This window comes from Formivibrio citricus (assembly GCF_900115065.1).
Lineage (GTDB): Bacteria > Pseudomonadota > Gammaproteobacteria > Burkholderiales > Chitinibacteraceae > Formivibrio > Formivibrio citricus.
In genome coordinates this window covers 113,634-169,088 of sequence record NZ_FOVE01000002.1, presented here as the reverse complement: position 1 = coordinate 169,088, position 55,455 = coordinate 113,634, and the positions used below count along the sequence as shown (strand labels likewise).

Below are 55,455 nucleotides of genomic sequence, written 5' to 3'. Positions count from 1 at the left end.
TCCGTGCCGAATTCGAACAGGGCCACGATGCGGAACAGGTAGGAAGAAATGTTGAGGACAACCAGCGGCCGGTTCGCCGCCTTGTCCTGGACTGCAACGCCATGGTTGCGCGCCACCGCGCAGCGCTGCTCCGCCCCGGTGGCAGCGTTGTCCAGTATGGCGCGCTCGAACAGTTTTTCGAGCGCCACGCCAGCATTGGCACCGATCATAGGCCACCTGCACCGATGATCGTTGTACCTATTTTGTCGTTGGCAGCCTTCAGCCCAAACACCGCCGTGCGGATCATGTTGCCGCTGGCCTGCATGTCCTGGAAGGTTGTCGTCGTGACCAGATCGTTCTTGTCGAGGTTCTGCTTGTACTTCTGCGCCCAATTGGACGACGACAGCGCCAGCTCCCGCACCCCGTCGGCCACAACCGCGAAACCGCGCCCGTGCTCGCCGGCCCGTGCCGCTTCGATCGAAGCATTGAGCGCCAGCATCACCACGTTCTTGATGATGCGCGAGAACTCGTCGTTCTGCTGCTTCAACTCGCGGTTGTTGGTAAGGATGGACTGCATTTCGTCGTGCCAGCGCTCGACGGTCCTGACCATGCCCAGCAGCGATTCGATGTCCTGCTGCAGCGAGGCGTGTTCCGCTTCCAGCGTGGTGCGCAGACGGGCCAACTCCTGAGCGTGTTCGTGGCGGGCCTGCTGCAGGCGATCTTCGCCTTCGCTGGCGGCCTGCTCCAGCGCCGCGGCCAACGCCCCGGCATGCCCGGCCGCTTGCCCGAGCAACTCATCGCGCAGCGCCTGGGCTTCGGCACGAACGTCCGCCAGGCGCGCCTCGGCCTCTTCGGCGGGAATGTGACCGGACAAGGCATCGGCCAGCCTGCGCGCCTCATCAAGCTTATGCTGAAAATCCCGGCGCTGTGCAGCGAGCTTCCACGCCAGGGGAATCATGCCCAGCCCGATTCCCGCGCCGAGCCATACAAAACTGCTTACCGACCAGTCCATCACTTTCCTTCAGCCAAAATCAGGCAATCAATTTCTTCAGCGAGCCGATAACCGCAGCGCCATTGAAAGGCTTCACGATCCAGCCCTTGATACCGGCGGCCTTGCCGCGTTCTTTCATGGCCGGGCTGTTTTCCGTGGTCAGCATGATGATATTGACCGACGAATTCTTCAGCTCGCCGCGAATCTTCTCGGCCATGGTGAGGCCGTCCATATTGGGCATGTTCACATCGCTGACCACGAGCTTGATCGACGAATTGGCCTTGAGCTTGTCGAGCCCGTCCTTGCCATCGACGGCAGGAACCACGGTCAGGCCGTTGGCTTTGAGAAAATCGCAAACTTCGTTGCGCACGGTGCTGGAATCGTCGACTACGAGGACTTGTGCCATGAGAAAACTCCTTTATTTTTGAAACGGCAAAAAATCAGAACAGTTCGAGCTCGCCGGATTCAACCAGCGATTCGACGGTCGGGTTTTCCCGGAATTCATCCGGCGACCAGTTCAGGTTGAAAACGAAGCGCTGGAACAACGGAACCGGTGCCACATCGGGCCGGTTCCGTTCTCGCAGCGTGTATTTGATGCAAAGCTGCGGATCTTCCGAGCCGAACGAGATATAGCGACGCTGGTGATTGATGATGATCGGCACCTGTGTTTGGCATTGGCACCGGTTCACATCCTGGGAAACGTAGCGGCTCTTGAATGCGCCCCAAGCGAGGTTGGTGGCCTCGCCCAGCACGTTGTTGAGCTCGCGGAAGGTCATCGTCTCGCCCTCGTCGATACCCGCCTCGCGGCTTATCAACGCCATCATGGCTTCCTCTGCCGCCTGCAGCATCATGTAACCGCGGCACCAGTGGCTGTCGATGGCCATCATGGTGAACACTTCGCCGTAGATGATGCGGTCCTTCACGAGGTAAGGCGTTTCGACGTCGATATCGCATTCGCGGAACAGGGGCTGCAGCGCACCGCGCGTAATTTCGGTAATGCCGCGCACCAGATCGTTGGGATACACCCGGCTGAAAATCGAGGCTTCCAGCGTGGCCTTGAGCAGTTGCAGGTCGGCCAGCGTATAGGCGCAGCGGAACATCGCTGCGTCCTGCTCGGCCAGCCCGGCCACGCTGGATACGGCATCGCGGCGCAGGAACAGCGGCAGCTCGGGCCGCGAGGCGTGGATGGCTCGCGCCAACTCCAGCCCCTGCCCCGTCTTGCCGCCGTAGTTTTCGTGCAGCAGGATGCCGCCAAGATCGACGTTGGATTTGAGGATCGTCATGACGCTGTCGGCATCGCCCTGTTGCGGTTTGATCGCCACCAAGCCGCATTCCTCGCAAAAGGCTTTCAGACTATCGGGGGGCAGACCGGCGCCGTCGAGCACCAGAACCTTGCTGACTACCATTTTGTTGCTGTTCATCGTGTCACTTTCCTGCTGAATTCAAACCACGCGCAGTTGGGGCTTGCCGGCAACCGGCGACCCGGCCACGTCGGCTTCGCTTGCCTCGGCTTCCTTCGCCATCTCGCGCAAATCGTAGACATAAAGCGTTTCGCGGCCCTCGACATACAAGGCGCTGCTTTCCGGCAGGAGCACCACGGTCTCGAAGCGGCGGAAGTCAGCGCCGATAGCGTTATCGAGGAAGCGGATCTCGATCTTGCCGTGCTCGCGTTTGACGAAATCCTGCACCGCGTCCATGCCCACGCCGCGGCCGGAGATTTCGCTCACCTTTTCGGCAGTCGAGAAACCGGGGCGGAAGATCAGGCGGGCGATGTCCTCGTCGCCGAGGTGTTCATCGGCGCGGATCAGTCCTTTCTGGATGGCAGTCTTGCGGATACGGGCCAAAGCCAGCCCGCGACCGTCGTCGCTCAACCTGATCTGCAACTGGCCATCGGCCACATTCATTTCCAGATCGATCAAACCGGCCTTGGACTTGCCCTGCGCCAGACGTTCTTCCTTGCTTTCCAGACCATGATCGAGCGAATTGCGCAGCAGATGCATGAACACATTCTTGATCACGCCGGATATCTGGTTGCGCAGCACGTAGCCGTGGTCCTCGATCCGGATCATGGGCGGTCTCTTGCCGAGCTCTTTCGCCAGGGACGGGAGCGAGGCAAGGATGCCGGCCAGCGCCTTGCCAAGCGGCTCCGTGCCGAGCAAGCGCAGCGTCTTGCGCACCGCGTCGCGTGCGGCAACGAGTTCGTGCAGGTTGCCGGTATTGACCGTTTCCAGGCGGTGGATCGTTTGCTGGATCTGTTCCTTGTCCACCATCAGGTAGCGTTCCACGCTGCCGCGGCGGCCCGGCCCCTTGCGGCCCAGGCTGACTTCGTTGATCCGTGCATAGCGCTCAACGGCATCGCGCACGCCGGCCAGCTCTTCCAGCAACAGGCCCTGATCCCAGGCGATATCCGGATGAGCGCCGCGCAATTCGTCGTAGGTCTGTTCGGCCTCGTGCACGAGGTTGGTCAGGTGCTGCAGGCCATAGGTACGGGCATTGCCCTTGATCGTGTGCATGTTGCGGAAGAGTTGCGCGATGGCTTGCGCGTCCTGCTCCGGATACTGGTGCAGGATGAGTTCGTTTTCGTCGATGAACTTGAGCGCGCCGGCGATGAAGTCGTGGAACTTCTCCTGGCTGACCGCGAGAATCTCGCCGATGATTTCCAGCTCCTGTTTCTTCTCGTTGGCTTCGGCGGCCAGCTTGCGCAGTTCGGTCACATCGCGCACGCACAGCATCAGGCGCACGATCGTGTCGGCATCGTTGGTGATCGGCGACCAGTTCAGATCGAGGATCTTCACGCGGCCATCGGGCATGCGCTTTTCGACTTCGCCGGCGAGAAGATGCTGGTTGAACTCGAAGTTCATGCAGTCTTCGCCGATACAGGCGCCGGCAGCGGCTTCGACCTGCGCCAGCGCATCGGCGCCGAGGTTGGTATCGGCAAACACCAGCGCCATCATGTCGCGCCCGGCGATGTCGCGCGTTTCGAAGATGGTTTCGAGGTAAGCCGAATATTCCGGGTGCACCTTGTTGCCGTCGGCAATCGTCAGGATGCCCTGCGGAATGTTCTGCAGCATGGTCTGGATGTCGGTGGTCTTCTGCTTCAGTTGCTCCGAGCTTTCCTGGATTTTCTCGATCATCGCGTTGAAGGCCACGGTCGATTGGCCGATCTCGTCCATGCGCTCAACCGGCAGACGGCGCGTGAAATCCTGGCTGGTCGCGATTTCGGTCATCAACGACTGCATGGTGCCGACCGGCCGCACAATCTGGCGGTAGAGCAGCGTCCCGGCCGCACCCAGCGCCACGATAGCCAGCACGGTCGCCATCGACAGTGCCGACACGGCACCGGCCAGATTCTCGTTCAGGGCCGTGATGGCTTCATCCTTGCTGCGGTTCTTTTCAATGCGCAGCGTATCGATCACTTGCTCCATCTCGCGCTTGTACTGCGCCACGCTGGCAAACAGCACCGCCTGCGCCAGATCGGTCTGGCCTGCGAGCTTGAGCTGCGCCATCTCGTCGATGGCCGCAAAGTAGTTGTCGAGGCTCTCGCGGGTCTGCTCGATCAACCCCTGCTGGGCCTGCCCCGTAGCCTGCTTGAATTGCAGGTCGAGCCCGTCCTTGAGCTGGGTTTTCTGAGCCGCAAGTTTTTCCCTGGCTTCCTCGGCCAGCGTCTGGTCCGGCGCACTCGCCAGCGTCATCGTGGCGAGCTGCACTTCCTTGAGCAACGCCACCAGATCGGCCGAAGCCAGCGCGCTGGGCACAACGCCCTCGGTCACGGTTTTTACGTTGGACGCGTTTTTCCGGGACTGGATAACGCTGTAGCCGCCGATGGCGGCAATCGCCACGAACGTCAGGGCTACGAGGAACACGATGCGATGGCGCAGACTCATTTTGTCTTTCCCCAAATGGATTGGATTCGATCCGGAATATCAGGATTTTCTGAATTACGTTCGGGGCGGAGTATTTCAGGGGAATATGAATTTCTTGTTACGGCGACGACCCGCGCAAACCGCACGGAAAACTAAAAACACCCTAACACCAAGTAGATACAGGCTTTTTTGGGCAAACCCACCTCCATTATTGGTAGTTTTACCAACTTGACAAAAAAACACGATTTACACAGACAGATTGAAATCGCGAAATCCTGGCGTAACAAAACCCGGCGAACATGCCTGCACCTTCCATCGCTATCGAGGTGAAGCATGTTCAGTCTGACCAGGGAAATGGCTCTGCAAATCCAGGAGCTGCACATCCGCTATTACGCGGACCGCTATCCCGGCGGAGAGCCCGCACTGCGCGCCGCGCTTGCGCCCATGACCTACGCCGACCAGCTCAGGCCCGGTGTGCGCTACGCCTACAAACACGTCAACGCCCACATTCCGCGCGCACAGGCCATCGACGCGCTGATCTGCGGTGCCGCGAAGTGATTCACCCAAGCCTCCCCATCTACCTTCACAGGAACAAGCCTCGATGAAAAACCGCACCCTCCAGCTTTTGATCGGTTCCGTTTTTTGCAGCCTTGCGCTCGGTACGCAAGCAGCCCCACCCCCGATACCCGACATCAGGAACGTCATCATCCTGATCCCCGACGGCATGAGCGTGGGCGGAACCACGCTGGCGCGCTGGGTGCAGGGCGGCAAACCGCTGGCGCTCGACGAAATGGCAGCGGGGCTCGTGCGCACCTACAACGCGGACACACCGATCGGCGATTCCGCGCCGGCCGGCTCGGCTTTCGCCACGGGTTTCAAGAGCCAGACCGGCAACGTCGCTGTACTACCGGCCAAGGTCGGCATGCCCGGCGTACCGGCCACACCAAAAAACGAAGTCCACCGCCCGGTCGCCACCATTCTGGAAGCCGCACGGCTCGCCGGAAAATCCACCGGCCTCGTGGCCACCAGCGAAATCATGCACGCCACGCCGGCCGACTTTTCGGCGCACGATCCCTCGCGCAAGGCCTACGACAATCTCAGCGAACAGCAGGTCTACAACCGCATCGACGTCGTTTTCGGCGGCGGATACCGGTATCTGCTGGCGGAAAACCGCAAGGACAGGGAAGACATGATCGGCTCGCTGAAAGAACAGGGTTATGCCATCGTGAATACACCGGCCGAAATGGCCTCGCTCAAGCGCGACAAGGTCTGGGGGCTGTTTGCCGCCAAGGACATGAAATACGAGCTCGACCGCGATCCGGCCAAAGAACCGTCGCTCGCCGAAATGACGCGCAAGGCCATCGAGCTGCTCTCGAAAAACCCGAACGGCTTTTTCCTGATGGTTGAAGGCTCCAAGATCGACTGGGCCGCGCATGCCAACGATCCGGCCGGGATCGTTTCCGACGTTCTGGCCTTCGACCGCGCCGTGGCCGAAGCGCTGGCCTTTGCCAGGAAGGATGGCCACACCGCCGTCTTTGCCCTTTCCGACCACGGCAACTCCGGCATCACCATGGGCAACCAGACCACATCCAAGAGCTATGACAAAGAACCGCTCTTCGTATTCGTCGAACCGCTGCGCCGCGCGCGCCTGACCGGCGAAGGCATCGGCCTCAAGCTGAACAAGGATCGCAGCAACGTGCGCGAGGTAATCGCCGAGGAATGGGGGATCGACGACCTGAGCGACGAAGAAGTCGCCAGCGTGGTCAAGGCCAAGGCCGCGGACATCAACTATGCCACCGGCCCGATCCTGGCGCGCCGCGCCAAGATCGGCTTCACCACCAACGGCCACACGGGCGAAGACGTGGTCTGGTATGCCTGGACGCCGAAACGCACCCACCCCACCGGCGTGATCGAAAACACCGACGTGGCCAAAACCATGGCCCGGCATCTCGGCCTCGACCTGGAAAAGGCCACCTCGACCCTGTACGTGGAAGCGGAAAGCGCTTTCGCCAAGGCCGGAGCACAAACCAGCGTAGATCATTCCGATGCGAACAACCCGGTGCTGGTCGTGCGCAAGAACGGACAGGAGTGGCGCTTTCCGCAAAACAAGAACCATGCACTTTCCAACGGCATGAAAATCGACCTGCCGGGCGTGATGGTCATGAGCGGCAAGCGCTGGTATTTGTCGAAGGCGGCGGTTGAACTGGTAGAGTGAATCGGCACACGCCCTCCGCCCTGAACAGGCAACGCCCGGCACATGACCGCAATGTTGTTCACTTAAGGATTTTTATGCGCCTGCGGCGCAGGGTTTACAGCCGGTTCCGCCCGGCAGACGGGAAAGGGATTTGTCTCGCCAAATCCCCTTCACCCCTAGGCGAGCCCACTCCGGCGCCCCTGCGGGGTTCCCTGCGATGCTCGCAAGACGCGGCGGCTGCGCAACTCGGCCTGCGGCCTCAAACAGTGCTCGCCGAATTCCCGCGCCTTGCTGTGCTTCTCGGCGCCTTCCAGGGCGGAGCGTGCTGCATGCCGCGCTGTTCAAGAAAAATGCCGCTCACTTTTCTTAAGTGAACGGCATTACGGCACATGACCGGGCGTTGTTTTTGGCAAGCATCGGGTTCGCGGATTGCATCCACTCCCACATTTTCCAGGAACCTCTTCACGATCTGTCGCGATAAGCCGTCAGCGGGGTGAAGAGCAGCGCAAAAACAGGGGCGCACAAGTAGAACATGAAAATTTTGAGCTGCAGATGAAACGGACGCCAGACCGCACGACAAATGCCGATGACCAAGCATCGTTTTGAACCTGAACGGGAATGAATAGGTTTTGTTACATCCCCCCGCATGACAGTCCCGGGCGCATCGTTTATGCTGGGTTCACTCACCGTTGTGCCGCCTGCCATGAAGAAACTGCTGTCCACCCTGCTGTTCGCCCTCGTCCTGCCCGTCCACGCCAAAGTCGATCTTCCCGCCGTGCTGGAAGCCGCGCGCAGCCACAACACGCCGCAACTGGCCCGGCTCATGGAAAAAAGCCAGGGCGACCTACTGGAAATGTACCCGCGCTATTACTGGCTCAGCGACCGCATCCGCACCCTGAGCGCCGTCGAAGTCGCCGATTTCTTTACCCGTTACCCGGATACGCCGCTTGCCGAGCGCTTCCGCGCAGAATGGCTCAAGGAACTGGGCCGCCGTCAGGACTGGCCAGCCTACGTTGCCGAATACCCGAAACTGGAGAAGCCCGCGACCGAGCTCCAGTGCTATCAGGCTCAGGCGGGCCTCGCGCTCGGACAGCGGCCTGTCCTGTTGCAAGCAAAACCGCTCTGGCTCACCGGGCAGGGGCTGCCGCTGGCTTGCGCACCTGTCTTCGATGCGCTTTTCGCGCAAGGCCTGCTCAATACCGAAGACGCGTGGAAGCGCATTCGCCTTGCCCTGTTCGATGACAACACCGAACTGGCGGCACAGATCGCAGCGCGCGTCGGCTCGCCAGCCGCACTTTCGGCCAAGAATCTCGCCGGCTTGCGCCAGCAACCGGCCCGCGGCGGGCAACAGGCAGCAGAATCCCGCGCCGGACGCGAAGCCGCGCTTTATGCGCTCTCGCGTTTGGCTCGCAACGATCCCGAACAGGCAGCCAAACTGCTCTCCGGCATGGAGTCGCACTGGCCGGAAGCCGACCGCCGCTACGGCTGGCGCGTAATCGGCGTCCTGGCCGCCAAGCGCCACCATCCGCAGGCCAATGCCTGGCTTGCGCATGCCGGCGCAGGCGGGATGAATGCCGAATCGCGCGCCTGGGCCATCCGTGCAGGATTGCGTGCCGGCGACTGGAGAGGCGTGCTGGCCCGCATCGACGCGCTGCCGGATACCGAGCGCAAGGAAACCGTCTGGCGCTACTGGCGCGCGCGCGCCCTGCGCGAGCTGGGGCGCACAGTGGAGGCCAACCAGCTTTTCAGCAACATTACCAACGGCGACGAGTTTTACAGCCTGCTCGCCCGCGAGGAACTTGGCACCGTGCTTTCCACCCCGGCCGTTCAGTACCGGGCCAGCGAGGACGAGATCCGCGCCATGATGGCGCAGCCCGGCGTAAAACGTGCGTTCGCGCTCCTGCAGCAGAACTGGCGCACGGAAGCCATACGAGAATGGAACTGGGCCATGCGTGGGCTTTCCGACCAGATGCTGATCGCCGCGGCCGAGGGCGCTCGCCGCGAACGGTGGCACGACCGTGCCATCTACGCCGCCGACCGTACCAAGCAATTGCACAACTACGAGTTGCGCTACCTGACTCCGTACCGCGACATCGTCGAGAAAAGGGCACGGGCGGAAGGGCTCGATCCGGCTTGGGTCTATGGCCTGATGCGCCAGGAAAGCCGCTTCATCAGCGACGCAAAATCCGGCGTCGGCGCCCGCGGCCTGATGCAGCTGATGCCCGCAACCGCCAGATGGGTTGCCAAGAAACTGGGCTGGAAGAAATTCGACCTCAACAACGTCAACGAGATTTCCAACAACGTAGCGCTGGGCAGCCATTATCTCGGCGAGGTCTGGAAGAAGCTGGGTTCCAGCCAGGTACTTGCCAGCGCCGGCTACAACGCCGGTCCAGGGCGCGCCCGCGCCTGGCAGGCCGACCGACCACTCGAAGCGGCCGTCTACATCGAGAACATTCCGTTCACCGAAACGCGCGACTATGTGAAAAAAGTCATGGCCAACGCCATGCACTACGCGCCCGACTTCGGCAGCAACTCGACTTCGCTCAAGGCGCGGATCGGCACCATCCCTGCCAAGGGCGGGTCGGTCAACAACCTGCCGTAGGACTGCAAACCCAAAATCAGAAAGTCAAAAAAGCCGGCATGACAGCCGGCTTTTCTCTTGATTGCGCGCTTGCGGTTACCTGATTTCGAATATCTTCCCGAAATTGGCCACGTCCAGCACCGCCCTGACCGTTCCGGTGCAGTTGCGCAGCACGATCTTGCGCCCTCCGGCGCGCTCGTTCAACAGCAGCAACATGCCCAACGCTGCGGAATCGATATATTCCACGGCATTGAAATCGATTTCGATCTCTTCGACCCCTTCGTTGCCAAGTGCGCCCATCGTGGCTGCCTTGAACTCGCGATGCGCCTCAAAAGTAAAGACCCCATCAAGGGCAATGTGCGCTTTGTGTTTTTCTATGGTCAAAATGGCTTGCATGAGGGGGCTCTCCGTTTCCTGTAGCCGTAATCCAGATTATTAATCTAGGCGCTGTTGCCGGAAGATTCAAACCGGCTTTGCGGCGTCGATCAAGTTCTTCCAAAACGCTGGCAGGTCTTGCGGTGGATCTCGGCAAGTTGCAGCGCCCGGCCGTTATCCTGATCCAGCTCCCGTACGCGCTCAAGGTATTCCGCAGCCCGGCGCATGTAGGTTTCGTGCCAGCCTTCCCGATTCACGAATGCCAGCAGCGCGTTGATCGCATTGAGCAAGACCATCAGGTTGGCAGGCATGTCGGCCACGGCCTTGATGAACCGCTCCGCGGCAGCCGCCAGCTCGCCGCTCTGGGCCAGGCGCACGGCTTCGTTGTTGAGGGTGACGATATCCTGGTTCGTTTCCTCGATCAGCCGCGATGCCACCTCTTCGCGCCCGGCTTGGCGGAACAGCGTCGTAACCCGTCCCTGCAAGCCGGCGTCATCGTGCCGGTTTTTCAGGACTGTCCGGACAATCTTTTCGCCGACCTCGAAACGCTGCTGGTTCATGCAGGCTTGCGCCAGCACGAGCCCGACTTCGGAAGGCGGCGGCGCGAGCAGCGTGGACAGGCCGTGCAATGCCTGGTCCAGTGCATCGCGTGCCCTGATCTTGTCCCCGTGCTTCAGCCAGATATCCGCATCCAGCGCATCGGCCATGGCTGCAGCCGGCGCATCCTTGAATTCCCGACGAATTTCCGTAGCCGTTCGTCGCGCGCCCAGGGTGTCGCCGCGCGCAATCTGCACTTGCGCCAGCCGGCCGTAGTCTCCCGGGTCGCGCCAGAAAGAGTAGCGCGACAGGCGCACCGTTTCGGATATCGCAGCATCGGCAGTCGCCAGATCGCCGTTATGCCACGCCACATCGCCCAGATCGCGCTGCCGTCCGATCACATAGGGCGAGCGGGCCACCGCCCGTCGCAGGGTCTCCAGCGCCCCGGGGCCATCCCCGCCAGCACTCTGGCTTTTGGCCAGCCAGTCATAGGCCTCCATGACCAGCTCATGCTCCGCGATCACCCCCTGGAAAACGGTACGTGCTTCTTCATGGCTTCCCAGATGGTAGAGCGACTTGCCCAGCGCCATGCGCGCCCACGGGAGATCGGCTTGTGCGAGAACTTCGCGGCACAAGTCCCGTGCCGCGGCCCAGTCACCTATCCGCAGCAGCAAATGCACCTTCATGCGCAGGAAGCTGGTCGCATCATCGCCGCCGGCTTCGATTTCGGCTTCGCACAGATGGATGGCGCGCAGGAAATCGTGCGCCAGAACCGCCTCGTCGATGGGGCGGAGACGCGCCTTGCGACGGATGGCGCGGACCAGCTTGCCGTACAGCATGTCACCGGTATAGGGCTTGAGTACGATGGCATCGGGCGCCAGTTCGGCAGCGCCGATCACGCGTGTTGCGCGCCGCTCCGCGGTCACGATCATGAATACGCATGAGGCTTTCAGGATGCCGTGACGACGCGCTTCCTCAAAGAGATACAAGCCGTCGAACCCGTGCCCAAGGTCGTATTCGGACAGCACGACGTCGTATTCCTTGCGCCGCAGCATGCCCAGCGCATCGCCGGAGCGCGCGGCGTAATCGACATTGCCGGCGCCGAACTCGTTGAGCATGGAGCAGGTAGCCACCCGCATGTCCGTCACGCTGTCGATGACCAGGAAGGAAAGGCGCGACAGGTCCGGCCCGGCCGAAAAAGCCGGAACGGGCTCCGCTTCAGCCTCGGGAACCGGCGCGGGTTTTATGAAGGAGTAGGGACGGATTTCTGCCATGACTTCAATTTAGCCTACCGGTTGCAGTTTGGCATAAGCAACCGCAAGCCATTTGAGGCCATGATCACGGAAGTTGACCTGCACGTTGGCCCCTTTGCCCTGCCCTTCGCTATCGACCACGACCCCCTGGCCGAATTTGGGATGCTGCACCGTCATGCCGATGGCCAGACCATGTTCCGGAGCTGCCTCCACCTTTCTCGCCACGGGCTGCGCGGACGGGGCATAGCCGCGGTTCAGGTATTTGAGCAGATCGGCAGGAATCTCCGCCAGGAAACGCGACGCGATCCCGAAGCGGGTCTGCCCGTGCAGCATGCGGCTCTGCGCCAGAGACAGGTAGAGACGGCGCCGGGCGCGCGTGATCGCCACATACATGAGGCGGCGCTCTTCTTCCAGCCCGTTGGCGTCGTTCAGGCTGTTGTCATGCGGAAACAACCCTTCTTCCAGCCCGCTCAGGAATACGGCGTGGAATTCCAGCCCCTTGGCCGCATGCACCGTCATGAGCTGAATCGCTGCTTCGCCCGAACCGGCCTGATGTTCGCCCGCTTCGAGGGAGGCATGGGAGAGGAATGCGAGCAGGTCGTTTTCATCTTCGGCGACAAAGGTGGCTGCGGCATTGATCAGTTCGTCGAGGTTGGCCAGCCGCTCTTCCCCTTCACGCTCGGACCGGTAATGCGCGCGCAAGCCGGAAACGTCCAGCATGACATCGACCATTTCCGGCAACGGCAGGGATTGCACCTGGCTGCGCAGCGTTTCGACCAACTGGACGAACCGGGCTACCGCCGCACCGCCACGCCCGCCGGCCCCGCCACAGGCTACCTGCCACAGACTGGTGCCCGCCATGCGCGCCTGATCCTGCAATCCTTCGACGGTACGTGCGCCGATTCCGCGCGTGGGGAAATTGATGATCCGCAGCAGGGCATTGTCGTCTTCGGGATTGGCAATCAGGCGCAAATACGCCATGGCATGCTTGATTTCCTGGCGCTCGAAAAAGCGCAACCCGCCGTAAACGCGATAGGGGATTCCGGCGGTGAACAGAGCATGCTCGACAATCCGCGATTGGGCATTGGCACGATATAGCACGGCGATTTCGGTCGGATTGACTCCATCGCGCACCAGATTGCGTGCTTCATCGACAATGAATTCCGCTTCTTCGAAATCCGTCGCGGCCTCATAAACGCGTATCGGCTCGCCCGCCTCTGCCTCGGTCCAGAGGTTTTTACCCAAACGTTGACGGTTTCGAGCAATTACCGCATTGGCGGCATCGAGAATATTGCCGTGCGAGCGGTAATTACGCTCAAGACGAATCACATGCTTTACCGCGTAATCACGCTGGAAGTCCTGCATATTGCCAACATTGGCACCACGAAAGGCATAAATGGACTGGTCGTCATCGCCCACGGCAAACAGCGCATTGCTTTCGCCGACAAAAAGCTGCAGCCATTGATACTGCAAACGATTGGTATCCTGGAATTCATCGACGAGGATATGCCTGAATCGCGACTGGTAGTGCGCGCGCAAAGCCTGATTGCGCTCCAGCAATTCATAACAGCGCAGCAGCAGCTCGGCAAAATCGGCCACGCCTTCGCGCTGGCACTGGCGCTCGTATTCCGTGTAAATCGTTCTGAGCATGTGCGAATAGTCGTCCCATGCATCGACGCTTTCCGCGCGGCGGCCGTTTTCCTTGTGGCCGTTGATATAGAGTTGCACGGTCTTGGGGGGGTAGCGCTCGTCATCGACATTGATCGCTTTCATGACCCGCTTCACCGCCGAGAGCTGGTCCTGGCTATCGAGAATGGCAAACGCCTCAGGCAGGCCGGCTTCGCGCCAATGCAGGCGCAACATGCGGTTGCACAGACCGTGGAACGTGCCGATCCACAAGCCGCGCGGATTGAGCGGCAGCATCGCCGTTAGGCGGGTCAGCATTTCCTTGGCGGCCTTGTTGGTGAAAGTCACCGCAAGAATGCCGGAGGGGGTCGCCATCCCCGTGGAAAGCAGCCACGCAATCCGTGTTGTCAGAACACGGGTTTTGCCGCTTCCCGCTCCGGCCAGGATCAGTGCATGCTCGGCCGGCAGTTCCACTGCGGCCATTTGTTCCGGATTAAGATGCCGTGTCAGTGCGTGAGACATAAAAAGCCCGTCATTGGCGAATTCAATTCGAACAAAAAAGGGCGGCTCACGCCGCCCTTTTGCATGGGTTCAACATGCTCAAATACGCAAATCGTCGATGGATTTGCCGCTGGCAAGCCAGTCCAGCACCCATTGCGGCTTGCGGCCACGGCCGGTCCAGGTTTGCTCGGCATCGGCCGGATTGCGGAATTGGGCAACACCGGAAGAAGCAACCTTGCGGCCCTTCTTTTCTGCGCCGAGCACATCGGCCAGAGACAGGCCTGCAGCCGCAGCCATACGCAGCATTTCTGCCCGCAAATTCTGCTTTTCAGCTTCCTTGCGACGTACGATTTCGACGTCAATCTTTTTCTTCAAATCAGCGAGCTCAACAAGGCTCAGGGTGGAAAGATCTGCCACGACATTCTCCAATGTTCGATCGGTTGGAAATTAATTTCTTGCCCGCTTGATTATGCACATTGGCTTTAAGAAATACAAGTTTTTGCATCCCGGCTAAAAACAATAAAAATCACACCGCGATTCATTTCCAATGGGCGATTAGCCTTCCCCTGGAAGGGGTTTTTATTTGGCCAGCCATCCAGCCACTTCTTCCAGATCCTTTTCACCCAAATCGCCCACAGCCGCTGCTAATTGCAGACGCGAAAGCAGGTAATTGCAACGGGCCGAAGTCAGATCGTAACGCGTGGAATAATATTGCTGCTGGGCATTAAGTACATCGACAATCGTTCGCACCCCCACTTCCTTGCCCAACGTCGTGGAATCCACGAGCGACTTGCTGGAATTGAGCGATTGCTGCAATGCCTTGATCTGGGCCGCGCCGCTTTGCACGCCAAGGAAAGCCTTCCGGGTGGACAGAACCGTATCGCGCCGCGCCGCTTCCACGTTGTCGCGCTGCTGATCCTGCTTGGCGATAGCTTCACGGAATTGCGAGGAACGGTTGCCGCCGGTATAGAGCGGCACGCTCAATTGCAGCATGATCTGGCCTGTGGCCGTCTTTTCCACGCCCGCCGTCTTGGTCAGCGATGCGCTTTCCCACTTGCTGCCATAGCTCGCTACCAGATCCAGTCCAGGCGCGGTCTCCATCTTGTATTTATCCACTTCACGGCGCGCGATTTCCAGATTCAATCTCTGGGAAAGCAGGGTGAAATTTCCTTCGTCGGCGCGCTTGAGCCACGGATCGACCGTGGCGGGTTCCGGCATGCCCGGTTGCAGCTTGTCGCTGACCGGAGCGAGAGTTTGCGGTTTCAGTCCGGTCAATTGTTCGAATGCCTGATATTTCACTTCGCGGTCGTTCAGCGCCGCGATTTCCTGCGACAACAGACCGTCGTAACTGGCCTGAGCGGCATCCACGTCGGTAATCGTGGCCACCCCAACCTCAAAAGACAGCTTGGCTTGCGCCAATTGCTGAGAAACGGCTTCTTTCTGGGCTGCGATCTGGCGAATCTTTTCTTCGGCCAGCACCACATCGAAATAAGCTTTGGCCACCCGCTGAATCAAATCCGATTCGGCTTGCCGATACTGGATTTCCGCCAAGGCCGTTTGCTTGCGCAATTGATCCGCGCCGGCCAAGGCCTCAATCCGGTAGACCGGCTGGGTCAGGCTCAGGCTGTAGCCATAGCTGTTGCCGTTACGGTTGTAGGACTGCGAGGTAGAAGTGGGCTTCTCCGGGTCGAACTCGCTATTGGCACGCCCGGCATTGCCCGCCAAGGACAGCTTCGGCAATAACAGAGCATCGCCCTGTGCTGCTTTTTCCCTGCCGGCGAGCAAACCGTTGCGGGCGGCGGAAAAGACTGCATCGGTCTTGCGTGCAGAACTCCAGGCTTCCAGCAAATCGGCGGCCCATGCGTTTTGCAGCAATAAGGACAAGCAGCCAAAAGCAAGCAATCTTTTTTTCATGGATTTTTTTCTCCGTTCCGGACCGGCAAATTCTACTCTTGAGCACCTCCGCACGACACCATCAAATTTGCACTTCTCCGCGGTCTGCATCAGACCGGATTGTGCAAGTACTTCAAAACCATAAATCCATGCGCACGGATCGCGGGCTCGCCACAATTTTTGAAGGCGCTTCTGATAAAATCGCCTCATTCCAACAGGAGCCAGCCATGACCCACGCCATCGACCCGTTGCAAAAAGCCGAGATCCTTTCCGAAGCCCTGCCCTACATCCAGCGCTTCTTCGACAAGACCATCGTCATCAAATACGGCGGCAACGCCATGATCGATGAAGAGCTCAAGGAAGGTTTTGCCCAGGACGTGGTGCTGCTGAAGCTGGTCGGCATGAACCCGGTCGTCGTGCATGGCGGTGGTCCGCAGATCAACGAACTGCTCGACCGCATCGGCAAGAAGGGCGAGTTCATCCAGGGCATGCGCGTAACCGACGCCGAAACCATGGACGTGGTGGAAATGGTGCTGGGCGGGCATGTGAACAAGGAAATCGTCTCGCTGATCAACAAGCACGGCGGCAAGGCCGTGGGGCTGACCGGCCAGGACGGCCACTTCATCAAGGCGCACAAGATGTTCCTGAAGGGCGCAGGCGACGACGAACTGATCGACATCGGCCAGGTCGGCGAGATCGAATCCATCGACCCGACCCTGGTGCAGCACCTCGATACCCAGGACTTCATCCCGGTCATCGCCCCGATTGGCGTGGATCACGAAGGCGAGAGTTTCAACATCAACGCCGATCTGGTCGCCGGCAAGCTCGCGGAAACACTGAATGCCGAAAAGCTGATCCTGATGACCAACACGCCGGGCGTGCTCGACAAACAGGGCAACCTGCTCACCGGACTGACCGCCAAGCGCATCGACGAGCTTTTCGCCGACGGCACGATTTCCGGCGGAATGCTGCCCAAGATTTCATCGGCGCTTGATGCCGCGAAAAACGGTGTCAACTCCGTGCACATCATCGACGGCCGGGTGAAGCATGCCCTGCTGCTGGAAGTGCTGACCGCAGCCGGCGTCGGCACCATGATTCGCGCACAGTAAGTCCGCCTGTCCACGCGCCGTCCCGGCCTGTCGCGCCGGGGCAGCGCGCGGCCCAAAATGCCCCTTTTGCGCAAGCTCGGCGCAAGCAAAAATCGGCCTACCCCCGCAACAAAGACCTGCCACGCCCTCAAAAAACCCGCTCCGGCACCACGACATCCCCCGATCATCCGATCATCGCCAAGTCTTTGCATTTCTTGGAAAAAATGCCCTGTTACCCGCCCGCGTTTTTGCTAGAATAGCGGCCATTTTTCGTGGGGATGATCATGGCACTCCTGGAGATTCGCGACGTTGTAAAGAAATTCGGCGATTTCACCGCCGTGAATCATGTCAGCCTGTCGATCGAGGCTGGCGAATTCTTCACCCTGCTCGGCCCGTCCGGCTGCGGCAAGACCACGCTCTTGCGCATGCTGGCTGGCTTTGAGAAACCGGATCACGGCCAGATCATCCTCGACGGTCAGGACATGGCTCACGTCCCTCCGGAAAAGCGCCCGGTCCACACCGTATTCCAGAATTACGCCCTGTTCCCGCACATGACCGTGGCGCAGAACATCGCTTTCCCGCTGAAAATGGAGCAGCGCCCGGAAGCCGAAATCAAGGCCATGGTGCAGGAAGCGCTCGAAGACGTACGTCTGCAACAGTTCGCGACCCGCTTCCCGCACGAACTCTCCGGCGGCCAGCGCCAGCGCGTGGCCATCGCTCGCGCGCTCGTGAGCCGTCCGCGTCTGCTGCTGCTCGACGAACCGCTTTCGGCGCTCGATGCCAAATTGCGCGAGCAGATGCAGATCGAACTGATCACGCTGCAGAAGGAAGTCGGCGTCACCTTCGTTTATGTGACCCACGATCAGGGCGAAGCGCTGGCGCTGTCGCACCGCATCGCGGTCATGAACAAGGGCAAGGTCGAACAGCTCGACGTTCCGGAAACCATCTACAGCTACCCGAAAAACCGCTTCGTCGCCGACTTCATCGGCCAGTGCAACCTGCTCGACGCCACCGTTACGGAAATCGGCGCCGAGCGCATGAAAATCGAGATCGCCGGCGTGGGCATCGCCGAAGCGCAGAAAGTCGAAGGGATCGAGATCGGAACCAAGGGAGCCCTTTCCCTGCGCCCGGAAAAGATCAAGCTCGGCGTCACTTTGCCGGCCGACGATGCCGACGAAGTCCATTTCAAGGGACAGGTGCACGACTGCCTGTACCTGGGCGACGTCACCATCTACATCATCGAGCTGGAAAACGGCACACTGGTCGAAACCATGCTGCCCAATTCCGATCCCGGCAAGGCCAAGTTCTTCGACGACAACGATCTGGTGGAACTCGCCTGGCGCTTCGACGCCGGCCACTTCCTGCCAGTCTGAAGGAGTTGACGATGGCGCATTCCAAACACACGACCAAGTGGCTGATCTCCGGTCCGCCGCTCCTTTACCTGCTCATCTTCTTTGCGATCCCTTCGCTGATCATGGCCTTTGCCGCCTTTCGCTTCCCGGGCGACTACGGCGGATTGATGCCGCTCGTCAGCACCAGCGATGCCGGCGCATCGACCTGGCTCATCAACCAGAACAACTGGCGCGAGTTCCTGACACTGGAAAACTTCCTGCGCTTCGTCGAGGACAAGGTCTACGTCGAACTGTTCATCAAGTCATTCTGGTATGCCGGTTTGACGACGCTGGTCTGCCTGGTGATGGCCTACCCGCTGGCTTGGCTCATCGCGCGCAGCGCCAGAAAAACCCGCGACCTTCTGGTGTTGCTGGTCATCCTGCCGTTCTGGTCCAACTTCCTGATCCGGGTGTACGCCTGGATGATCATTCTGGGGCCGCAAAGCTATTTCAGCAGCACGCTGAACAAGGTACTGGCCGTCTTCGGCATCGAACCCGTTTCGCTGCTGTTCTCGCAATTCGCCGTCATCGTCGGTCTGGTCTACGTGCACCTGCCATTCATGGTCTTGCCGCTCTACGCCAACCTGGAAAAACACGACATGACCCTGCTGGATGCCGCACAGGATCTCGGCGCCAATGCGTGGCAGCGCTTCTGGAAAGTCACTTGGCCGCTCAGTCTTCCGGGCGTCTGGGCCGGCGTGGCGCTGGTCTTCATTCCGGCGCTGGGCATGTTCGCGATTCCCGACCTGCTGGGCGGAACCAACAGCATGATGGTCGGCAACCTGATCAAGCAGCAATTCCTCGACAGCCGGGACTGGCCGTTCGGCTCGGTACTTTCGATCATGCTGACGCTGACCGTATTGCTGCTGGCCGCGATTGCCTCCTGGGCCGGTAGTCGCCACAAGAAGAAGGGAAAGAAATGAAGCCTGTCGCTCGCTGGGTGTGGGGCGTCGCCCTTGCCGTCTATGCCTTTCTGTATCTGCCTTTGGCCATCGTGGTGCTGTTTTCCTTCAACGATTCCAACCTCAACGCCGAATGGGTGGGCTTTACCCTGAAATGGTACGTGATGCTGTTCCAGGATCGCGCCATGCTGGAGGCTGCGACCGATACGCTGCTGATCGGGCTGGTCACCTGCGCCTGCTCCACCGTGCTGGGGACCATGGCCGGCTATGCCATGTACAAATGGCGCTTGCGGCTTTTGCCCGCGCTGGTGCTGACCCCCATCGCCATCCCGGAAATCCTGATGGGGGTATCGCTCCTGATCTTCTTTGTGATGCTCGACATGACGCTGGGGCTGGTCTCGATCACGCTTTCGCACATCGCCTTCTGCATCGGCTTTGTCGCCATCGTTGTGCGCTCACGCCTGCAAGGCATGGATGAATCGCTGGTCGAAGCCGCACGGGATCTGGGCGCCACGCCTTTCATGGCATTCCGTCAGGTCACCCTGCCGTTGATCATGCCCGGCATCATCGCCGGCGCCCTGATGGCCTTCACGTTGTCGATCGACGACTTTGTCATCAGCTTCTTTACCGCCGGAGTCGGCTCAAACACGCTCCCCCTGGAAATCTATTCCCGCGTCAAGGTACCCATGAAGCTCAACCCGGAGGTCAACGCTGTTTCGACCCTGCTGATGATGCTGACCCTGTCGCTGATCCTGATCGTGAGCAAAATTGCGCCAAATGCATTCCGCTCGGAATAGTTGAGCACTTTGCAGCAAAATAAATCGTGGCATAATCGCCCGCAGGGGGCGAGGAACAAGGGTTCCCCGCCCTTTTCATATTTTTCAAACCGCTGTGTCTTTCTGGAAAAGGTAACCGAGATGAAAAAGTTACTGTTGGCTTTGCCGGTGGCTGCCGCCTTGATGGTGTCTGGCTGTGGAAAAGAAAACGCTGCACCGAAAACGGCGTCTGCGCCGCAAGCAGCTTCTGCGCCCAAGGCAAGTGCCGATGTACTGCACATCTATAACTGGAACAACTACATCGCACCTGAAACCGTGAAACGGTTCGAAGAAAGCTGCAAATGCAAGGTGGTCCAGGATTACTACGGCGCCATGGAAGAAATGCTGGCCAAGCTGTCCGCCGGAGCCAAAGGCTACGACATCATCGTGCCGACCGGCTTTGCCATCCAGCCTCTGGTGAAACAGAATCTGGTGCAACCTCTGGATCTCTCCAAGCTTACCAACGTCAAGAACCTTGATGCGGGCTTCATGAACAGCGCGTTCGATCAGGGCAACAAGTACTCGCTGCCCTATGCCTTCACTACCACGCTGGTCGGCTACAACGATGCCAAGCTCAAAGAGCTGAAACTCGATCCGACCTCCTGGTCCATCATTTTCGATCCGGCCATCCTCGCCAAGATCAAGGGCAAGGTCACGGTTCTGGACGATTCGCGCGAACTCTTTGCCGCAGCCCTGATGTACAACGGCTTCTCGGCCAATTCCACCAAGCCGGAAGAGCTGGCCAAGGCCAAGGAAACCATCCTCAAGGCCAAGCCGTTCTGGGCCGCCTTCAACACCCAGAGCTACATCAAGGAACTCACCCTGGGCAACATCTGGGTTGCGCACGGCTATTCCAACGACATGTTCCAGGCCAACCAGGATGCCAAGGCAGCCAACCGCCCGTTCGGCATCGGCTACTCTCTGCAGAAGGAAGGCAACACCCTGTCAGTGGACAACATGATGATCATGAAGACCGCGCCGCGCCCCGACCTGGCCTACAAGTTCATCAACTTCATGCTGGACGGCAAGAACTCTTCCGAGCTGACCAACATGATCGGCTCCGGCAACCCGAACAAGGCCGCTGCCGAGTTCGTGCAAGCCGACATCAAGAAAATCGCCGCGGTATTCCCGGATGCCGAAGCCCAGAAGAAGCTGACCCAGCTCGGCTCCCTCGAAGGAGCGCAGCTGCGTGAACTGAACAAGCTCTGGACGCAGGTCAAGACCGCCAAGAAGTAAACACACGCAAACGGGCGGCACGGCCGCCCGTTTTTCCTTGCGGGACACTCCTAGACAAGAACTGCACCCCGATGGGACCGAAAAGCACGCTACCTCCCTTCGCCTACCTTTCGCGCCACGATGCGCCACCGCGTTTCGCCCGTTATTTTCTGATCTGCACCCTGCTGGTCATCCTGCTGGTCAGCCTTTACCCGTATACCGGCTGGCACCACAACGGCCCCCCGGTACTGGCGTTCTTTTTCTATCCATTGCCGCATTACTTCACGTTTTTCGACAACCTGATCAATTTCATTGCCTACCTGCCGGTGGGGTATTGCATCACCCTGATTCGAGGACGCACCGGATCGGCATGGCTGCTTGCGATCCTGTCCGGACTGCTCTTTTCCTCAATCATGGAATTCGTCCAGCAATTCCTGCCGGGACGCATTGCCTCGAATCTCGACATCCTGACCAACGCAGCCGGCGCTGCGGCAGGCGGCTTGCTGGCCATGGTACTGGGCAGCAGACGCGGCCTGCGTCTGTGGCAGATGTGGCGCCACGCCTCGCTCGCTCCCGGCGCAGCCATGGAGTGGGGATTCGCCTGGCTCCTGCTGTGGTTCGTTTCGCAACTTGACCCTACCCAGCCCTTTCTCGGTGTGGTCGTCACTCCGCGTGGCTTGCCACAACCATTCGTATCGCCGATTTCTGACGCGGCATTGTTCCTGCGCCTGCTGGAAGGCAGCGGAATGATGCTGAATTTCCTGGGTGTCGCACTCTACGTGTCGGCACTGGTACGCCATACGGCCCAAGTGCCGCGCGCCATCGTTCTGACGCTGGGCATCGCCCTGCTCGCGAAAATGGGCTTTGCCGGCATGCTCCTCAAACCGGCGCAGTTCTTTGCCTGGATCAACCCCAATATCGTGATCGGCGGGCTGCTGGGGATACTGCTGCTCACGCAACTGTGGCGGCTGGCGCGCCGCCTGCGGGCACTACTGGCTTTGTTGAGCCTCTCGGCGGCCCAAGTGGTAAGCTGGACATGGCCGCTCGCGCCGCAGTTTGCCGACGGGCTCTCGCTGTTCCGCTGGCATTACGGCCATCTGCGGCATTTCAGCGGTCTGGCGGCACTGATCGGCGATCTGTGGCCTGCGCTGGCCAGCCTCTGGCTGTTTTACATCGTCTTGCGACAACACCGGGAAGAAAAATGGATAGCGTGAACACCGAACTCGCCGGACTTGAACAAGTCATCAAACGCCTGCAACAGGCCAAGCGCGTGCTTTTCATCACCGGCGCTGGAATCTCCGCCGACTCCGGCCTGCCCACCTATCGCGGCATCGGGGGGCTCTACAACGACCAGCATACCGATGAGGGCATGCCCATCGAAGTGGCGCTCTCCGGCGAAGTCATGCGCCGCACACCGGGAGTCACCTGGAAATACCTGGCGCAAATCGAAGCGGCTTGCCGGGCAGCGCGCCCCAACGCGGCCCACGAAGCCATCGCGCACTTGCAGCAACACTGCCCCGTGACGGTGCTGACCCAGAACATCGACGGCTTCCATCACCGAGCGGGGAGCGAGGACGTAATCGAAATCCACGGCAACCTGTTCGACCTGTACTGCCCGCGCTGCGGCCATGAAGAAACCGTTGCAGACTATTCCGGCCTGACCGAGTTGCCGCCGCCCTGCCCGCAGTGCAGCCATTGGCTGCGCCCGCGCGTGGTGCTGTTCAACGAAATGCTGCCGGAAAAGGCGCTGGCCCATTTGTACGCTACCACCGAAGAAGGGTACGACGTGGTGTTCAGCATCGGCACCACCAGCGTCTTTCCCTACATCGCCCACCCTTTTGTGCGGGCACGGCACATCGGCGCACTCTCGGTGGAAATCAACCCGGCAGAAACCCAGGTCAGCGACTCAGCCCATCTGCGCTGGCGTTGTGGCGCGGCGACTGCGTTAACCTGCCTGATGACCGGACTGAAGATGTAAAAAACCCGCTTGCCACAGGCCAAGCGGGTTTTGACGAAGCGCAAACGCTTACTTCGCGCCGATGGTTTCCAGCACCGTCCACTTGCCCTGCTGGACCTTGAACACGGTGATGCCGCCATCTTTCAGGTCACCCTTGCCATCGTAGGCGATCCTGGCAGAGGTCACGCCGCTGTGGCTGATCTGCGCCAGCACCGGCAGATACTTGGCCGGAACGGCGGAATCAGCCTTCTTCATCGCAGCCAGCAGCACACGCGTCGCGTCGTAGCCATACGGCGTATAGATTTCCATCTCGCCGTACTTGGCCTTGTAGCGCTCCAGGAACGCCTTGCCGCCGGGCATCTGCTCAATCGGCACGCCGGCCATCGAGGCGATCGTTCCTTCGGCGTCGGCGCCTGCCAGCTTGAGGAAGGTGTCGGAGCGGGTCATTTCGCCGGAAACCAGCGGAATGGTCATCCCCAGACGTTTTTTCTGCTTCACCATCGGCCCGGATTGCGCATCGGCGCCGCCGAAGAAGATGACGTCCGGCTTCACGCCCTTGATCGCGGTCAGGATCGAGGTGAAATCGGTTTCCTTGTCGCTGGTGAACTCACGCTTGACGATCTCGGCTCCGGCCGCCTTGGCGGCCTTCTCGAATTCGTCGGCCAGCCCCTGGCCATAGGCGCTGCGGTCATCAATGATGGCAATGCGTTTGGCCTTGAGCTTTTCAACCACGAACTTGCCGATCACCGAACCCTGCTGGGTATCGGAGGTCATCGAACGGAAAGTGGTCTTGAAACCCTGCGCGGTATAAGCCGGCGCAGTCGCCATGGCAATCTGTGGCAAGCCCGCATCGCTGTAGATCTTGGATGCCGGGATCGAGGTGCCGGAATTGAAGTGGCCGATCATGCCTGCGACCTTGGCATCGACGAATTTCTGCGCCACCTGGGTCGCGGATTTCGGATCGGCCATGTCGTCTTCAGCCAGCAGGACAAACTTCACCTTTTTCCCGCCCAGGGTCGGGTTTTCCGCATTCACGTCGTCGATCGCCATCTGGACGCCGTTCTGGTAACCCTTGCCATAGTGAGCCTGCGGCCCGGTCAGCGGCGCGGCGAAACCGATTTTCACCACCTCGGCGGCTTCTGCCGCCTTGGACGCGACGGTTGTCTTGGGCGCTGCGTTTTCCTTTCCGCAGCCGAGCAACAACGCTGCCGCAGCAACCGGCAACAGGGCTGTCTTGACGAATCCGGGCATCATTTCCCCCAACTGGTTATTCTTGTTCACGGAAGCAGCGACTTTGCCATAAGTCCCCGCCGGCGTACAGAAAAAGCCACGCCGGAACTCTACAAAAGCAGGGTCTCCTGCCTTGAGCAGGAGACCCTGTATGGCAAATGCAAAGTCAGGCCGCCAGCCGCTTGAGGTTTTCCACGCTGGGGGCGAAAAACGCCGCACCGGTCACGGCGCGGGTGAAGTTGAGCAAATGGTCCACCCGCCCGTCGATCGTGGGGGCCACCATGCGGGCCAGCATTTTTTCGTAGATCTGCGGCGTGCGGCAGTATGAACAGAAATACATGCCGCGCTCGCCCCCGGGAATGCCATAAGGCATTGAGCGACGCAGTATCTCGAGTGGCTTGCCGTCCTGCTCGATACTGACCCGATGCTGGTGCGAAGTCAGCGCCCGGTCTTCCCTAGAGAACTCGACATTGCCCTGCTTGGTCCGCCCCATCACGGTTTCCTGCTGCTTCAACGGCAGCTTGTTCCATTCTTCCATGCGATGCACATAGCGCTGGACGTGAATGTAGCTCCCGCCGACCCATGCCGGATCTTCCTTCCCAACCAGTGCGATCTCGGGACGCGCATCAGCCGCGATCGCGCCATCGCCGTCCATGAAACCCAGCAAATCCCGTCCGTCGCGGTAACGGAAACCATGCACCACTTCCAGGAGGTCCAACCATTCGGCGAATTCCTGGGTCAACTGGTCGGCCAGATCGTGCAACACGTCGTAGTGATCGGCGCGCAGATGCAGGAAAACATCGGCTTCGGTAATCGGCACGGGATGAACAGCGCCGGGAATACGCGGGAATGGATGCAGCGCCTGCGGGCGGTCGCTCCACAACTCGGCCCAAACCGCCGAACCGAATGCGATCACGGTCCCCAAGCGCGAGGCCGGGCATTCGGCAAGCATCTTTTCCACCCGCTCGGGCAATTGCGCCATCATCGCCTTGAGTTTGGGGCTGGCGCGGCGACCGATGCGGCGGCGGAACAACAAGAACAGGGCATGCTGGCTGGCATCGGGAAGAATCCCGTTCTGCGGTGTCGGCATATTTCACGCTCCTTGCGAAGAATTTGACCGGGCAAATGCCCAGATCTGCGGCAACCAGTCGGCATAGCCGACAAAACTGTGGTCGCCGCCTTCCATCACGCTCAGTCTGCTGCCGGCATAAAAATCGGCAGCATCCCGGTAATCCAGTGTTTCGTCGCCGGTCTGCAGCAGCACCCAGTACCTGTCCGGGCGGGATGGTTTGCGTTCCAGTGTACGCAGGTCGTCGGCAAATCCCGGTTCGACGACCTGTATCTCGCCCGTCTGGTAATTACGCTGCGGGCCGATGTAATCCTTCAGCAGCTCATAAGGCCGGACAGCGGGATTAATGAGCACCGCATGGCATCCGAACTCTTCGGCAAACCATGTGGCATAGAACCCGCCCAGCGAACTGCCGACCACAAAAACCGGCGCACCCTTCAATTCTTGATACAACCCGCGCAGCAATTCCGCCACCTGCAATGGCACGGGGGGCAATACCGGGCAATGAAATTTGGCTCCCAATCCCCGTTCGGCCAGCCAATCCCCGGTTTCCCTCGCCTTTTTCGAGTCCGGCGATGACAGGAAACCATGCAGGTAAACAAGATGCGGCAGGATTTCGCTCACGGCAGCAATACGACCGCGCCGGTGGTACGACGCGCCTCAAGATCGCGGTGCGCCTGCTCTGCCTGCTCCAGCGGGTAGCGTTGAGCAACTTCCACTTTCACCTTGCCGCTTGAAACCACATCGAAAAACGCTGCCGCACTTTCAAGCAGGTCGCTGCGATTCGAGGTGTAATGCCACAGGGTCGGCCGAGTGAAAAACAAGGACCCCTTCTGCGAGAGAATGCCGGGGGGAAACGGCGGAACGGCGCCGGAGGAATTACCGAAGCTCACCAGCATGCCGCGCGGGGACAGGCTGTCGAGCGAACCTTCGAAGGTCGCGGCCCCCACTCCGTCGTAGACCACCGGCACCCCTTTGCCGCCCGTGATCTCAAACACTCTCGCCGCAAAATTCTCCAGGGCATAATTGATTACGTAATCGCACCCGTGAGCATGGGCAATCGCAGCTTTGGCTTCGGAGCCGACGGTGCCGATCACCGTCGCGCCAAGCGCCTTGGCCCACTGGCAGGCGATTTGCCCGACCCCGCCCGCTGCGGCATGGATCAGCACCGTCATGCCAGGCTCTACCTTGAAAGTGCGACGCAACAGGTATTCCGCAGTCATGCCGCGCAACAACGCGCCACCCGCCACTTCGTCAGGCACGCCATCCGGAACGGGAACCAGCCGTTCGGCAGGCATGATCCGGTATTCGGCATAACCGCCCAGCGCCCCGCCGGCATAGGCCACGCGATCACCCGGCTTGAACTCGCTCACATCCGGCCCAACCGCCTGGACGACACCCGCAGCCTCCATTCCGATTCCCGAAGGCAGCGGCACGGGGTACAAACCGCTGCGATGGTAGGTATCAATGAAATTGACGCCAACGGCACGCTGCTGCAGCAGAACTTCCCCCTCCCCGGGGATCCCCGGTTCGACCCGCTCCAGGGAAAGCACTTCCGGGCCGCCGGTCTTGTGAAAACGAATACACCGCATTTGCATGGCTGATTTCCTGAAATTTTCCAGAATTTGTTTACGCTCTTGCTGACGCTCTTGCTGCGAGGTCGTGATCGGGACAAAAAAACCGCCGGAAAACCCAGCGGTTCTTTCCCGCCTCAAAATCACGACATGATGTTGGTGCCACCATCCACATACATCACACTGCCGGTCAGGCGCGCCGAACCCGGCTCGCACAGGAACGCGGAAACTTCACCCACGTCATCTATGTCCGCAAGCTCCTTGAGCGGCGCAGCCTGGGCGGACTGTTCGATCAGCGCGTCGAACTCACGGATGCCACTGCCGGCACGGGTCTTGATCGGACCGGGCGAAACGGCATGGACGCGAATTTTTTTCGGCCCGAGGTCATAGGCCAGGTATTTGACCGAGCATTCCAGTGCGGCCTTGATCGGCCCCATGATGCCGTAGGTCGGCACCACTCTTTCCGAGCCGTAGTAGCTCATGGTCAGCAGGGTTCCGCCATCGACCATCAACGGCTCGGCCAGTTTGGCCATGCGGATGAACGAGTGGCACGATACCTCCAGCGCCAACTTGAAGCCTTCTGCAGAAATATCCACGATGCGGCCATGCAGATCCTCGCGCGGCGCAAACGCGATCGAATGCACACCTATATCCAGCCGACCGTATTTCTGCTTGATCGCATCGAACACGGCTTCCATGCTGCCCGCTTCGGTCACATCGCATTTCATGGCGATTTCAACGCCAAGCTCTTCCAGGAGCGGCGCGATGAAATCGCGGGTACGGTCGGTCTGGTACGGCATGACAATGGTTGCGCCCCGTGCGCGCAATGCCTTGGCAACTCCGTAAGCGATGGATTGATTGTTGGCAACCCCCAATACCAGCGCCACCTTGCCGGCCAAAGTCTGTTCTGTCATTTGCTTGCACTCCGTTCAAAGTAAAAATCACATTTTTTCAAGCTAGCACGCCAGCCGGTTTTTCACCGAAAAAAATGCCGCACCCGCGTCTTGGTAACAATCACAAAACGCTTGTTTCCATATATGGCCATTCCGCACAAAATCCACGGCAGCAGGATCAAGCCCAAAATCTTTCGTTTCCATTTGAAAGCATCCACCTTTGCCGTTACGCTAGCGGGATATTCAGTCCGGCAGCCCGCAAATGAATCTGCGCTTCACCAAAATGCACGGCCTCGGCAATGACTTCATGGTCATTGACGGCGTGACCCAGTCCTTCAATACCGATCCCGCGCTGATCAAGCGTCTGGGTGATCGGCATTTCGGCGTCGGTTTCGACCAGCTGTTGCTGGTGGAGCGGCCCGAATCGGCTTGGGCCGATTTTCGCTATCGCATCTTCAACTGCGACGGATCGGAAGTGGAACAATGCGGCAACGGGGCGCGCTGCTTTGCGCGTTTCGTCCACGACAAGAAACTGACCGAAAAGCGCGAAATCGCTGTGGAAACCGCCAAGGGCGTGATTTATCCCCGCCTGGAAGACAGCGGCGAAGTTACGGTCAACATGGGCGTGCCGCGTTTTGCTCCGGGCGAGATCCCTTTCGTGGCGGATACCGATGCCGTGACTCATGCGCTTGACGTGGCGGGCAAGGCCGTGGACATCAGCGTGGTGTCGATGGGCAACCCGCACGCGGTGCAGGTGGTGGCCGATGCCGATGCCGCGCCAGTGGCCGAACAGGGGCCGCTGATCGAATGCCATGCCCGCTTCCCGCAGAAGGTCAATGTCGGGTTCATGCAGGTCGTGTCGCGCGAAGCGATCCGTCTGCGGGTATTCGAGCGCGCAGCGGGCGAAACACTGGCTTGCGGCACTGGAGCCTGCGCCGCCGTGGTGGCGGGTATTCGCCGCGGTTTGCTGGACTCTTCGGTGCGCGTGACGACACGCGGCGGCGAATTGACCATTCGCTGGGAAGGCTCGGGCGAACCGGTCTGGATGACCGGCCCGGCCGAGACGGTTTTTGAAGGCAATCTGACTATCTGAGGGAGAGCGCGGCATGCAGCCGATCGATATCGTGGAATGGCTCCGGCAGAACCCGGAGTTTTTCGAGGAATTTGCCGACGAACTCGCGGAAATCTACGTTCCGCATTCGCACCGAGGGCAGGCCGTCTCGCTGGCTGAGCGCCAGTTGCTGACGCTGCGCGACAAAAACCGGGCGCTGGAATTGCGCCTGTCCGAACTGTTGCAGTTCGGCGAAGAAAATGACATCACGTCCGACAAGCTGCACCGCTTGACCGTGGACCTCATGCGCGCCACCGACATGCCCGGCATCATCGGCACGCTGGAATACCACCTGCGCGAACGTTTCGGCGTCCCGCACGTGGCATTGCGCCTGTGGCTACCGGGCATGGAAGGCAGTCTGCGCGAGTTCGAACCGGTGGGCGAGGACGTAACGCGGTTGGCACAGAATCTCGTATCGCCCTACTGCGGCCCGTACGTAACCGACGAGGTGCTGGGCTGGTTCGGCGAGGCCGGGCCGGGGCTCAAATCGTTTGCCCAGTTCGCTCTGCGCGCAGGTGAGGAGCCTTTCGGCATCCTCGCGATGGCAAGCGAAGACAGCGACCGCTTCTACCCCGACATGGGCACGCTCTACCTGCAACGCCTTTCCGACCTGGTTTCCGCAGCGCTGCTGCGCATCGTCCGCGATGAGCCTGCAAACGTCTCTGAAGATTGATCCGCTCACGGTTCCCGCTGAAACCCCGGCGGGAACCGGTCTACTTTTTTCCCATTTCCAGCGTTACCTGACCGGCGAGGCCGGCGCGAGCCCGCATACCTTGGCAGCGTATCTGCGCGACCTGGCCTTGCTGACCGAACTCGCAGGCTCACCCAATCTGCAGCAGCTTTCCCCGGCCGATATCCGCGGCATGGTACGCAAGCTGTCCGCACGCGGGTTATCGGGGCGCAGCATCGCTCGCGTGCTTTCCGCCTGGCGCGCGTTTTACCGGATCATGGCACGCGATTTTGCCTGGCCGGCCAATCCGGTCGAAGGCGTGCGCCCGCCCCGCAGCGCAAAAAAGCTCCCCGAAGCCATGACGACTGACGACGCCGGCGGTTTCCTCGACAACCTGCCGGATGACGATGCGCTCGCGGTGCGTGACCGGGCGATTTTCGAGCTCGCGTATTCATCTGGCTTGCGGGTAGCCGAACTGGCCGGACTGCAACTCGGCGATCTGGACCGGGAACAAGGTATGGCCAAGGTCTTTGGCAAGGGCAGCAAGACGCGTGTTGTGCCGGTTGGCGAAAAAGCGCTGGAGGCGCTGGCAAACTGGCTACCGGAGCGCAACCTGCTGGCTACGCCGGGCGAGACGGCATTGTTCGTGGGCAAGAACGGGCACCGTTTGACAACCCGCGCCATCGAATTGCGGTTGACTCAGTGGCGACAGCGGCTCGGCATCGCTGAGCCGCTGTATCCGCACAAGCTGCGCCACAGTTGCGCCAGTCACTTGCTGCAATCCTCGGGCGACTTGCGCGCGGTGCAGGAGTTGCTGGGGCATGCCAGCATTGCCACGACACAGGTCTACACCCATCTGGATTTCCAGCATCTGGCGGAAATCTACGACAAGGCGCATCCGCGGGCGAAGAAGAAAGACTGACGACTGTCCGGTCTGCGAGCGAGCCAAAGCAGAGGAAGGGTGCGCCATGCGCACCATCCCGATCTAACTCGCCTGGAAATCGAACAGGTCATAACTCATCTGCTGCTCGATCAGTCTGGTGGCACGCACCTTGCGTTCGCCGTCCGGCGTCAGGATGGAAAGCTCGCGCAGCGGCGTGTAGGTGCCCTTGGTGGCCGCGATGCGGGCCGGCTGCTTGAGGATGGAAATTTCCGGCAAAAGCAGCGCCGGCAAGTAGTGCTGGCCTTCCGTGGCAATAGTCGGCCGTACCAGCGCCGGAACCGCTCGCGAAGAAAGCACTTGCAAGCCCATTTCGATGCAGTTTTCTTCGTCCTGCTGCAGCCAGCGCACCGAGGCTATCATCCAGGCGGCCTCCGGGAAAGCGCGCAAGGCGACGATATCGCCCGCCCGGACTTGTTCGTCAGCTATGGCCAATGAACGTACGGCATATCCGCCCGGGCTTTCATTGAGCACTTGCCACTTGGAAAGCAGGACTTCCCGCAAACGGCCTTCCGGAGCCGGTGTTTCCTGGTTCTCGTCCAGATCCGGAGCGGTTTGCGGCGAAACCATCATTTTTCCATCGTTGAGCTGGGTCACGACCGAACGGATGCCGAACGCGATATCGACCAGCGTTTGCGATGCAATACGCTGATAGGTGCGCTGCGGCGAGATGGCCCACTGCCGCATGGCCCGCCGCAGAATCTGCAAGCGTGCCAGCACTCTGGCACGATCATGCGCCAGCGGCGTTTTGGCCTCGATCGCGGCCTCGGTCTTGTGCAGATGGCGAGAAAGTTCACCGGTTTCCAGCAGGATGGCAACCGGCGTGGGCAAATCGGAAGTACGGTTGCCGACGAAATAAGGTGCCTTGTCGCTATCGAGCTCGACCAGGAAATAACCTGCCGTATTGAGCAGCTTGGATAGCGGCTGGAAGTGCGCCAGATGCCCGTAGTTCTCGACGATGTCCACGACCTTGTCCTGCTCCAGCGGCGCGAAGCGCAGCGGATCGGCAAGGGAAAGCAGCAAGAGCCGCTTGTATATCGTGGCAATGGAGCGGTTCTTGGGCTCCGTTGGTTCGTCGAGGAACTTATTCTCGGCGCCAAGACGGAACATCTGGTGCGCCTCGCTCCAGATGCCTTTGGGCATGGGCATGAAAAGGCGGCAATTGATGCGGAAGAAACGCCAGTAGCAATACAGCACCCGCTGCACGAAAAACGGCTCCACCTTGCCACTGCTGAACAACCCGCGCTTTTCCATGCGGTTGACCAGCGCCACTTTCCAGCCCATGGACATTTCCAGCCACAGGTTGCGATAAAGCAGCGCGGCCTGTCTGGCGCGGTCCTTCATCGGCAGCCCGGCCGAGGCATAGGTGGCTTCAAAACCGCCGGCCAGCACATCCAGCATGGTTTCGTATTCGCTGAGCAGCGCGACGCGCTCGTCGACACCAAGTTCGATGCGGTTGAGCGAAGCCAGCGCATCGAAAATGAAGCGCCCGCATTCGATGACGTCGGAAGCGGGTAAACCAATCAGCCAGTCTTTCAGCCGTTTCGGATTGGTTTCCACAGCCTTGGCCAGTTCCGGATTGACCTCTGGCAGATCAAGCAAAAGCTGCATGGGGTAGTTCCCTTTTCCGGGACCGGCTTCCGGGAGGCCGGTTTCAGATGGTTTGGTCCAGCGCGACCAGCGTGCCTGCGGCAAGCAGTCCGGCTTCCTCTTCGTTCAGTGCATACGGCGGCATGAAATAAACCGTATTCCCGATCGGTCTTACCAGCAAACCTTGGGCCAGCGCAGCTTCGAAGAAGCGCTGGGCAAAGCCCGCAGCGACGCCCGCCACGTCGAACGCCCAGATCATGCCGGTGCGCCGCCAGTTGCGGATGGCGGGGTGGTTTGCCAGTTCACCAAACAGGGCATCGAACCTCACGGCCTTGGCCGCATTCTGTTCCACGATCCTGTCGTCACGGAAAATCGCCAGCGTAGCCAACGCCGCAGCACAGGCCAGCGGGTTGCCGGTATAGGAATGCGAATGCAGAAAGCCGCGCGCAGTTTCATCATGGTAGAAAGCGCGGTAAATGTCATCCCCGCACAGCACGGCAGCAAGCGGCAGATAGCCGCCGGTAATGCCTTTGGACAGACAGATCAGGTCGGGACGGATGCCGCCCTGTTCGCAGGCGAACATCGTGCCGGTGCGGCCGAAGCCCACGGCGATTTCGTCGGCGATGAAATGCACGCCATATTTGTCACAAAGTGACCGAACGCGGCGCAGGTAGTGCGGGTGGTACATCGCCATGCCGGCAGCGCCCTGAACCAGCGGCTCCAGGATGATTGCGGCGATGCGCTCGTGGTTTTCGGCAAAGATTTTTTCCAGGGCCTGCGCGGCGCGCTCGGCAACATCCTCGGCGCTTTCGCCCTCGGCGGCTTGGCGCCAGTCCGGATTGGGCGCGCAGAAGTTTTCCTGCACCAGCGGAGCATAGGCTGTACGGAAGATGGCGACGTCGGTCACCGAGAGCGCGCCCAGCGTTTCGCCGTGGTAGCTGTTTTCCAGGTAGACGAAGCGGTTCTTCTCCGGCAGGCCGAGGTTGCGCCAGCAATGTGCGCTCATCTTCAGCGCGATTTCGGTCGCGGAGGCGCCGTCGGAGCCGTAAAAGGCATGGCCCAGCCCGGTGAGTTCGGCCAGTTGCTCGGAAAGACGCACTGCGGGCTCGTGGGTGAAGCCGGCGAGCATGACATGCTCCAGTGAATCCATCTGCGCGGCAATTGCGGCCTTGATGCGCGGCTCGTTGTGGCCGAAAAGGTTGACCCACCAGCTCGAAACCGCATCCAGATAACGCGTCCCGTCGCAATCGTAGAGCCAGACGCCTTCACCGCGCGCAATCGGGATCAGCGGGAAGTTTTCATGATGCTTCATCTGGGTGCAGGGATGCCAGACGGCGGCGAGGCTGCGCTGCAGGAGTTCCTGGTTGGTCATGTTCGTGTCCTGAATGTCCCAAAGCAGAAAAGGCCCAGAGCGAACTCTGGGCCTTGCTATCTGGTGGCTATGAGTGGACTTGAACCACTGACCCCAGCATTATGAGTGCTGTGCTCTAACCAGCTGAGCTACATAGCCAAAATAGAGGCGAGATTCTGCCAGCCAACCTTTGCCTCTGTCAATACCCCTTTCGCTATTCGCTCACTGCGGGGCAACTGCAGAACAGGTGGCGGTCGCCGTAGACATTATCCGCCCTGCCGACCGGCGACCAGTACTTGTTCCGGCGCAGGCTTGCCAGCGGCCAGGCGGCGGTCTCGCGGCTGTAGGCATGCAACCAGTTGTCCGCCGTCACGACCTCCGCCGTGTGCGGCGCATGCTTGAGCGGGTTGTCCTCGCGATCCATGCGGCCTTCCTCCACCGCGCGAATTTCCTCGCGGATCGCGATCATCGCGTCGATAAAGCGGTCGAGTTCCGCCAGCGGTTCGGATTCGGTCGGCTCGACCATCAGCGTTCCCGGCACCGGGAACGACATGGTCGGCGCATGGAAGCCATAGTCGATCAGGCGCTTGGCCACGTCGTCGACAGTGATGCCACTCGTTTCCTTGAGTGGACGCAGGTCGAGGATACATTCATGCGCCACCAGCCCGTTCGGCCCGGTATAGAGTACCGGGTAGTGTTCGTCCAGACGTTTGGCGATGTAGTTGGCGGCAAGAATCGCCGATTCGGTCGCGGCGGTGAGCCCCGGCGCGCCCATCATCGCGATATACATCCACGAGATCGGCAGAACGCTGGCCGAGCCGAACGGCGCGGCGGAGACCGCACCGATACCCTGTTCGCGCCCCGGCAGGAACGGGACCAGATGCTCGGCTACGGCGACCGGCCCGACGCCCGGTCCACCGCCGCCGTGCGGAATCGCGAACGTCTTGTGCAGGTTGAGGTGCGAAACGTCGCCGCCGAACCGGCCTGGCGCAGCCAACCCCACCAGCGCGTTCATGTTCGCGCCGTCCACATACACCTGCCCGCCGTGGGCATGCACGATGTCGCAGATTTCGCGCACGCGCTCCTCGAACACGCCATGCGTCGAGGGGTAGGTGATCATGATCGCGGCCAGATTGGTACTGTGCTGCTCGGCCTTCGCTTTCAGATCGTCGATGTCGACGTTGCCCTGTGCATCGCAAGCCACCACGACCACCTGCATACCGGCCATGTGCGCCGAAGCGGGGTTGGTGCCGTGCGCCGAGCTCGGGATCAGGCAGATGTTGCGCTGCCCTTCGCCGCGGCTGGCATGGTAGGCATGGATGATCAACAGGCCCGCGTACTCGCCCTGCGAGCCGGCATTGGGCTGCAGCGAAACGCCGGCGTAACCGGTGGTCGCGCAGAGCATGGTTTCAAGCTGGCCGATCATTTCCAGATAGCCGGCCGCCTGTTCGCGCGGCGCGAACGGATGCAGATGCGCGAATTCCGGCCAGGTTATCGGCAGCATCTCGCTCGTAGCGTTGAGCTTCATCGTGCACGAGCCGAGCGGGATCATGGCGCGGTCGAGCGCGATGTCCTGGTCCGAGAGGCCGCGCAGGTAGCGCAGCATGGCGGTCTCGGAGTGGTGCGTGTTGAAGACCGGATGCGAGAGGAAAGCCGAATTCCGGCGCAGGGCTTCCGGAATCGTGGAGGATTGCGCCAGCGCGGTTTGGCTGGGCAGCGTCTGGCCGGGCTTGGCGAACAGCGTCCAGAGTTGCGCTACGTCTTCGAGCGTCGTGGTCTCGTCGAGCGAGATGCCGATGCGGGCGGCATCGACATGGCGCAGGTTGAGGCGCGCAGCCTGGGCTGCGGCGTGGATGCGGGCGGTGTCCTGCCCGGTGGCGACGGTCAGCGTATCGAAGAACGCCGTGTTTTCGATGCCGAAGCCGAGCTGCTTCAGGCCGGCGGAAAGAATCGCGGTCAGCTTGTGGGTGCGTGCGGCGATGGTCTGCAGGCCCTGCGGGCCGTGGTAAACCGCGTACATCGACGCCATGACCGCGAGCAGCACCTGTGCGGTGCAGATGTTCGAGGTCGCCTTCTCGCGACGGATGTGCTGTTCGCGCGTCTGCAGCGCCAATCTATAAGCAGGTTTCCCTTGCGCATCGACGGTCACGCCGACCAGCCGCCCCGGCATGCTGCGCTTGAAGGCATCCCTGGTGGCCATGTAGCCCGCGTGCGGGCCGCCGAAGCCCATCGGCACGCCGAAGCGCTGCGCCGAGCCGACCACGACGTCCGCGCCCCATTCGCCCGGCGGAATCAGTACGGCCAGTGCCAGCAGGTCGGCGGCGACGATGACCATGCCGCCGCGCGCCTTGTATTGCGCCACCCATTCGCGCCAGTCACGCACTTCGCCGTTCACGCCCGGGTATTGCAGCACCACCGCGAACGAATCGTTCTCCAGCGCCTCGCGGCCGGTGCAGGTGCGCACTTCGATGCCGAGCGGCTTGGCACGCGTTTCGATCACCGCGCGGGTTTGCGGCAGCACGTCGTCGGCCACGTAGATCACGTTCGATTGCGACTTGCCGGCGCGCTGCGCGAGCGTCATCGCTTCGGCGACGGCGGTGGCTTCGTCGAGCATCGACGCATTGGCGATGTCCATGCCGGTCAGGTCGGTGATCATGGTCTGGAAGTTGAGCAGCGCTTCGAGCCGGCCCTGCGAGATTTCCGGCTGGTACGGCGTGTAGGCGGTGTACCAGGCCGGGTTTTCCAGGACGTTGCGCAGGATCACGCCAGGCGTATGCGTGCCGTAGTAGCCCTGCCCGATGAAGGATTTGAACACCTGGTTGCGAGCGGCGAGTGCCTTGAGTTCGGCCAGCGCCTCGTTTTCCGGGCGCGGCGCGGGCAATGGCATCGGTGCATCGCGGCGGATTACGGCCGGAATGACCGCGTCAATCAGGGTCTGGCGGGATTCGTAGCCGATGGCGGCGAGCATGTGTTGCTGTTCGGCATCGGTGGTGCCGATATGGCGGCGAATGAAATCGTCGCGCTGTTCAAGCTGGGCAAGCGGGCGGGGCATGCGTGTTTTCCCTTTGTTTGTTTAATTCTTCACCACAGAGGCACAGAGTCCGGGAGAACACCTTGCCAAGAAGCCGTCCATCCGTCCGGCTCACGCATTTCTCTGTGTCTCTGTGTCTCTGTGTCTCTGTGTCTCTGTGTCTCTGTGTCTCTGTGACTCTGTGGTTCAAGAATTTCCTATTCGTTGAGCAGAGCCTTGTAGGCTGCCTCATCCATCAAGCCATCGACGTCGGCAATGTCATCCGGCTTCACCCTGATGAACCAGCCTTCGCCTTCTGCATCTTCGTTGACCTTTTCCGGCGCATCGACGAGTGCTTCGTTGACCGCGAGGATCGTGCCGGCAACCGGCATCTTCACGTCGCCGGCGGCCTTGACCGATTCGATCACGCAGGCCGGCTCTTCCTTGGCAAAGTGCTTGCCGATTTCCGGCAGTTCGACAAAGACCAGATCGCCGAGCGCGTCTTGCGCATGGTGGGTGATGCCGATGGTGACGGTGCCGTCGGTTTCAACGCGCAGCCATTCGTGGTCGGGGGTGTATTTCATGTTGTTTCCTTTGGTTTTTGAGTGGTGTTCGAAGAACGATCAGACGCCCCGGTAGTAACGCTGGGGCACAAAAGGCATTTTGCAGACCTGCATGCGTACCGGCTTGCCGCGTACCAGCGCCAGCACCTCGGCGCTGTCGGCGGTGTATTCGGCAGGCAGGTAGGCCATGGCGACCACGCCGTTGCGGCTGGGCGCGAAGCCGCCGCTCGTGACCTTGCCGATGACTTCGCCGGCGAGGTTGGTGATCTCGGTGCCTTCGCGTACCGGGGTGCGTTCCAGACCGACCAGACCGGTGCGCTTGCGCGAGGTGCCCTGCACGATTTCGGCCAGGATGCGGTCTTCGCCGGGGAAGCCGCCTTCGCGGATTCCGCCGACGCGGCGGGATTTGGAAATCGCCCAGAGCAACCCAGCTTCGACCGGGCTAGTGCCGGTGTCGATGTCGTGGCCGTACAGGCACAGGCCGGCTTCCAGCCGCAGCGAATCGCGCGCGCCCAAGCCGACCGGCGCGACTTCGGGCTCGGCAAGCAAGGCGCGGGCGAGTTGTTCTGCGTGACTGTTGGGGATGGATATCTCGAAACCGTCTTCGCCGGTGTAGCCGGAACGGGTCACGCAGCATTCCACGCCGGCAAGCAGCAGCGTGCGTGCGGTCATGAAGGACCAGCCGGCAAAATCGGCGGTCGGGACGAGCCGTGCCAGCACGGTGGCCGCGGCCGGCCCCTGCAGGGCGAGCAGGGCGTGCTCGGCCAGCACTTCGATGCGGCAGCGTTCGCCAATATGGGTGCGCAGGTGGGCGATGTCCTGCGTTTTGCAGGCAGCGTTGATGACGACGAACAGATGATCGCCGGCGTTGGTGATCATCAGGTCGTCGAGGATGCCGCCGGTGGTATTGGTGAAGAAGGCATAGCGCTGCTGACCGACCGGCAGGTCGACCAGATCGACCGGAGCCAGCGTTTCCAGCGCCGCAGCGGCGTCCGGCCCCCACAGGCGCAACTGGCCCATGTGCGAGACATCGAAGAGCCCGGCTTTTTCACGGGTATGCAGGAGCTCCTTGAGCACGCCGGCAGGATATTGCACCGGCATGCTGTAGCCGGCAAAAGGCACCATGCGGGCACCGAGTTCGTGATGCAGGGATGCGAGAGCGGTATGTAGCAGGGTTTCAGTCATGTTCCGATCCTTGGACGCAAAAAAAGACGGATGACTGTTTTATAGCTGCCAATAAGTGGCAGGGAGACTGTTCAGCAGGCGAGTGAGCCAAAGCAGGTGGCTGGAGGACGGAGCGCAGGAACCGGAGTGTACATGCGGGTACATGAGGATTCCGAGCACCGCCCGACAGCCAGATGCGAAGGCGCAGCCGCCTGATGAACAGGCTAAAAACAGTCAACCGTCCCTCTGTCCCTTCTACCTGAGAGTTTTCAGCGCGGCATGGCCGGCTGGGTGCCCCTTCGGTGGGCGGCTCTGAAAGCCGCCTCTCTCCAGATCGGTTATGGCCTTTACCTTGCGGTGTGGCCGGATGTTGCCAGTTCTTTTGCCTGAGCGATTATGGGAGTTACGCCTTCGGCGGTGGCCGGTGCCACGCTCTCCTGAAAACATCCTTGTGAGTGCTCATCATAACAGCAGGCTTGCGTTTGTGCCTACTGCTCCGGGCAACAACCGTTTTCCAGCCGAAAAACCCGGTCGAAGTCGGCCAGCCCCGCAGATCGGTGCGTCACCCAGACCAAGGTTCGGCCAGCCTGATGTCGGCGGATACGGCGGATGATCTCCTGCTCGCTGGCAGGATCGAGCCCTTCGGTGGGCTCGTCGAGCAGCGTGACGGGGGCATTGCGCAACAGGGCGCGCGCGAGGCCCAGCCTGCGGCGCTCGCCGCCCGAAAGGCTCGCGCCGCGTTCCTCGATCCAGGTTTGAAGCCCGTCGGGCCAAGCGGCTACAGTGTCTTTCAAGCCGACCAGATCGAGCATGGCCCACAGTTCCGCATCGCTGGCATCCGGCTGGGCGAGCCGCAGGTTGTCCGCAAGCGGCGCGGTGAAGAGCCAGGGCTCCTGGGCTGCGCAGGCGACATGGGCGCGCAGCGTATCCTCGTCGAGCGCCGTGAGCGGTTGGCCCCCGAGACGGATTTCGCCCTGTTGCGGATCGAGCAGGCGGCTCAGAAGCTGGATCAGCGTGGTCTTGCCGCCGCCGCTCGGGCCGAGCAGCGCCACGTGTTCGCCCGCCGCAACGGTCAGCGAAACCCGTTCCAGCACGGGAGCGAGCGGATCGTAGGCAAAGCCGACTTCGTGCAGCGCCAGATCGAAACCAGCCGGTTGCGGGCCTTGTTCCACATAAGCCGGATCGGGCGTCTGCTCGGCAAGCTGCTGCAGGCGCGCAGCACTGGCCAGCGTGCCGGGCAACTCCAGCCAGGCAAGCGGCAACCCCTGCACGATTTCCAGCGAGCCCAGTACCAGCAATACCAGCGCCGCCAGCCAGGGGCCGCTCATCGCTTGTGACTGCGAAGCCGCGAGCGTGATGACCAGCCAGACGGTCAGCCCCACCCCGAACAGTTGCAACGCACGCAGCAGCGAGCCCATGCGCTGCAGGCGCAGTTGGTCGGCAATGCGCTGGCTGTCGCCCGCCAGAACCTTTTGCCTTTGCGCGGCCCAAGCCGGGGCGTGCAGCGAGAAATCCTCCAGCCCGTCGACGGCATCGAGCAGGTCGCGGCGCAGGTCGGATTGGGCTTGAACCAGCCGGGGGGCGAGCGGGCGGCCGATGCGATAGGCAAGCCAGGGCAAGACCAGCAGCGAGAGCAAGGTCAACCCCAACCAAGGCCAGAGCAGGACCGGCGCCTGGCTCACCAGCACCGCGCCGAGCAGGGCCAGGCAGATGGCGGCGGCGAGCATGGGCAGGAACAGGCGCAGGTAGAGGTTGTCGAGCGCATCGATGTCGCGCGTCAGCCGGTTGAGCACGTCGGCACCGTGATAGCCGCCCAGTTGCCGCGGGGAGAGGCGTACCAGCCGCCGGTAAAGCCAGACCCGCAAACCGCCGATCAGACGGAACGTGGCATCGTGGGTGACCACGCGCTCCAGCCAGCGCGTGGCAGTGCGGGCAATCGCAAAGAAGCGCACGCCAGCCGAGGGCAGCAGGAAGTTGAATGCCTGTGTGCTTGCCACACTGAGCCCGGCAATCGCCGTGCCGGTCAGGAAGGCCCCCGAGGTGCCGAGCAAGCCTAGCCCCGAGATCAGACAAGCGAGCGTCAGCGCCATGCCGAGAATCAGCCATTTGCGTTGCTGCAGCATCAGCCGCAGGAATGGGAGTAGATCGCGCATCATTCGCTCACCCCCGCCAGAAACGCGCCGATACGCCCGTTACGGTAATCGGCGGCAGATTCCACGATCCGCCCTCCTTCCAGCAGTGCAACCCGGTCGACCAACTGCAAGGGCGCGCTGCGGTGGGTGAGCATGACAACCGTGCGCCCCTGTCGCAGCTTGGCCAGACCGGCCATGATGACGGCTTCGGTTTCGTGGTCGAGACTGGCCGTGGGCTCGTCGAGTAGCAACAAAGGCGCATCGCGCAGCCAGACCCGCGCCAGTGCCAGCCGCCGCAGTTGACCTCCGGAAAGCTGGCGCCCGCCCTCTCCCAGACGGGTGTCCAGACCTTGCGGCAGCGCGGCAAACCAGCCGCTGAGGCCGGCAAATTCGAGCGACGCAATCAACTGCACATCGTCTGCATCGAGGCGCGCCACGCGCAGGTTGTCGGCAAGACTCGCGGACATCAGGCGCGGATGCTGGCTCATCCAGCCGATCCGCTCGCGCCAGGCTTGCAGGTCGAGTTCGGCCAGCGGGTCGCCGTCGATGCGGATTTCTCCTTCGGTTGCGGCCAGTTGCCCGAGAATCAGGCGCAGTAGCGTGGTCTTGCCAGCGCCGCTCGCGCCGACGATGGCGACAGCTTCGGCGCGGCCGATTTCCAGATCCAGTTCGCGCAAGACCGGCACGGCCGCAACGTGCGCGAACGAAACCGTGCGCAAGGCGATGCCCGGAGCGCCGGCGGGCGGCGGGCGCGTGCCGCCGAGTTGCTGCGCGCTGCGGATGTGCTCGTCGATGGGCATCAGGTGCTCGGCCGCGGCCTGCGCTTCGGCTTTCGCATGGTAGTGGATACCCAGCTCGCGCAACGGCCAGTAAAACTCGGGAGCGAGCAACAACACGAAAAAGGCAGTTTCCAGCGTGAGCGGGGCGCCGTAATGGCCGAAATCCAGATGCCCCAGAAAGGAAAAGCCCAGATAGACCGCAGAAACCGCGATGGCCAGCGAGGTGAAAAATTCGAGCACCGCCGAAGACAGGAAGGCCAGACGCAACACGCTCATGGTGCGGATGCGGAATTCCTCGGCGAGGTCAGCGATCTTCGGGATCTGGCGCCGGTGGGCGTTCATCAGCCGCAGGCTCTGCATGCCGCGCACCAGATCGAGAAAATAGCCGCTCATGCGATTGAGCGCCTGCAGTTGCTGGCGTTGCCGCGCTTGCGCGCCCATCCCGACCAGCGCCATGAAAAGCGGAATCAGCGGGGCGGTCAGCAGCAGGATGAGCCCGGCCGCCCAGTTGCGGGGAAAGACGGCGACCAGAATCATTAGCGGGATGATGCCGGACAGGATCACCTGCGGCCGGTAGCGCGAGTAAAAAGCATCCAGCGCGTCGATCTGCTCCAGCAAGGTCGAAGCCAGCGCGCCGCCAGCCTGGGCGCTGCGCCACGCCGGGCCGTTGCGATGCGTGGCGTCAAGCAGGCGAACGCGCAACTGTCGGCGAATCTTCGCCGAGGCCCGGCTTCCGGCTTCGTCGCGCGCCCAGTTCGCCAGCGCGCGCAGCAGGAACACCAGCGGCAACGCGATCCAGTACGTGGAGAGCGCCTGCAACGAAGCGCCCTCCATGATCAAGCCGTGCAGCAGTTTGGCGAGCAGGGCCGACTGGGCAATGATCGCCATCCCCTGAAGGATGCCTGCCAGCATCGCCAGCGTATCCCACGGCCGCCCCTGCCGGGCCAGGGCTTGCAGCCATTGGCGCACAGATTGGACGGAGGCGGGTTGATCGGTCATGGGGATTGTTCTGGACGAGTCAGATCACAGTAAAACGCGAACCGTTCGCATTGGCAAGGCAGATATTGCCGCGGTGTTTTTTCAAACCCGATTAACTTACCACAGAGTCACAGAGCCACAGAGAAGGAGGAAAGCCGGAGTCCGGGAAGTGGCAATCGCCGTTTTTCTCTCTGTGCCTCTGTGCTTGAACCGGGATTTTCAGGTTCAGCACCTGTCCAGCGGGCGCGCGAGCCAAAGCAGGTGGCAGGAGGACGGAGCGCAGGAACCGGAATGTACATGCGAGTACATGAGGATTCCGAGCACCGCCCGACTGCCAGATGCGAAGGCGCAGCCGCCTGATGGGCAGGTGTTTAGCGCCAGTGTTGCTTGGCCCAATCCTCATGCTCACTCTGCGGATAAAAGCTCCACGCCACCACCCGGCTGATTTTCTGGCCTTGCGCCATGTCCAGCGTGAACACGGCACGCGGGGCGACGCGCTCCAGCGCGGCGTAGATCAGCGGCAGGTTGTCCTGCTTGGAAACCAGCGTCGTGAACCACAGGCATTGCTGCGCGAACAGGCGGCTTTCGCGGATCATTTGCCGTACAAAGGCGATTTCTCCCCCTTCGCACCACAGCTCGTTGCTTTGCCCGCCGAAGTTCAAGACCGGCTTGCCCGGAGCGGCTTTGCCGAGATTGCGCAGCTTGCGCCGGGTTCCGCCCGCGGCATCGGCAGCGGAGCTGTGAAACGGAGGGTTGCAGATCGTCAGGTCGAAATGCTCATCCGGCCGGATCACGCCTTCGAAGATGTTTTCAGTGCGGCTTTGCAGGCGGCCCTTGAATCCGCCGGCCAGAGCCGGGTTGCGGGCAAAGAGGGTTTCAGCGTTTTTCAGTGCGGCAGCATCGATTTCGCTGCCGACAAACTGCCAGCCGTACGCGACGCGCCCGATGATCGGGTAGATGGCATTGGCACCGACGCCGACATCCAGCACCCGCACCTTGTCGCCGCGCGGAATCGTACCGCCCTTGCTGATCGCCAGCAGGTCGGCAACGCTATGCACATAATCGGCGCGGCCGGGGATCGGCGGGCACAGGTAGCCATCCGGAATGTCCCAGTCGCGGATGCCGTAAAAATGCGCCAGCAGTGCGCGGTTGAGCGCCTTGACCGCTGCGGGGTTGGCAAAGTCGACCGATTCGTCGCCGTACGGGTTGACGACCACGAACGGGGCCAGCGGCGGATGGCTCGCGACCAGAGCCGGGAAGTCATAACGGGCACGATGCGGGTTGCGCGCGTGCAGGCTGCTTTTTTCGGCGGGAAAAATTTTCTTCGATGGCATGGGGTGAGTGGCGCAGATCTGGATGGATGGAGCGAACCATAACAGAAAAGGCCGTGACGATGAGGGTGCGCCATGTTGAAATTCGCGGGACAGTCGCCATCTTGAAGCGGAGCCACTGTCTGTGGTTTTTTAATCCTGCATCGATCCGATGCCTATTCCCGGAGTTATCCAATGGTACAAGCCACCGCAAGCCATCTGCTGGTCAACAGCGAAGAGGAATGTCTCAAGCTGAAAGAACAAATCCTGGCCGGCGCCGATTTCGCCGCCGTCGCCAAAGAGCACTCCCTGTGCCCTTCCGCTGCCCAGGGCGGCGATCTGGGCCGTTTCGGCCGCGGCATGATGGTGCCGGAATTCGACAAGGTGGTTTTCAGCGCCCCGCTGAATGAAGTACAAGGCCCGGTCAAAACCCAATTCGGGTATCACTTGCTGATTGTCACCAGCCGCGGCTAAACCTGGCCCATTTGGAGGCTGCGCCTTCTCGCCGGCTTGTTAAGAACGTCCCTGATTTTCACTTGTTGGCGAAGAGAGCCGCTCAGTTGCTGGGCGGCTCTTTTTGTATCGATGCGCCTGCGGGTACACTGCGCCCCTCGTCAACCGAATCACTCGTATGAGCCAACGCACTGCCCCCCTGCCGCTGCTCGATGGCGTGGCGCCGAGTTACATGAACCTGCCCGGCGGTCGCTGGCCGAGCATGCTGGCGTTCCTCGTCGGGCATTGCGCGCACGTCGCGCCCGAGCTCTGGCACGACCGGCTGCGGCGCGGGGCGATCTACGATCATGCGGGCAATCCGCTTTCGCTCGACAGCCCGTATCCGGGGCATGGCCGTATCTGGTACTACCGCGAGGTGCCGCCGGAAATCCCGGTGCCGTTCGATTCCCCGGTGCTCTATCAAGACGAATACCTCGTGGTGGCCGACAAGCCGCATTTCCTGTCCTGCATCCCCGCAGGCCGGCATCTGCGCGAGACGCTGCTCACGCGCTTGCGGCACGAGCTGAACCTGCCGCACCTGAGCCCGATCCACCGTCTGGACCGCGAAACCGCGGGGGTGATGGTGTTCTGCGCCGATCCGTCAAAGCGCGGGGCGTACCAGCAGCTTTTTGCGAGCCGTGTCGTCAGCAAGGAATACGAGGCCATCGCCCCGTACCGGAACGATCTGGCGTTGCCGCACGTGCATCGCAGCCGGCTGGAGGAGCGACCCGATTGTTTTGCGATGCATGAGGTGGAGGGCGAGATCAACAGCGAGACACGGATCGAACTGCTGGAGCGGCGCGGCGACAAGGCGCATTACCGCCTGCTGCCGCACACCGGCAAGAAGCACCAGTTGCGCGCGCATCTGGCTGCACTCGGCATCCCGATCCTCAACGACATCTGGTATCCGGAGCTGTTGCCGGACAAGGGCAGCGACTTCAGCCGCCCCCTGCTGTTGCTGGCGCGGGCTATCGAGTTCGTCGATCCGCTCAACGGCCAATTCAGGCGTTTCGAAAGCCGGCGCAGTCTGGATTGGTCGGCGGCCTGACGCTTCAGGAAACGCGGGATCGCACCCAGCGCACGATCTCCTGTGCCCCCATCGCCCCGGCTTGCCGCGCCACTTCGCGTCCGTTTTGAAACAGGACCAGAGTGGGAATGCTGCGGATGCCATAACGGTTGCCCGGTGCTGGGTGCGCTTCGGTGTCGACCTTGCCCAGACGCAAACCGGGCTCAAGGAGGCTGGCCGCTTGGGCAAACTGCGGCGCCATCATCTTGCAGGGGCCGCACCATGGCGCCCAGAAATCGACCAGCAACGGAATGTCGGTATGGGCGATGTGCCGTTCAAGGGTGGATTCATCCAGCTCCACGGGATGCCCGGTGAACAACGGCTGGTGGCATTGCCCGCAGTTGGGGGCATGGCTCAGCCGCTCGGCGGGGACTCGGTTGATGGCCTGACAATGCGGGCAGACAAGATGCAGCGATTCGCTCATGATTTCTCCCGGTTCACCTGCGATCCGCCCGTTCTCCGCAGCAGATCCATTTCCTCAAGCAGGTCCGCGACCAGCGCCGCGAGTTCCGGCACCGCATCGAAGTTGCGTTCCAGCTCACGCATGCGCCGTGCGCGCAACAGGCAGGTTCCGGAAAATCGCCAGGTTCCGGCAATGCTTTCGGCGTGAGGGAAACAGCCATCCTCGATATGGCGTACCAGCCAGTCCGGCTCAACCATGCAGGCCGCAGCAACCTGTTCCAGCGTGAGCCAGGTTTCTTCCATCAGGCTGCCAACCAGAATCTCGTCGTCATGGAAGCTCATTTCCATCCCTCCTTGCGCGGATCGAAGGCCATTTCCCGCGCCATCGTTTCGTAGAGCTGCCTGGCTCGCGGCGAATCGGCGGGGGGCAGCACCACCCGGATATCAAGCAGCAGATCGCCAGGCGGGTTGCCGGGAATGCCCTTGCCGCGCACCCGCAGTTGCGTGCCACTCTGTGCGCCTTGCGGGATACGCACCTTGAGATGGCTCGTCGGCAAGTCCACTTCCAGCACCGCGCCGAGCGCGGCTTCCCACGGAGCCACGGGCAGCGTCATGTGCAGGTCGCGTCCGTCAGGACGGAACCGGGGATGAGGATTGAAGTGCACCTCCAGCAGCAGATCGCCGGTCGCCGCGCCGCTCATGCCGGGGGCGCCTTGGCCGGCCAAACGGATAACCTGCCCCTCATACACCCCTTGGGGAATGCGGATATTGAGAGTGCGGGTGGCCAACTGGATTCGGCCCTGATTATCCTGTTTGGGTACGCGGAGCGTGATTTGCCGGGTGGCTCCGGTAAACGTGTCCTCCAGATCTAGCATGACTCTGGCGTGGTGATCTTCGCCGCGCATCTGAAAATGACCACTCTGGGTACGAAAACCGCCAGACCCTGCACCCATGCGGCCAAAAAGCTCGGCAAAGAAGTCGCTGAAATTCGCAGCTTCGTTGGGTGAAAACCCTCGGCTGGAAAATTCGAATCCGCTATCCCAGCCCGGCGGCGGACGGAACTCTTGGCCTGGCTGGTAGCCGCTGCCCAGTTGATCATAAGCGGCGCGTTTTTCCGGATCGGAAAGCACGGCATAGGCTTCGTTGAGATCCCGCATGCGCTCCTCGGCGTTCGCCTCCTTGGAAACATCGGGGTGATATTTGCGTGCCAGCTTGCGAAAAGCCTTCTTGATTTCCTCTAGCGTGGCACTGCGTGGCACGCCCAAGGTCTGGTAGTAGTCCTTGAATTGCATAGGGATCCCTACTTGCAAGTGCAGGATGGTCTAGATTCAATTTAGATTATGACCGGTTGAATTTGTGTTTCCCGGCCATAAATCGGACTTATGGATGGCAACTGCCATTTTCAACCCGGATTGTTCATTAGGGCACGAGATGATGGTGAGACGGATTGCGAGACAATTTTGTCTCTTGGGAGAAGTCCATGGTTGTTCCATGGACGCCGAGCAAGAGGCAAAAGGGGCCGCAAACCGTCCGCCAGCGCTCGCGCAGGTCCGAAGGGCCGCCTAATGGATAATCCGGGTTCAATCACCGAGGAGGGCAAGACGATGTTGTACAGACACCTGTTTCCCCGCGACATTTTTGCGGAACTGGATCGCCTGCATCGAGAAATGCAGGGCTCCGAGTTGTATTCCAGCATCCGCGGCCTGGGGCGCGGCGGCTTTCCGGCCATGAACGTGGGCGGAACGCCGCACTCGGTCGAGGTGTATGCCTTTGCACCGGGCATCGACCCGGCAACCATCGACGTGCAACTGGAAAAAGGCGTGCTGACCATCGCCGGCGAGCGCAAGTCCGATCTGCCGGAGCGGGATGAGAAGGTAGCCGTACATATCGACGAACGGTTTTCCGGGCGTTTCCGCCGCGTGGTTTCCCTGCCCGACGACATCGATCCGGAAAGCGTCGAGGCCAAGTACCGCGACGGCGTGCTGCACGTGAGCATCCGCCGCCGCGAAGCCAGCCAGCCGCGCCGCATCCAGATCCAGTGATCCGCAGGAGGAATCGACCATGAGCGAAAAGAAAACCGTTTCCCAGGCCGCCGAGGCTTCCCGCAGCGAAGCTGCACTGATTCCGGCGGTGGATGTAATCGAGGACGCGTCCGGCATCGTGCTCTATGCCGACCTGCCAGGCGTATCCAAGGAAAAGCTCAGCCTGCAGGTGGAAGGCGACACCCTGACCATCGAAGGCGAAGTGAGCATCGATGTCCCGGAAGGCATGGATGCCAGCCATGTCGAAGTGAACCTGCCGCGTTACCGGCGTTCCTTCACGCTGTCCAAAGAGCTGGATACGACCAAGGTCAGTGCCGAATTGAACCATGGGGTGCTCAAGCTGCACATTCCCAAGGTAGCGCAGGCGCAACCACAAAAAATCAAAGTCAACGTACTTTGACCGGCTTTGGGCTGCCTTGCACGGCGGGAACGAGGCCGCGCAAGGCTTGCGACCAGCCTTCCATTTTTTGTTGCAACGGAATGGATGCGTTGGCCGGGCTGGTCGAAGGCAGGCGCAGGGTTTCGATATCCGGCCTCGCCAACTGCGGCAGAACATGGCGGCGGAACATCGTTTCCGCCGTCGCTCCGTTGAAGCATATCCGCCAGATGCCGGGATGCGAGGCAAGAAAACCGGACAGATCGTTGGCGACAGCCGAGTCCGCGTGGATATCGGAATCCAGGCTGCCGGGCCGCCGGCAGCTCGCCAGCACATCCCAAAGCGCGATACCGGCTTCCTGCAGGCAAGCCACTCTTTCTGCATAAGGGGCTTTCGGGTCGAAACCGAGAATCTGCCCCAGGATTTTCCAGAACAGGTTTTGCGGATGCGCATAATACTGCTCCGCGCGCAGCGAAGCCACGCCAGGCATGCTGCCAAGGATCAGCAGACGAGCATCGGCGCGGGCAATTGGCGGAAAGCTTTCTACGATGGGAGGCATGGCGAATCCGTCACTCGGAAAGTTGTTTTTCCCTGTCCAGCATGCCTGTTTGCAGCTAGAAAGGAAACATCTCTCGCGACCGGAGCAATGCGATGAAAGCGGACAAACGCACATGCACCCCGCCGCATCGTTTTACCGACTTCAACTGGCTGCGTCTGTGCTGCCGGGTCATGCTGGCCGGTGGATTACTGCTGGGCAGCGCAGCCCATGCCGACGAAGGCCTGCTGGTTCGCCTGCCCGCCCCCCGTCTGAGCGGAACGGTGCCACTGGAAAGCGTGTTGCAACAGCGCCAGTCCGTGCGCGAATTCAGGAAAGCACGTCTGACGCTCGCCGAGGTCTCGCAGCTCTTGTGGGCCGCGCAAGGCATCACGCGAACGGGGGGGCGGCGGACGGCGCCGTCCGCCGGTGCGCTCTATCCACTGGAACTGTATCTGGTCGCCGGTCAGGTCGAGGGATTGGCGGCCGGAGTGTATCGCTACGACCCTGCTCGGCACGGTCTGTCTTCCGTGCAAAACGGCGATGCGCGCGAGCGGCTGGCCAAAGCCGCCGTGGGACAGTCGAGCGTCAAAAAAGCGCCCGTCGTACTGGCGATTGCCGGGGTCTACGCACGCACGGCCGGGAAATACGGGGCGCGCGCCGAACGCTACGTCTGGATCGAAGCCGGCCATGCCGGCCAGAACGTGTACCTGCAGGCGCAGACACTGGGGCTGGGGACCGTGATGGTCGGCGCGTTTGACGACCGGGCGGTGCAAGGCATACTGGGGTTGCCGCCCGATCATGTACCGTTGGCGCTGATGCCGGTCGGGCGGCGTTGAACCGGCACCATCAGGCGGCGGTCCGAAGAGACCGTAGGACGGGATTCATCCCGTCGGCCGCTATGCCCTTCCCATCCGCTCGAACATCGCCTTGTCCTGCTCGACGCTCGCGCCCAGCGTGGTCAGGTAGTCGCCAACCAGCGCGGCACTGACGCCCGCGCTCAGGGCCTTTTCCTGAATGTGGAAAATCAGGTTGCGGCCGCCGGCAAAGCGCAGGTGCGCGGTCGGGTTGATGAAACGGAACAGCGCGATGGTGACGAGGATTTCGTCATCCGACAACGGGGAACTGCCGGCGAGCGGCGTGCCTTCGATCGGGTTGAGGATGTTGATCGGGATCGAGTCGATCTCCATCTCGCGCAGCACGAACGCCATCTCGATGCGCTGGGCCATCGTTTCGCCCATGCCGAAAATGCCGCCGCTGCAGATCTTCATGCCCAGTGCCTGGGCTTCACGGATCGTGCGCTGCTTTTCCTCGAAGGTATGCGTGGTGCACAGCGTCGGGAAGTGCGAGGGCGCGGTTTCGATGTTGCAGTGGTAGCGTTCCACGCCCGCATCCTTGAGCTTTTGCAGCTCCGGCGTGCGCAAAAGCCCCATGGAAGCGCACAGTGCGATGTCGCAGTCCTTGCGGATGGCCTCGTAAATCTTGCACGCTTCCTGAATCTGTTTCGGCTTCAGCGCCCGGCCGCTCGTGACCAGCGAGAAACGGCCCACGCCCTGGCGACTGTTTTCCTGCGCGAGCTTCACGGCTTCTTCGGCGCTGACCAAGCTGTATTCGGGCACACCGGTCTTGAAGTGAACCGATTGCGAGCACCACTTGCAGTCTTCCGAGCAGCGCCCCGATTGCGCGTTCATGATCGAACACAGGTCGATTTTTTGCCCCGAAAAATGCGCGCGAATCGCGTCGGCCGCCGTATAGAGGGCCTCCTTTTCGCTGGTTTCAGACAGGGACAGGGCTTCTTCCGGGGTAATCTGGCCACCGGCCAGAACCCGTTGTTTCAGGGCTTCGATTTGTTCGATATTCATGGTGTGGCGTGCTCAGTGCAGGCGGGAACAGACAAGGGCGGAATTGTACACAAAACAATGCCGGAAACAGCCACGGCCTGACAAAGAGTCAGGCCGTGGCTTATTACTTGGCTCAAGTTTATTTGAACTCGTCACCCCGGCGCAGGCCGGGGTCCAGCGAGTAGGTCGGAAAAGCGAAGCGCCTTCCGACGTTCCGTGCTTCATGCGTCGGATGGCGCCTGCGGCTTATCCGACCTACCCACTTCTTACACCTTCGGTTTCCGGCGCGGCGGTTTGCTGCCGCCTTCAGCGTCCCCACGCGCGCCCTTGGAGGCAGACTTGGCACCGGGCTTCAGGCCAAGCCGCGGCTTTTTCGGGGTAGCTTCCGGTGGCATTTCCCCGCCCTGGCTGATGCGCAATTGCTGGCCGGCTACCCAGACGGTTTTCAGGTGCTCCATGACCTCTTTGGGCATGCCGTCGGGCAACTCGATCAGGCTGTAGGTATCGAAAATCTCGATCTGGCCGATGTGCTTGGCATCCAGCGCGGCTTCGTTGGCAATCGCGCCGACGATATTACCTGGCGTGACGGCATGGGCACGGCCCACTTCAATGCGGAACGTGCTGGTCTTGGTTTTTGCCTTGACCTTGCTCTTGTCTTTCTTGGGCGCCTCGGCCGGCAGTTCGGCGGGCTCGGCAAAGGCTGCGAGCGGCGATGTCTTGGTGACATCTTCTTTGGTCGGGGCTTTTTTAGCGGCAGCTTTGGGCGCGGCTTCGACAGGCTTGGCCTGCACAGGGGCTGGTGCGGCGGCAGGACTTGCGCTGTCGCGGCGGATTCTCAGCGCCTGACCGGCGACGCGCACGGTTTTCAGTTGCTCCAGCACTTCGGAGGACAGATTTTCCGGCAGGTCGAGCACGCTGTAGTCGTCGAAAATTTCGATGCGGCCAATATTCTTGGAGTCGAGATTGGCTTCGTTGGCAATCGCACCGACGATGTTGCCTGGCTTCACGCCGTGCTCGTACCCGACCTCGATGCGGAAAGTCTGCATGCCGGCATCGGCGGGGCGGAATACGCGTTCTTTTCTGGGGAAATCCGGGCGCTCGCGTTCGGCGCGAGGACGACGATCCGGGCGCTCCCCTCGTTCTGAACGTTCAAAGCGGTCGCCGCGTGCCGGGCGCTCTTCGGTCCAGGCTTCGCGCTTGGGTTTGTCGAGCAAGAGCGGCACGCCTCCGCGCGCCATCTTGGCGAGCGCAGCCGCGATTTCGATGGCAGGAATGTTGTGTTCGCGTTCGTAATCCTCGACCAGCGAAGTGAACAGCTCCAGCTCGCCCGCTTCCAGCGTTTCGGTGATCTGGTCCTTGAACTTGGCGATACGCACGTCGTTCACGGCCTGAATGCTTGGCAATTCCAGTGGAGCCACAGGCTGGCGCGTAGAGCGCTCGATCATTTTCAGCAGGTTGCGCTCGCGCGGAGTGATGAACAGGATCGCCTCACCGCTGCGCCCGGCGCGTCCGGTGCGGCCGATGCGGTGGGTGTAGCTTTCCGGATCGGTCGGCACGTCGTAGTTGATCACGTGGCTGATGCGCTCCACGTCCAGCCCGCGCGCGGCGACGTCGGTCGCGACCAAAATATCGATGCTGCCGTCTTTCAGTTGGCCGATGGTGCGTTCACGCTGCGCCTGTTGCAGGTCGCCGTTGATCGCAGCAGCGGAAAAACCGCGCGCTTGCAGTTTCCCTGCGAGCTCCTCGGTGCCGAGCTTGGTGCGGGCAAAGATGATCATGCCGTCGAACGGTTCGGCTTCCAGGATACGGGTCAGCGCATCGAGCTTGTGCATGCCGCTCACCAGCCAGTAGCGCTGGCGGATATTCTCGGCGGTACCGGTCTTGGCCGCGACAGTGACTTCCGCGGGATTCTTGAGATAGGTCTTGGCGATACGCTTGATGACTGCAGGCATGGTGGCCGAGAACAGGGCCGTCTGCCGGGTTTCCGGGGTCTGCTGCAGGATCTTTTCGACATCGTCGATAAAGCCCATGCGCAACATCTCGTCGGCCTCGTCGAGCACCAGCGTTTTGAGCTGCGAGAGATCAAGCGAGCCTTTTTCGATATGGTCGATCACCCGTCCCGGTGTGCCGACAACGACATGCACGCCGCGGCGCAAGGCGGAAAGCTGCGGGCCATAGCTCTGGCCGCCGTAGATCGGCAGCACGTGAAAACCGGGCATGTGGGCTGCATAGCTCTGGAAGGCTTCCGCAACCTGGATCGCCAGTTCGCGCGTCGGGGCAAGCACCAGCGCCTGCGGCGCGGATTGCTGCGGGTCGATGTTTGCCAGGATCGGCAGGGCGAACGCGGCGGTCTTGCCGGTACCGGTCTGCGCCTGGCCCAGCACATCGCGTCCGGACAGGAACTGCGGGATCGCGGCGGCCTGGATCGGCGACGGGGTTTCATAGCCGACATCCTTGAGCGCACGCAGCAGCGGCTCGCCCAAGTCAAGATCGGAAAACAGGGATACGGAAACTTCAGACATAAAGCTACTCACAGGGTTTACTTAAATCGCCGAATGCGAATCAGTGCGTAGTTTACCCTGTTGTAGGTCATTACCCCGCAATATATAGCTTTGGAAGGGCTCAACGGCAGCGTACCATGTCGCCAAAATTGAACTCGCCATTTCCACAGGACTCCACCATGAACGACGCACTGACGACCGATGAATTTGAAGCGCTGGCCGAAATCGGCCGTGGCATAAAAACCAAAAAGGTCAGCCCTTGCGTTGCCAAGCATGCCAAACACCTGTTTGGCTTGAAGTACATCGCCTACGGACGCAACGGCCGTGTGGCGATCACCGACGCGGGGCGGCAGGCTTTGTTTGTCAAAGCCTGCATTGACGGGCTGCGGGATATTTCAACCGATCCGCTCGCCATGCTGCATGGCGAAGTGCGCGCCTTCCTGGAGAAAAAGGGGCACATCGCCCCCAGAGCGGAAGGCGGCTTCGAGATTACCCAGAAGGGGATGGAGTCGCTGGCGGATATCGATAATATCCGCTGAACAATGGCCGCGAAGGCGTATGACGTGTTCCGCAGCGCCGGGTCGTCCCAATGAAAAGAGCCGCGTGTCGCGACTCTTTTCAATGTCTGGAGTGCTGAAAGTCTCTGCGTCTACTCTTGTGCTGCGACGACGTTGATCGTCGTGTCATCCACCTGCACCTGCTGGCCAGGACGGATCTTGTTGGTCTTGCGCAGTTCCTGGACACCATCGACCTTGACCACGCCGCTGGCAACCAGCGCTTTGCCGGCGCCGCCACTATCGACCACGCCACAAATTTTCAGCAGATCGTTCAGGGCAATGTATTCGGTGGAGATTTCAACTTCGAGCAGGGGCATGGCGGCACAGTCGGGGATGGAAGGGGAAGGTGCATGGTAACAGCAAGCATGGCTCCGGCACTAACGAACCATGCCCGACCGCCAATCAAATCGGCTATTGCACCAGCGCCCGCGCATGCTGGAAACGCGCATCGACACGGCCCAGCAGGTCGCTCATGTCTGCATTCCAGTCCATCTCCAGCGCCTGCAGGGCCGGGACGGAGATTTCGATGACCTGGTTGTCGTTGCGCAGCGGCAAATCCAATCCGTTACAGATCGCTTCCGCCACATGCACGGCGGCGGCCAGCTTGCCCAGATCGGGACGGTTGGGCCGATGGTGCTCGACGATGGCCTCAATGATTTCTTCGGGCAGTTTCCAGTAGCGCGCAATGATCGCGCCGATGGCACAGTGGTCCATGCCGAAGACTTCCCGCTCGACTTCGCAGAGCGGACGGGGTTGGCTGGACAGGATATCTTCGACTTTCTGTTCTTCCTGTGAATGCAGATAGGCCATCCAGAGCTTGCCGATGTCGTGCAGCAAGCCGGCAACCAGCGCCCGGTCTTCGTCCAGATTGAACTCACGCGCCAGTTCATGGGTGCAAATTCCCACGGCCAGGCTGTGTTCCCAGAAGAATTTCGGAACGCGCAAATTGCGGGAAAAATCCAGCATGCTGGTGGTCAGCACGATTTCACGCACGCGGCGCATACCGATAAACGAAACCGCAGACGAAACGCCACCGAGCGTGCGATGCGCGAACTGCGAAGCATTGGCCGCAGACAGCACGCGCCCGGCGATGACCGGATCGCGTTGCAGGTGATTGACGAGCGCGGACAGGCTGGCGTTGTCGTCGTCCAGCACGGCCAGAATCTGCGTCACGATACGCGGAAAGGCCGGCAGTTTGGGAAGGGATGCCAGGATGGCTTCGGGAGACAGATTCAACATGATCAGAGTTTCCGGTAGGCCAGCAGGGCATTGAAAAACGCGGCGATTTCCGGCGAATCCGGATCGGCAAAGCGGAAAATCTCGCGCAGCCGCGCTTCCTGTTTTTCCTCGTCGGCCTGACGGGCTTCATCGGTGCGCGGGTCTTCGACCTCCACACAGGCATATTCGGCGTGGTGCGCCAGCAGTTGCTCCAGCCCGGGCTCGGTCAGCAGATGCCCCGCCGGCAGCCGCAAGGTAATTCGCCCCCGGTCGGTGATCACGAGCGGCCTGCCCAGCGCCATACCCGGCGTCAGGGCGGACAGCGGAAGGTAGCGCAAACGAACAGCCATAAACCCACTCCATTCGATCAAGTTCATGTATCCATGCAATGTTTCATGATGGCAGAAATCTTGGGGAAGGAGCATGGGTGTTGCGCAAATGCCGCAGATAAAAACCGCCATCGATTGGATGGCGGAGGATGTTGGCTTTGGTCGGGTTATTTCGGAACGCTGACAGCTTGTCGGGCCAGCAATTTCCACTGCCCGTTCCCCTGTTTTTGCCAGACGGTCAGGACATGCAGGTTGATCTTTCCCGGCTTGCCTTTGGAGATGGTATCGCCGCTGAGGACATGCCGGACAATGGCGACATTCTGTACGACGCGAACGGACTGGTTTTCGATGGCCAACTGAGGGAAAGCGGAGGCCCCGGTCATGAGGGCATCGACAAGACTCGCCTTGGTATCGACCTTGCCGGACGAGTGTCCGTAACTGAGTTCATCGACCAGCAGCGCCTCCAGTGCTGCGCGATCCGGCTTCAGCAGCAGGACGCGCAATTTTTCGACTGCGCCAGCCACTGCAGCAGTGTCGTCCTGCGCCAGAGCTGATGGAGCGAGGCTGAGCA

General features: G+C 61.1%; 53 protein-coding genes, 1 tRNA gene and 2 riboswitches (2 of these 56 running past the window's edge). Of the genes, 19 read left to right on the top strand and 35 right to left on the bottom strand.

Annotation, left to right across the window (positions count from 1 at the left end):
- The 5 genes in view from BMZ36_RS02005 to BMZ36_RS01985 are tightly spaced (at most 34 nt apart) and all read right to left on the bottom strand, a layout consistent with a single transcriptional unit that may run on beyond the window.
- Positions 1-209 carry the 5' end (the start) of a hypothetical protein gene (locus tag BMZ36_RS02005; protein WP_091190518.1) on the bottom strand. The gene continues 361 nt to the left of window position 1, outside the view, so 209 of the gene's 570 nt are visible here — the first part of the coding sequence; its start codon is at positions 207-209; its stop codon lies off the left edge, out of view.
- Positions 206-991, bottom strand: coding sequence for a methyl-accepting chemotaxis protein (locus BMZ36_RS14905; protein ID WP_444542562.1), 786 nt, complete (start codon positions 989-991; stop codon positions 206-208). Before BMZ36_RS14905 ends, BMZ36_RS02005 begins: the two co-directional genes overlap by 4 nt.
- Before the next feature lie 19 nt (positions 992-1,010).
- Complete coding sequence (locus BMZ36_RS01995) at positions 1,011-1,376, bottom strand: response regulator (protein ID WP_091190514.1); 366 nt, start codon at positions 1,374-1,376, stop codon at positions 1,011-1,013.
- Positions 1,377-1,410: 34 nt separating this feature from the next.
- Positions 1,411-2,391, bottom strand: coding sequence for a chemotaxis protein CheX (locus tag BMZ36_RS01990; RefSeq protein ID WP_091190508.1), 981 nt, complete (start codon positions 2,389-2,391; stop codon positions 1,411-1,413).
- Between the two features lie 21 nt (positions 2,392-2,412).
- On the bottom strand, positions 2,413-4,854 hold the full coding sequence (locus tag BMZ36_RS01985) for a HAMP domain-containing protein (protein WP_091190503.1): 2,442 nt from the start codon (positions 4,852-4,854) through the stop codon (positions 2,413-2,415).
- A 312-nt stretch (positions 4,855-5,166) separates the two neighbouring features.
- On the opposite strand from BMZ36_RS01985, the gene BMZ36_RS01980 reads away from it, so the two are divergent.
- Both BMZ36_RS01980 and BMZ36_RS01975 read left to right on the top strand, forming a co-directional pair.
- Entirely contained in the window at positions 5,167-5,391 is a 225-nt protein-coding gene (locus BMZ36_RS01980; RefSeq protein ID WP_091190500.1) for a hypothetical protein, read from the top strand.
- A gap of 43 nt (positions 5,392-5,434) precedes the next feature.
- Positions 5,435-7,048 carry an alkaline phosphatase gene (locus tag BMZ36_RS01975; RefSeq protein ID WP_091190495.1) on the top strand — a complete coding sequence of 538 codons (1,614 nt, stop codon included), beginning with the start codon at positions 5,435-5,437 and terminating at the stop codon, positions 7,046-7,048.
- Positions 7,049-7,489: 441 nt separating this feature from the next.
- On the opposite strand, the gene BMZ36_RS14475 is transcribed toward BMZ36_RS01975, so the two are convergent.
- Complete coding sequence (locus tag BMZ36_RS14475) at positions 7,490-7,732, bottom strand: hypothetical protein (RefSeq protein ID WP_177187738.1); 243 nt, start codon at positions 7,730-7,732, stop codon at positions 7,490-7,492.
- On the opposite strand from BMZ36_RS14475, the gene BMZ36_RS01970 reads away from it, so the two are divergent.
- The gene (locus BMZ36_RS01970; RefSeq protein WP_177187737.1) at positions 7,731-9,629 is read left to right on the top strand and encodes a lytic transglycosylase domain-containing protein; all 1,899 of its coding nucleotides are present in this window, start codon (positions 7,731-7,733) and stop codon (positions 9,627-9,629) included. The genes BMZ36_RS14475 and BMZ36_RS01970 overlap by 2 nt on opposite strands.
- 75 nt (positions 9,630-9,704) lie before the next feature.
- Here the strand turns inward: BMZ36_RS01970 and BMZ36_RS01965 are convergent, their stop codons facing one another.
- The 5 genes from BMZ36_RS01965 to BMZ36_RS01945 all read right to left on the bottom strand — a co-directional run bounded on the left by BMZ36_RS01965 (position 9,705) and on the right by BMZ36_RS01945 (position 15,814).
- Complete coding sequence (locus BMZ36_RS01965) at positions 9,705-10,004, bottom strand: STAS domain-containing protein (RefSeq protein WP_091190488.1); 300 nt, start codon at positions 10,002-10,004, stop codon at positions 9,705-9,707.
- A gap of 89 nt (positions 10,005-10,093) precedes the next feature.
- Positions 10,094-11,794, bottom strand: coding sequence for a tetratricopeptide repeat protein (locus BMZ36_RS01960; protein WP_091190484.1), 1,701 nt, complete (start codon positions 11,792-11,794; stop codon positions 10,094-10,096).
- 9 nt (positions 11,795-11,803) lie between these two features.
- Positions 11,804-13,921 (bottom strand): UvrD-helicase domain-containing protein, encoded by a 2,118-nt coding sequence (locus BMZ36_RS01955; protein ID WP_091190478.1) that lies wholly within the window; start codon positions 13,919-13,921, stop codon positions 11,804-11,806.
- A gap of 78 nt (positions 13,922-13,999) precedes the next feature.
- Positions 14,000-14,317 (bottom strand): H-NS histone family protein, encoded by a 318-nt coding sequence (locus BMZ36_RS01950; protein ID WP_091190835.1) that lies wholly within the window; start codon positions 14,315-14,317, stop codon positions 14,000-14,002.
- A 162-nt stretch (positions 14,318-14,479) separates the two neighbouring features.
- The gene (locus tag BMZ36_RS01945; RefSeq protein ID WP_177187736.1) at positions 14,480-15,814 is read right to left on the bottom strand and encodes a TolC family outer membrane protein; all 1,335 of its coding nucleotides are present in this window, start codon (positions 15,812-15,814) and stop codon (positions 14,480-14,482) included.
- 206 nt (positions 15,815-16,020) lie between these two features.
- Between BMZ36_RS01945 and argB the strand changes: the two genes are divergently transcribed.
- The 7 genes from argB to BMZ36_RS01910 all read left to right on the top strand — a co-directional run bounded on the left by argB (position 16,021) and on the right by BMZ36_RS01910 (position 23,182).
- On the top strand, positions 16,021-16,902 hold the full coding sequence (argB, locus tag BMZ36_RS01940; protein WP_091190468.1) for an acetylglutamate kinase: 882 nt from the start codon (positions 16,021-16,023) through the stop codon (positions 16,900-16,902).
- 263 nt (positions 16,903-17,165) lie between these two features.
- Positions 17,166-18,254: an ABC transporter ATP-binding protein gene (locus BMZ36_RS01935; protein WP_091190832.1), complete on the top strand. Its 1,089-nt coding sequence runs from the start codon at positions 17,166-17,168 to the stop codon at positions 18,252-18,254.
- Positions 18,255-18,265: 11 nt separating this feature from the next.
- Positions 18,266-19,195, top strand: coding sequence for an ABC transporter permease (locus tag BMZ36_RS01930; protein WP_091190465.1), 930 nt, complete (start codon positions 18,266-18,268; stop codon positions 19,193-19,195).
- Positions 19,192-19,971, top strand: coding sequence for an ABC transporter permease (locus BMZ36_RS01925; RefSeq protein WP_091190462.1), 780 nt, complete (start codon positions 19,192-19,194; stop codon positions 19,969-19,971). The genes BMZ36_RS01930 and BMZ36_RS01925 overlap by 4 nt, the downstream gene beginning before the upstream one ends.
- 120 nt (positions 19,972-20,091) lie before the next feature.
- Positions 20,092-21,225, top strand: coding sequence for a polyamine ABC transporter substrate-binding protein (locus tag BMZ36_RS01920; RefSeq protein ID WP_245747745.1), 1,134 nt, complete (start codon positions 20,092-20,094; stop codon positions 21,223-21,225).
- A gap of 71 nt (positions 21,226-21,296) precedes the next feature.
- Complete coding sequence (locus BMZ36_RS01915; protein ID WP_091190459.1) at positions 21,297-22,418, top strand: VanZ family protein; 1,122 nt, start codon at positions 21,297-21,299, stop codon at positions 22,416-22,418.
- The gene (locus BMZ36_RS01910; protein ID WP_218142606.1) at positions 22,406-23,182 is read left to right on the top strand and encodes an SIR2 family NAD-dependent protein deacylase; all 777 of its coding nucleotides are present in this window, start codon (positions 22,406-22,408) and stop codon (positions 23,180-23,182) included. The genes BMZ36_RS01915 and BMZ36_RS01910 overlap by 13 nt, the downstream gene beginning before the upstream one ends.
- A 48-nt stretch (positions 23,183-23,230) precedes the next feature.
- Here BMZ36_RS01910 and BMZ36_RS01905 read toward each other — a convergent pair whose 3' ends face one another.
- The 5 genes from BMZ36_RS01905 to fabI form a co-directional block, all read right to left on the bottom strand.
- Complete coding sequence (locus BMZ36_RS01905; RefSeq protein WP_091190821.1) at positions 23,231-24,412, bottom strand: branched-chain amino acid ABC transporter substrate-binding protein; 1,182 nt, start codon at positions 24,410-24,412, stop codon at positions 23,231-23,233.
- A 145-nt stretch (positions 24,413-24,557) separates the two neighbouring features.
- Positions 24,558-25,481: a Dyp-type peroxidase gene (locus tag BMZ36_RS01900; RefSeq protein ID WP_091190455.1), complete on the bottom strand. Its 924-nt coding sequence runs from the start codon at positions 25,479-25,481 to the stop codon at positions 24,558-24,560.
- A gap of 3 nt (positions 25,482-25,484) precedes the next feature.
- On the bottom strand, positions 25,485-26,084 hold the full coding sequence (locus BMZ36_RS01895) for a YqiA/YcfP family alpha/beta fold hydrolase (RefSeq protein WP_218142605.1): 600 nt from the start codon (positions 26,082-26,084) through the stop codon (positions 25,485-25,487).
- Positions 26,081-27,058, bottom strand: a complete 978-nt coding sequence (locus BMZ36_RS01890) for a quinone oxidoreductase family protein (RefSeq protein WP_245747744.1) — start codon at positions 27,056-27,058, stop codon at positions 26,081-26,083. Before BMZ36_RS01890 ends, BMZ36_RS01895 begins: the two co-directional genes overlap by 4 nt.
- Positions 27,059-27,177: 119 nt before the next feature.
- Positions 27,178-27,948, bottom strand: coding sequence for an enoyl-ACP reductase FabI (gene fabI / locus BMZ36_RS01885; protein ID WP_091190450.1), 771 nt, complete (start codon positions 27,946-27,948; stop codon positions 27,178-27,180).
- A 241-nt stretch (positions 27,949-28,189) separates the two neighbouring features.
- Between fabI and dapF the strand changes: the two genes are divergently transcribed.
- The 3 genes from dapF to BMZ36_RS01870 are packed head-to-tail and all read left to right on the top strand — an operon-like array spanning position 28,190 to position 30,630.
- A complete protein-coding gene (dapF, locus tag BMZ36_RS01880; protein WP_091190446.1) occupies positions 28,190-29,020 on the top strand; it encodes a diaminopimelate epimerase in 831 nt (276 codons plus the stop codon).
- Positions 29,021-29,033: 13 nt separating this feature from the next.
- A complete protein-coding gene (locus BMZ36_RS01875) occupies positions 29,034-29,711 on the top strand; it encodes a DUF484 family protein (protein ID WP_091190442.1) in 678 nt (225 codons plus the stop codon).
- A complete protein-coding gene (locus BMZ36_RS01870; protein WP_091190439.1) occupies positions 29,683-30,630 on the top strand; it encodes a tyrosine recombinase XerC in 948 nt (315 codons plus the stop codon). Before BMZ36_RS01875 ends, BMZ36_RS01870 begins: the two co-directional genes overlap by 29 nt.
- A gap of 63 nt (positions 30,631-30,693) precedes the next feature.
- Here BMZ36_RS01870 and BMZ36_RS01865 read toward each other — a convergent pair whose 3' ends face one another.
- The 9 genes from BMZ36_RS01865 to rlmF form a co-directional block, all read right to left on the bottom strand.
- Complete coding sequence (locus BMZ36_RS01865) at positions 30,694-32,259, bottom strand: cyclic-di-GMP receptor FimW-related protein (RefSeq protein ID WP_143085949.1); 1,566 nt, start codon at positions 32,257-32,259, stop codon at positions 30,694-30,696.
- 43 nt (positions 32,260-32,302) lie between these two features.
- The gene (bioA, locus tag BMZ36_RS01860) at positions 32,303-33,610 is read right to left on the bottom strand and encodes an adenosylmethionine--8-amino-7-oxononanoate transaminase (RefSeq protein WP_091190430.1); all 1,308 of its coding nucleotides are present in this window, start codon (positions 33,608-33,610) and stop codon (positions 32,303-32,305) included.
- A gap of 61 nt (positions 33,611-33,671) precedes the next feature.
- Positions 33,672-33,748 (bottom strand) — tRNA-Met (locus BMZ36_RS01855).
- Between the two features lie 55 nt (positions 33,749-33,803).
- Positions 33,804-36,641 (bottom strand): aminomethyl-transferring glycine dehydrogenase, encoded by a 2,838-nt coding sequence (gene gcvP, locus BMZ36_RS01850; RefSeq protein ID WP_091190426.1) that lies wholly within the window; start codon positions 36,639-36,641, stop codon positions 33,804-33,806.
- 176 nt (positions 36,642-36,817) lie between these two features.
- On the bottom strand, positions 36,818-37,183 hold the full coding sequence (gene gcvH, locus BMZ36_RS01845; protein ID WP_091190423.1) for a glycine cleavage system protein GcvH: 366 nt from the start codon (positions 37,181-37,183) through the stop codon (positions 36,818-36,820).
- A 39-nt stretch (positions 37,184-37,222) separates the two neighbouring features.
- The gene (gene gcvT, locus BMZ36_RS01840) at positions 37,223-38,347 is read right to left on the bottom strand and encodes a glycine cleavage system aminomethyltransferase GcvT (protein WP_091190420.1); all 1,125 of its coding nucleotides are present in this window, start codon (positions 38,345-38,347) and stop codon (positions 37,223-37,225) included.
- Positions 38,348-38,562: 215 nt separating this feature from the next.
- Positions 38,563-38,669, bottom strand: a riboswitch (glycine riboswitch).
- A gap of 21 nt (positions 38,670-38,690) precedes the next feature.
- Positions 38,691-38,776: riboswitch (glycine riboswitch) on the bottom strand.
- A gap of 38 nt (positions 38,777-38,814) precedes the next feature.
- A complete protein-coding gene (gene cydC / locus BMZ36_RS01835) occupies positions 38,815-40,482 on the bottom strand; it encodes a thiol reductant ABC exporter subunit CydC (protein ID WP_091190416.1) in 1,668 nt (555 codons plus the stop codon).
- Complete coding sequence (gene cydD / locus BMZ36_RS01830; RefSeq protein WP_091190411.1) at positions 40,479-42,236, bottom strand: thiol reductant ABC exporter subunit CydD; 1,758 nt, start codon at positions 42,234-42,236, stop codon at positions 40,479-40,481. The genes cydC and cydD overlap by 4 nt, the downstream gene beginning before the upstream one ends.
- Before the next feature lie 350 nt (positions 42,237-42,586).
- Positions 42,587-43,549: a 23S rRNA (adenine(1618)-N(6))-methyltransferase RlmF gene (gene rlmF, locus BMZ36_RS01825; RefSeq protein WP_091190408.1), complete on the bottom strand. Its 963-nt coding sequence runs from the start codon at positions 43,547-43,549 to the stop codon at positions 42,587-42,589.
- A gap of 171 nt (positions 43,550-43,720) precedes the next feature.
- Between rlmF and BMZ36_RS01820 the strand changes: the two genes are divergently transcribed.
- Positions 43,721-43,999 (top strand): peptidylprolyl isomerase, encoded by a 279-nt coding sequence (locus tag BMZ36_RS01820; protein WP_091190404.1) that lies wholly within the window; start codon positions 43,721-43,723, stop codon positions 43,997-43,999.
- A 157-nt stretch (positions 44,000-44,156) separates the two neighbouring features.
- Positions 44,157-45,065: a pseudouridine synthase gene (locus BMZ36_RS01815; protein WP_245747743.1), complete on the top strand. Its 909-nt coding sequence runs from the start codon at positions 44,157-44,159 to the stop codon at positions 45,063-45,065.
- A gap of 4 nt (positions 45,066-45,069) precedes the next feature.
- On the opposite strand, the gene trxC is transcribed toward BMZ36_RS01815, so the two are convergent.
- Genes trxC through BMZ36_RS01800 form a run of 3 tightly spaced genes read right to left on the bottom strand, consistent with a single transcriptional unit; the run spans position 45,070 to position 46,777 of the window.
- A complete protein-coding gene (gene trxC / locus BMZ36_RS01810; RefSeq protein ID WP_091190400.1) occupies positions 45,070-45,507 on the bottom strand; it encodes a thioredoxin TrxC in 438 nt (145 codons plus the stop codon).
- A complete protein-coding gene (locus BMZ36_RS01805; RefSeq protein ID WP_091190807.1) occupies positions 45,504-45,827 on the bottom strand; it encodes a chaperone modulator CbpM in 324 nt (107 codons plus the stop codon). Before BMZ36_RS01805 ends, trxC begins: the two co-directional genes overlap by 4 nt.
- The gene (locus BMZ36_RS01800; RefSeq protein ID WP_091190396.1) at positions 45,824-46,777 is read right to left on the bottom strand and encodes a DnaJ C-terminal domain-containing protein; all 954 of its coding nucleotides are present in this window, start codon (positions 46,775-46,777) and stop codon (positions 45,824-45,826) included. The genes BMZ36_RS01805 and BMZ36_RS01800 overlap by 4 nt, the downstream gene beginning before the upstream one ends.
- A 312-nt stretch (positions 46,778-47,089) precedes the next feature.
- Between BMZ36_RS01800 and BMZ36_RS01795 the strand changes: the two genes are divergently transcribed.
- Complete coding sequence (locus BMZ36_RS01795; protein WP_091190391.1) at positions 47,090-47,527, top strand: Hsp20/alpha crystallin family protein; 438 nt, start codon at positions 47,090-47,092, stop codon at positions 47,525-47,527.
- 19 nt (positions 47,528-47,546) lie between these two features.
- The gene (locus tag BMZ36_RS01790; RefSeq protein ID WP_091190387.1) at positions 47,547-47,927 is read left to right on the top strand and encodes an Hsp20/alpha crystallin family protein; all 381 of its coding nucleotides are present in this window, start codon (positions 47,547-47,549) and stop codon (positions 47,925-47,927) included.
- Here the strand turns inward: BMZ36_RS01790 and BMZ36_RS01785 are convergent.
- Positions 47,914-48,462 (bottom strand): DNA-deoxyinosine glycosylase, encoded by a 549-nt coding sequence (locus tag BMZ36_RS01785; protein ID WP_091190383.1) that lies wholly within the window; start codon positions 48,460-48,462, stop codon positions 47,914-47,916. The genes BMZ36_RS01790 and BMZ36_RS01785 overlap by 14 nt on opposite strands.
- A gap of 92 nt (positions 48,463-48,554) precedes the next feature.
- Here BMZ36_RS01785 and BMZ36_RS01780 point away from each other — a divergent pair, with 92 nt between their 5' ends.
- The gene (locus BMZ36_RS01780; RefSeq protein ID WP_218142604.1) at positions 48,555-49,277 is read left to right on the top strand and encodes a SagB/ThcOx family dehydrogenase; all 723 of its coding nucleotides are present in this window, start codon (positions 48,555-48,557) and stop codon (positions 49,275-49,277) included.
- A gap of 60 nt (positions 49,278-49,337) precedes the next feature.
- Here the strand turns inward: BMZ36_RS01780 and bioB are convergent, their stop codons facing one another.
- Positions 49,338-50,300 (bottom strand): biotin synthase BioB, encoded by a 963-nt coding sequence (bioB, locus tag BMZ36_RS01775; RefSeq protein WP_091190379.1) that lies wholly within the window; start codon positions 50,298-50,300, stop codon positions 49,338-49,340.
- A gap of 245 nt (positions 50,301-50,545) precedes the next feature.
- Positions 50,546-52,801 (bottom strand): DEAD/DEAH box helicase, encoded by a 2,256-nt coding sequence (locus BMZ36_RS01770; protein ID WP_091190374.1) that lies wholly within the window; start codon positions 52,799-52,801, stop codon positions 50,546-50,548.
- Positions 52,802-52,959: 158 nt separating this feature from the next.
- Between BMZ36_RS01770 and BMZ36_RS01765 the strand changes: the two genes are divergently transcribed.
- A complete protein-coding gene (locus BMZ36_RS01765; RefSeq protein WP_091190371.1) occupies positions 52,960-53,319 on the top strand; it encodes a hypothetical protein in 360 nt (119 codons plus the stop codon).
- Between the two features lie 110 nt (positions 53,320-53,429).
- On the opposite strand, the gene BMZ36_RS01760 is transcribed toward BMZ36_RS01765, so the two are convergent.
- The 4 genes from BMZ36_RS01760 to BMZ36_RS01745 all read right to left on the bottom strand — a co-directional run.
- Positions 53,430-53,654, bottom strand: a complete 225-nt coding sequence (locus tag BMZ36_RS01760; protein ID WP_091190366.1) for an RNA-binding S4 domain-containing protein — start codon at positions 53,652-53,654, stop codon at positions 53,430-53,432.
- 94 nt (positions 53,655-53,748) lie between these two features.
- Positions 53,749-54,576, bottom strand: coding sequence for an HDOD domain-containing protein (locus BMZ36_RS01755; protein ID WP_091190362.1), 828 nt, complete (start codon positions 54,574-54,576; stop codon positions 53,749-53,751).
- A 2-nt stretch (positions 54,577-54,578) separates the two neighbouring features.
- On the bottom strand, positions 54,579-54,905 hold the full coding sequence (locus BMZ36_RS01750; RefSeq protein ID WP_143085948.1) for a hypothetical protein: 327 nt from the start codon (positions 54,903-54,905) through the stop codon (positions 54,579-54,581).
- 146 nt (positions 54,906-55,051) lie between these two features.
- Positions 55,052-55,455 carry the 3' portion of a nuclear transport factor 2 family protein gene (locus BMZ36_RS01745; protein ID WP_091190354.1) on the bottom strand. The gene runs 40 nt beyond the window's last position, so only the last 404 of its 444 coding nucleotides appear in the window; the start codon falls outside the window, past its right edge; its stop codon occupies positions 55,052-55,054.

What these genes read in the sequence shown, in the direction of transcription:
- BMZ36_RS14905 (WP_444542562.1), bottom strand. Translation starts at nt 991, where the DNA reads ATGGACTGGTCGGTAAGCAGTTTTGTATGGCTCGGCGCGGGAATCGGG.
- BMZ36_RS01995 (WP_091190514.1), bottom strand. Translation starts at nt 1,376, where the DNA reads ATGGCACAAGTCCTCGTAGTCGACGATTCCAGCACCGTGCGCAACGAA.
- BMZ36_RS01990 (WP_091190508.1), bottom strand. Translation starts at nt 2,391, where the DNA reads ATGAACAGCAACAAAATGGTAGTCAGCAAGGTTCTGGTGCTCGACGGC.
- BMZ36_RS01985 (WP_091190503.1), bottom strand. Translation starts at nt 4,854, where the DNA reads ATGAGTCTGCGCCATCGCATCGTGTTCCTCGTAGCCCTGACGTTCGTG.
- BMZ36_RS01980 (WP_091190500.1), top strand. Translation starts at nt 5,167, where the DNA reads ATGTTCAGTCTGACCAGGGAAATGGCTCTGCAAATCCAGGAGCTGCAC.
- BMZ36_RS01975 (WP_091190495.1), top strand. Translation starts at nt 5,435, where the DNA reads ATGAAAAACCGCACCCTCCAGCTTTTGATCGGTTCCGTTTTTTGCAGC.
- BMZ36_RS01970 (WP_177187737.1), top strand. Translation starts at nt 7,731, where the DNA reads ATGAAGAAACTGCTGTCCACCCTGCTGTTCGCCCTCGTCCTGCCCGTC.
- BMZ36_RS14475 (WP_177187738.1), bottom strand. Translation starts at nt 7,732, where the DNA reads ATGGCAGGCGGCACAACGGTGAGTGAACCCAGCATAAACGATGCGCCC.
- BMZ36_RS01965 (WP_091190488.1), bottom strand. Translation starts at nt 10,004, where the DNA reads ATGCAAGCCATTTTGACCATAGAAAAACACAAAGCGCACATTGCCCTT.
- BMZ36_RS01960 (WP_091190484.1), bottom strand. Translation starts at nt 11,794, where the DNA reads ATGGCAGAAATCCGTCCCTACTCCTTCATAAAACCCGCGCCGGTTCCC.
- BMZ36_RS01955 (WP_091190478.1), bottom strand. Translation starts at nt 13,921, where the DNA reads ATGTCTCACGCACTGACACGGCATCTTAATCCGGAACAAATGGCCGCA.
- BMZ36_RS01945 (WP_177187736.1), bottom strand. Translation starts at nt 15,814, where the DNA reads ATGAAAAAAAGATTGCTTGCTTTTGGCTGCTTGTCCTTATTGCTGCAA.
- argB (WP_091190468.1), top strand. Translation starts at nt 16,021, where the DNA reads ATGACCCACGCCATCGACCCGTTGCAAAAAGCCGAGATCCTTTCCGAA.
- BMZ36_RS01935 (WP_091190832.1), top strand. Translation starts at nt 17,166, where the DNA reads ATGGCACTCCTGGAGATTCGCGACGTTGTAAAGAAATTCGGCGATTTC.
- BMZ36_RS01930 (WP_091190465.1), top strand. Translation starts at nt 18,266, where the DNA reads ATGGCGCATTCCAAACACACGACCAAGTGGCTGATCTCCGGTCCGCCG.
- BMZ36_RS01925 (WP_091190462.1), top strand. Translation starts at nt 19,192, where the DNA reads ATGAAGCCTGTCGCTCGCTGGGTGTGGGGCGTCGCCCTTGCCGTCTAT.
- BMZ36_RS01920 (WP_245747745.1), top strand. Translation starts at nt 20,092, where the DNA reads ATGAAAAAGTTACTGTTGGCTTTGCCGGTGGCTGCCGCCTTGATGGTG.
- BMZ36_RS01915 (WP_091190459.1), top strand. Translation starts at nt 21,297, where the DNA reads ATGGGACCGAAAAGCACGCTACCTCCCTTCGCCTACCTTTCGCGCCAC.
- BMZ36_RS01910 (WP_218142606.1), top strand. Translation starts at nt 22,406, where the DNA reads ATGGATAGCGTGAACACCGAACTCGCCGGACTTGAACAAGTCATCAAA.
- BMZ36_RS01905 (WP_091190821.1), bottom strand. Translation starts at nt 24,412, where the DNA reads ATGCCCGGATTCGTCAAGACAGCCCTGTTGCCGGTTGCTGCGGCAGCG.
- BMZ36_RS01900 (WP_091190455.1), bottom strand. Translation starts at nt 25,481, where the DNA reads ATGCCGACACCGCAGAACGGGATTCTTCCCGATGCCAGCCAGCATGCC.
- BMZ36_RS01890 (WP_245747744.1), bottom strand. Translation starts at nt 27,058, where the DNA reads ATGCAAATGCGGTGTATTCGTTTTCACAAGACCGGCGGCCCGGAAGTG.
- fabI (WP_091190450.1), bottom strand. Translation starts at nt 27,948, where the DNA reads ATGACAGAACAGACTTTGGCCGGCAAGGTGGCGCTGGTATTGGGGGTT.
- dapF (WP_091190446.1), top strand. Translation starts at nt 28,190, where the DNA reads ATGAATCTGCGCTTCACCAAAATGCACGGCCTCGGCAATGACTTCATG.
- BMZ36_RS01875 (WP_091190442.1), top strand. Translation starts at nt 29,034, where the DNA reads ATGCAGCCGATCGATATCGTGGAATGGCTCCGGCAGAACCCGGAGTTT.
- BMZ36_RS01870 (WP_091190439.1), top strand. Translation starts at nt 29,683, where the DNA reads ATGAGCCTGCAAACGTCTCTGAAGATTGATCCGCTCACGGTTCCCGCT.
- BMZ36_RS01865 (WP_143085949.1), bottom strand. Translation starts at nt 32,259, where the DNA reads ATGCAGCTTTTGCTTGATCTGCCAGAGGTCAATCCGGAACTGGCCAAG.
- bioA (WP_091190430.1), bottom strand. Translation starts at nt 33,610, where the DNA reads ATGACCAACCAGGAACTCCTGCAGCGCAGCCTCGCCGCCGTCTGGCAT.
- gcvP (WP_091190426.1), bottom strand. Translation starts at nt 36,641, where the DNA reads ATGCCCCGCCCGCTTGCCCAGCTTGAACAGCGCGACGATTTCATTCGC.
- gcvH (WP_091190423.1), bottom strand. Translation starts at nt 37,183, where the DNA reads ATGAAATACACCCCCGACCACGAATGGCTGCGCGTTGAAACCGACGGC.
- gcvT (WP_091190420.1), bottom strand. Translation starts at nt 38,347, where the DNA reads ATGACTGAAACCCTGCTACATACCGCTCTCGCATCCCTGCATCACGAA.
- cydC (WP_091190416.1), bottom strand. Translation starts at nt 40,482, where the DNA reads ATGATGCGCGATCTACTCCCATTCCTGCGGCTGATGCTGCAGCAACGC.
- cydD (WP_091190411.1), bottom strand. Translation starts at nt 42,236, where the DNA reads ATGACCGATCAACCCGCCTCCGTCCAATCTGTGCGCCAATGGCTGCAA.
- rlmF (WP_091190408.1), bottom strand. Translation starts at nt 43,549, where the DNA reads ATGCCATCGAAGAAAATTTTTCCCGCCGAAAAAAGCAGCCTGCACGCG.
- BMZ36_RS01820 (WP_091190404.1), top strand. Translation starts at nt 43,721, where the DNA reads ATGGTACAAGCCACCGCAAGCCATCTGCTGGTCAACAGCGAAGAGGAA.
- BMZ36_RS01815 (WP_245747743.1), top strand. Translation starts at nt 44,157, where the DNA reads ATGAGCCAACGCACTGCCCCCCTGCCGCTGCTCGATGGCGTGGCGCCG.
- trxC (WP_091190400.1), bottom strand. Translation starts at nt 45,507, where the DNA reads ATGAGCGAATCGCTGCATCTTGTCTGCCCGCATTGTCAGGCCATCAAC.
- BMZ36_RS01805 (WP_091190807.1), bottom strand. Translation starts at nt 45,827, where the DNA reads ATGAGCTTCCATGACGACGAGATTCTGGTTGGCAGCCTGATGGAAGAA.
- BMZ36_RS01800 (WP_091190396.1), bottom strand. Translation starts at nt 46,777, where the DNA reads ATGCAATTCAAGGACTACTACCAGACCTTGGGCGTGCCACGCAGTGCC.
- BMZ36_RS01795 (WP_091190391.1), top strand. Translation starts at nt 47,090, where the DNA reads ATGTTGTACAGACACCTGTTTCCCCGCGACATTTTTGCGGAACTGGAT.
- BMZ36_RS01790 (WP_091190387.1), top strand. Translation starts at nt 47,547, where the DNA reads ATGAGCGAAAAGAAAACCGTTTCCCAGGCCGCCGAGGCTTCCCGCAGC.
- BMZ36_RS01785 (WP_091190383.1), bottom strand. Translation starts at nt 48,462, where the DNA reads ATGCCTCCCATCGTAGAAAGCTTTCCGCCAATTGCCCGCGCCGATGCT.
- BMZ36_RS01780 (WP_218142604.1), top strand. Translation starts at nt 48,555, where the DNA reads ATGAAAGCGGACAAACGCACATGCACCCCGCCGCATCGTTTTACCGAC.
- bioB (WP_091190379.1), bottom strand. Translation starts at nt 50,300, where the DNA reads ATGAATATCGAACAAATCGAAGCCCTGAAACAACGGGTTCTGGCCGGT.
- BMZ36_RS01770 (WP_091190374.1), bottom strand. Translation starts at nt 52,801, where the DNA reads ATGTCTGAAGTTTCCGTATCCCTGTTTTCCGATCTTGACTTGGGCGAG.
- BMZ36_RS01765 (WP_091190371.1), top strand. Translation starts at nt 52,960, where the DNA reads ATGAACGACGCACTGACGACCGATGAATTTGAAGCGCTGGCCGAAATC.
- BMZ36_RS01760 (WP_091190366.1), bottom strand. Translation starts at nt 53,654, where the DNA reads ATGCCCCTGCTCGAAGTTGAAATCTCCACCGAATACATTGCCCTGAAC.
- BMZ36_RS01755 (WP_091190362.1), bottom strand. Translation starts at nt 54,576, where the DNA reads ATGTTGAATCTGTCTCCCGAAGCCATCCTGGCATCCCTTCCCAAACTG.
- BMZ36_RS01750 (WP_143085948.1), bottom strand. Translation starts at nt 54,905, where the DNA reads ATGGCTGTTCGTTTGCGCTACCTTCCGCTGTCCGCCCTGACGCCGGGT.